This is a genomic window from Bacillus sp. LH1 (assembly GCF_057924895.1).
The window spans coordinates 4,608,621-4,666,291 of sequence record NZ_CM175007.1; the positions used below are offsets into that span (position 1 = coordinate 4,608,621).

Genomic DNA, 57,671 nt, shown 5'->3' on the forward strand with positions numbered 1-57,671 from the left:
GAAGCCTTCCGTATCGATATCAAGTCGTCCAACTGGGAACGGATCAAAGATTGCATCTTCTAATTCTAATAAATCTATTACTGTTTCATGATTATCATCTTCCGTCGCTGAAATAACACCTTGTGGTTTATGCATCATTAAGTAAACAAATTCTTTGTATTCCACAACTTCACCGTGAATCATAACTTCTTGCTCTTCTACATTTACATGAACTTTCGCATCTTTTACTGGCGTTCCATCAATTTTCACAACGCCATCTTTCAATAATTTCTTTACTTCTTTTCTACTTCCATATCCCATATTTGCTAATAATTTATCTAATCTCACGTTTTTCACCTTCTTTATTTATCATAGAAAAGGGGACGTAATTACGCCCCTCTTGATTTCAACTTTATTTTAAATCTACTACCAAGTTTACGTTGAATTTTATCTAATGCTTCTCCACCAAATACTCTTTCAAGTACTCCTGTGCGAATTGCTAACAATCCGTAAACAAGACCGCCAATACCTGCACAAATCGCAACTGTTATAAGAGCACCAATACGGCCATCAGGCGAAATCATGAAGGATAGAATCCATTGTGATAGTTTTACAGCAACGACCATTATAAGTGTCAGTACTGCAATTTGGAATGTTCTTTTATATACAACACCGAATGAATAGTGTGCGTATTTTTTAATTTGTTGATTTGTGTACCAAACAGAAGCTAAGAAACCAACTGCTGTCGCTAGAATTGCTCCTACTGTACCGAAATAACGAATAAAGATTACGTTACATACAAATTTCAAAATAACGCCCATTATAAGCGCAATAATCGCATGCTTCTGCTGGTTAATACCTTGCAGGATTGCTGCTGTTACTGTAAATAAAGCGAATAACAACGCAACTGGTGCATACCACATTAATACTTGTCCACCTAGTGGATCTGAATCGTAAAACGCAGTATAAATTGGATATGCAAGTGAAGAAATACCGACAACTGCTGGCAATGTTAAAAACATATTTGCCTGGAATGTTTGTGTAATTTGTAATTTCAAATAGCGGTATTGTTTTTCAGTAAATGATTTTGTGATTGCTGGTACAAGCGTTAAACTAAACGCTGTTGCAAGTGATACAGGAATCATAATTAACTTATGCGTCCACATTGTGAAAATACCGAGAGCTCGCTCTGCGATATCACCTTGACCAATCGCCTGCATAATTGAGTTAAATGTCAATGTATCAATTTGTTGATATAAAGGAATTGTTAACCCAATTACAACGTAAGGAATCGCATATGCAAATAACTCTTTAAACAATTGAACGGTGCTTACTGTTGATTCTGGTACAGTTTGTTCAATTAAATATTGATCCAAATATTTTTTACGTTTTAGCCAGTACCAAATTAACACACCGAGTGCTCCAACCGCTGAAACGAACGCAGCAAATGTCGCTACTCCAACTGCTGTTGCAACTGTACCGCCAAGTACTTTAATAACGATAAAACTACCTGCTAATAAAAAGACGATACGAATAATTTGTTCAATAATTTGTGAAACGGTAGTTGGTCCCATAGACTGGTGACCTTGGAAATAACCACGAATTAAACTCGCTGCTGGTACAACAATAAGCGCGAAGCTTACAAGACGAATGATCGTCGTAACTTCTCCTACATTATTGTGTATACTTTGTTTACCAAGCATCGCTTCTGCAAACAATGGCGCCGTCATGTACAGCACTAGGAACGAAAGAACTCCTGTTACTATCATCATAACCATTCCCGAGCGGAACATTCTCCGGCTCGTTTTATAATCGCCAAGCGCATTATATTTGGAAACAAATTTTGAAACAGCAAGTGGCACACCTGCCGTTGCGATACTTAAAAAGATCGTATATGGAATGTATCCATATGTATAGAGCGTTCCGCCTTCTGTTCCTACTAATGCATGAAACGGAAAGACGTAAATCATGCCTAAGAACTTTACTAAAAATGTCCCTAGCGTAACAATAAGCGTTCCGCGCAGAAATTTCGAATCGGACATACAAAAATCCTCCTACATCTACATAAAGTGAAACTATAATTAGTTGGAGACTTCTCTCCTACTCCTTATTAGTTGAACCATTCGAGCATTTACAGGCTAACAGACTCCCTATTTACTTCTCCTAAATCTTGAGGTTTTAGTCTTATCGCCTACAAATGGCAGGATAGTGCTGAACTCTAACTTTTGTATTGTACCACAATTCTCTCATTAAGCAGTACTTCACTCTATTTTTCTTTTAAGGGAAAACATGCTATTCTTTTAGGCAGGAAATGTAGAAAATGAGGTCGATATATTATGCATTATGATGTTATTGTCATCGGCGGCGGTCCTTCTGGGCTAATGGCTGCAATTGGTGCTGCAGAAGAAGGCGCAAATGTCTTACTTCTTGATAAAGGAAATAAACTTGGGCGTAAACTTGCAATTTCTGGTGGCGGACGCTGTAACGTAACGAACCGTCTACCACTTGATGAAATTGTTAAACATATACCAGGAAACGGTCGCTTCTTATACAGCGCTTTTTCTATTTTTAATAATGAAGATATTATTACATTCTTCGAAAATCTCGGTGTTAAATTGAAAGAAGAAGACCACGGTCGCATGTTCCCTGTGTCCAACAAAGCACAATCTGTTGTAGACGCACTTTTAACACGATTAAAAGACTTAGGTGTAAAAATTCGTACAAATACGCCTGTTGAAACGATTGAATATGAAAATGGTCAAACAAAAGCAGTTATACTGCAAACAGGCGAAGTGTTAGAAACAAATCACGTCGTTATCGCTGTTGGCGGAAAATCAGTTCCTCAAACTGGATCTACTGGAGACGGATATGCTTGGGCTGAAAAAGCGGGTCATACAATCACAGAATTATTCCCAACAGAAGTACCTATCCTTTCAAACGAGCCGTTTATACGTGACCGCTCATTACAAGGTCTTGCTTTACGTGATATAAACTTAAGTGTATTAAATCCGAAAGGAAAAGCTATCATTTCTCACAAAATGGACATGCTCTTCACTCATTTCGGCCTATCTGGACCTGCTGCTCTTCGCTGTAGCCAATTCGTCGTGAAAGCACTGAAAAAGTTTAAAACGAATACAATACAAATGAGTATTGATGCATTGCCAGAGGAAAATAGTGAACAACTATTTCAGCGCATGCTGAAACAAATGAAAGAAGATCCGAAAAAAGGAATTAAAAACGTTTTAAAAGGTTATGTTCCTGAACGTTACTTCCTATTCTTATTAGAAAAAAATGAAATTGACGGCAGCGAACAAGCTGGACAAGTTTCTCACGAAAAGATTCGTGCACTTGTGAAAGACTTTAAAGAGTTTACTGTGAATGTAAATGGTACGCAGTCAATTGAAAAAGCATTCGTTACTGGCGGAGGTGTATCCGTGAAAGAAATTAATCCGAAAGAAATGTCTTCTAAATTTACGAACGGCTTATATTTCTGCGGAGAAGTTCTTGATATTCATGGTTATACTGGTGGCTATAATATTACATCAGCCCTTGTTACTGGTAGAATTGCCGGAACGACAGCTGGAGAAAACGCGAAAATGCAGTATTAAAAAAAGAAACAGGGATTCCTGTTTCTTTTTTTTATAGGTACATGAAATTATATGAGCGATTCCACAAATATATCAGCGATTCCGCAACTTATATCGGCTATTTTCCAAATTTATCAGCGATTCTGCAACTTATATCGGCGATTTCCCAAATATATCGACTTACCGACAAGAAACGACAAATATAGGCTCCACTTAACTTCCCATTGCTTTTTTGTTGCTTTATATACCTTAGTACCTTTATATTTTATATTGTTGAATATTTAAAAAAGGGTAAGGGGAAAACAAATGAGAAAAAAAGTCATGATGTCTTTAATGTTAATGACGTTTCTTTCTGCGGTAGAAGGAACGATTGTTAGTACAGCAATCCCTCGTATAACGAGTGATTTGTCAGGCGTCGAACTTGTTAGTTGGGTATATGCAATTTATATGCTTGCAACAGCTGTTTCGACTCCAATATACGGAAAGCTCGCTGATTTATTTGGCCGTAAAAAAGTTTTACTGATCGGAGCTACAATCTTTTTAGTCGGTTCTGCACTTTGCGGAGTCGTTACATCGATGGAACAATTAATCTTCTTCCGCGCGCTTCAAGGTATCGGTGCTGGTGCTGTTATGCCAATCACAATGACGATTATTGGAGACTTATATAGCGAAGCGAAAGACCGCGCGAAAGCACAAGGTTGGATGAGTGCCGTTTGGGGTGTATCCGGTGTTATCGGACCGTTAGTAGGTGGATTTTTAGTTGATTCCCTTTCTTGGCGTTATATTTTCTTCCTAAACGTTCCATTCGGAATTATCGCTTGCTTAATGATTGCAATTTACTACAAAGAATCTATTAAACCTGCTAAGCATCATATCGATTATCTTGGTGCAACAGTCTTCTCATTAAGTACAATCGCTCTACTATATGCATTATTAACAGGTAGCAGTAAGCAAAACTGGGGAGACATGACAATTATCGGCCTATTAATCTTTGCCGCTATTTCATTTATTATTTTCTTATTCATCGAGAAGAAATCTCCGGAACCATTAATTCCGCTAGCACTTTTCTCTAACCGTACATTATCTACGATAAATATATTAACTCTTATTGCTGGCGCAATGATTATTAGTATTACAATGTACCTTCCAATTTGGAGCCAAGGTGTATTAGGGAAAAACGCTACAGAAGCTGGACTTATTTTAATGCCAATTCCTGTTATGTGGACATTTGGCGCTATTTTCTCTGGTAACTTAGTAGGCAAATTAAAAACGAAACAAATCATTTTACTTGGAGCTAGCATTTTATCAGTCGCTACGTTCTTATTATTTACACTATCAACAAATTCACCATCGTTCCTTATTTATGTAGCAGTCGGATTATTCGGCTTAGGAATGGGGCTTGTGACACCGATTTACATGGTAACAATTCAAGCAGCTGTACCAGCTCATACACGCGGAACAGCTGTTGGTTTAAACACATTTATTAATACATTTAGTCAAACGTTAGGTGCTGCAATATTCGGTACAATCTTCAATACGATGATTCACACACGTGGTATTAAAAACCTTGATCTTGTATCTGGCGGACACGGCGGTACTACAGCAAACGTAGTAACCGAATCGCAATCTGCATTAGCATCAAGCGTACACGTCATTTATATGAGCACTTTCGTATTAGCAGTATTTACATTAATTATCGCTTGGCTCTTATTAAAGCCAGCTACACAAACAAGTGAGCAACAATAAAAGGATGACCATTTTGGTCATCCTTTTTATTCTTCATTCTCCACAATATGTTTCAGCATGGATAATTTATTATCCCAAAAACGTTCATAATACGAGAGCCATTGTTGTAATTCTTCTAATGGTTCTGGATGCAAACGATATATCTTCTCTCTTCCGCTTTTTCTTCCACTTACTAAATTCGCTTCTGAAAGAATATGAAGGTGCTTTACAACCGCAGTACGACTCATCGGAAAATGATCCGTTATTTTGGAAATCGGTAACTCTTTGTCACTTAATAACCGTATTACTTCTCGGCGGGTTGGATCAGCAATTGCTTGAAATACATCATATTTCGCTGCTGACGAGGACACTTAGCCTTCGACAACCTTTTTCAGTTTTTCATTTACAATCGCTACCCAACCACCGCTCATTCTATCGCGAATAATAGAGCTCTTCGCATTTGCTTTCGGAAGAATTTCATCAGGATGTTTCCAGCCGCCGTGAATTAACGTAAATTCTGTTTTGTTATCTCCTAAGTCTTTCAAATCAAATGAAACAACCCAGCCATCTGTATCCCATGAGAAAGATAAATGGTTTGGTTCATCAATTTCTAATACTTTACATGGTGATGGCCCAAATGGTGATTGCACATGAAATTCATGTCCTACCTCTAATACAAAATCATTTGGCATAAACCATGACGCAATCCCTTCTGCAGTTGATACTACACTCCATACCTTTTGAATAGACGCGTTAAAAACGATTGTTTGTTTAATATCATTTAATGTATTTTGTTGTTCCATTTTCATTCTCCTTTACTCGGCGTTACAACATAACACCTTTTGGTTATACTTTGATAATATAACACCTTTTAGTTTCATGTCAACGCTAATTCTTTTACTGTTGAGAAATTCTCAACATTTTTTCAACAGGACAAACACCCTCTTAGCATTTCCTCATAATATACTCACAAAGGCAATACAAAATAAAAACTTCTCTCAACATGAAACTCCATCATTCATATTGAAAGAAGCGCCTTACTTATATCATGCGTACTTCGTCTCTCCTCCTTCCCTCAGGGACAATACGCGAGATATGACAAATCAGAAGGAATATGCCCACCATTTGAGTAGGTAGTTATTTCTCTTCTCCTCAACATTTCCTTAGGAGCGAAATGACTACCGACTCACTTTTTTCAAACAAAATAAAAAGGGGTTGAACGCTATGTTCTATTGCATTAACTGCTCTGATATTCACCATGAAAAACATCCAAATGATAAAGTATTCAAAAACGGTTTTTATATTGATCCATTTTTAGGTGATCGTTATCACCTTGGTATGTGTAAAGATGCCCAAAACCATGAAACAGGGGAGCCTCTTTTAACGACAAAGAAATTAGGCACAACCCAATCTATTATGAACGTATTACCGACACATGTTGTCCCAACATAAAACATAAAAAAGAGCTGGGTGAGCCAGCTCTTTTTTATGCTTTATAAACGATCATTGCTGAAAAACAATAAATTTGGTTTTCATCGTCGTTAATAGAAACACCAACTTGATACTTAATATCTACAAAGTTGCTATCATCAATCTTTTTCAAAAACACATTCACAGCGTCTTCTAAGTCTTTTTCGTGACTTTCATCAAATACTTTCACACGAATCATGTTAACACCGTCCTAGATCGCAGCCCTCGGCCGCTTGATTATTGCCACGGTGCGTATCTATGATGCGATAAAACTTTCCATTCTCATATATATATCCGTCTTCTAACACATATTCTTTATCTTCAGTATAGACATAAAACTTACCTATCATAAATTTACTCGTATATAATTCCAAATAATTTTGTCTAAATTTAGCTACAACTTTATTTGTAATATCAATTTTTATTGTGCGCCCCACCTTCTCTCCCTCCTTTGCAAAGAACGGATTTAGGTATATTGTATTAGCGCTTTTACATTTTATGCTTAAAAATAAGTGGATATGCCTTCTTTCTTCACCTGTACTATTTTTCTAAAAAAAATCACTATAAATAAGGTCCCCAAAAAAAACATAAAAAAGCACTTTATCTTATTGACTCGAATATAAATATTATGTTATTATATAAAATTTGACATTTTTACATACGTATGCTATCATTAAAAGTGGTTACCACATATGGAGGTGGATGATTTGTTTCAAATTGGTGATAAAATCGTTTATCCAATGCACGGTGCAGGAATCATTGAAGCAATTGAAGAGAAAGAAATATTAGGTACTTCACGTCAATATTGTGTGATACGCATCATTAGTAAAGATATGCAAGTAATGCTTCCTATGGATCAATTAAAAAAATCGGGTATTCGTTATATCGTTGATCGAGGTACGTTAGATGATATACTTCTTGAATTTCAAAACGGGGAGTCAGACCCATCACTCTCATGGAAACAAAGATATACAATGAATATGGAAAAAATGAAAAACGGCAATCTGCAAGATAGCGCAGAAGTTGTTCGGGATTTACTTCGCCGCAATAAAGAGAGAGCATTAAATGCGAGCGAAAAACAAATGCTAGATAATGCACGAAAAATGATGATTAGCGAAGTCGCGCTCGTACAAAATGTTACTGAACATCAAGCAACAGAATTTCTTCAAGATACAATTAATCACTAAATTTAAAATAGCTGGCCGCTATTTTTTTTGTAAAAAAGGACGAAGAGTTTTATCTCTTCGTCCTTTTATATTACCCACGCCCAGCTTGAAACGATGGATATAACGTCATTCCACCATCTGCAAATAGCGTAATTCCAGTTACATAACTCGCCTCTGAAGAAGCGAGCCAAGTTGCTACTGCTGCAATTTCTTCAGGGTTTCCAATATAGCCCATCGGTATCATACTTTCTACGTCAGCACGTTTTTTAGGATCAGCAAACTTTTCTGCATTAATCGGCGTATTAATTGCACCTGGTCCAATATTATTTACTCGAATACCTTTTGGCGCATATTCTAGCGCTAACGTTTCTGTCATCAGTTTAATACCACCCTTACTCGCTGCATAGTGCACAAATAGTGGCCACGGAATTTTCTCATGAACACTAGACATATTAATGACAGAACCTTTAATATCATGTTCTACAAAATATTTAATCGCTTCACGACTTCCTAAAAAAGCACCTGTTAAATTTGTATTAATTACCCTATTCCAATCTTCAAGCGGCATTTCATGCGACGGTACCGCGTTTTCTATCCCTGCATTATTAATCATAACGTCAAGCGTACCAAACTCTTTCACAGCAGATTGAATGAGATTCACAACATCTGATTCGACGGTTACATCACCTTTTACAGCAATCGCTTCGCCGCCTACCTTTTTAATTTCTTCTAACACATCATTCGCTTCTGATTCTCGTGAGCGATAATTAATAACCACTTTCGCTTTTTCCTTAGCAAACCTCACTCCCATCGCTCTTCCAAGACCAGTTGCTGATCCTGTAATAACGACAACTTTCCCTGCTAAATCACTATACATTTCCATACCTCCTTTAACTTTTGGCTATACCTAACATAATTCCGGCTGCGATAATAAAAACAATACCGACAACGATACCCGTTAATTGACGTTTCGTTTTCTTTTCACCTAATATAAGGATCCCACCAAGCGTGGAAATAATAATTCCCATTTGCGATAGCGAGAAACTTGTTGCGACTCCAACACGCGGCTGCGAAATGAATAAAAACATATTTCCAGCTGCCCAAATTAATCCTGGAATAATATTTCGGATTGCATATTTATTAAATGGATGATGTTTAAAGGTAAGCAAAATCCCACCTAACACCATACCAACTGCTTGTGGCAACAAAGCTGACCAACCATCTACGTTAAATAGTCTAATCACTACTACGTAAACTAAATAGCCGACTGTTGAAATTAATAAAATTACGATACCTCTTTTAAAGTTTGCTGCTTGCTCTGCATTCTTTTCTTCTTCACTTTGAAGCGATGTTAAAATAACACCGATAATAATACAAACGAGCGCTAAAATCCCAAGGACGACCGATATTGTCGTGGACCATTCATGAAATACGATAACGCCAAATAAAGTCGTCGCGACTAATTGAAGTCCTGTTGAAATTGGCATCGTCCTCGAAACACCCATTAAATCAATACTTTTCAATTGATTTGCCTGACCAAGCGCCCAAAATAAACCTGACACAACTCCAACTCCGATAACGGTAGGTGTTAATACTGGCTTCATAAAAATATAAACAACAATTGAGAAAATAAGTGCTCCAAACGTTGTTCCGAGCGTTTGACTATACGGTCCCCCGCCCAGTTTTACGTTAAATAGCACAATACTTCCCCAAAATATAGCTGGTAAAATCGCTAAAAATATATCCATCACTCATTACCTTTCTTTACTAAATGCATAGGTTATCACTCTAAGTCATTAGAGTGAGCTTTTATTTTTTCTTTTTCCCGTTCACAAACTTTTTCTGCAATAGCGTCAGAAACATTCTTTTCTCGCTCCACTTTCTTTATCTTTACGTGATCTAAATGGTCTTCCAAAGTAAGCGTAACTTTATCGTTCGGGGGATTATGCGCTCCTTGAAATGTAAGAAATTGTAGCTTCACTTCATACCTAGGAACAAATTCATCTTTCTTGCCGAGACGCTTTATATTTATGACTGAAGCACATTCATATTGATCTTCTGTCACTTGTCTAATAACTGAATAGTACCTATTTGATAATGCACTCTCTAAAAGCTGTTCTCTTGATTCTTTCGCGAAAGAATCACTTGGAGAAGAGAAAAAAGACGCACATAGCATTGTCATAACTACACATATTTTTTTCATAATTCCCTCCTTGTTCTATAGATTAGTGTTCTCAAAACTGCCATAAAAAAACGACTTTCCCTATATAGGAAAGTCGTTTTAATGAATCCAATATTAACCACCGCTCACTGGTGGGATTAGTGCAACAACATCACCAGATTGGACCCTGTCATCTTCATTTGCATATTCTTCATTAATCGCAACCATAATTGGCTCTGAAACTGGTACATTATATTCGTTCGCAACAACATCTTTTAACTGTGCAACCGTAATATTTTCTTTCTCTATTTGTAATTCACTTGTCCCTGCTTCTTCTTGCAAGTGCGCAAATAACAATACTCGAATCATACTTATAGCTCCTTCCCAGGCTCCCCCGCCGGATATGGTGTTTTTTCTAATTGATCACCAATCCATGAGTCACCATCTTCCCAAAACTCCTTTTTCCAAATCGGAACAATTTGTTTTATGCGTTCCATAATATATTCGTTCGCTTCATAAGCCGCTTTACGGTGTGGTGTTGAAACAGCAACAACAACCGCTATATCAGAAATTTGCAACGTACCGATGCGATGTGTAATCGCAACGTGTGTACCTGGCCATTTCTCTTTCACTTCTAATCCGATTTTCTCTAGCATCTTTTCTGCCATCGTTTTATAAGCGACATATTCTAAGTATAATGTACGACGCCCTTTCGTAAACTCTCTAACCGTTCCAATAAATGTTGTAACAGCACCGCATTCACGTCGAATTACTTTCTTCGTTACCTCTTCAATCGAGATTTCTGTATCAATTACTTCATAATATGTATTTGTCATTTCGCACTCCTAACCGTTTGTAAAAACCAGTCTATGTACAACTCTTCTTCTGTTATATGAAATACTTTATATTCTTCTCGTATATTTACTGGGACATCATACCACGTAATAACCGCCACTATATTTTCTACTTTATGTAAAAGCTCAGCATCTTCCGCAGAACGAAGTAACACTACTTTCGGGTAGTTCTCTTTTTTATAGCCCTCTATTAAAATTGTATCCACTTTAAAAAACTCATATAAGCGAATAATTTCTTGCAAGGACCATTTCTTTCTTAGTGAAGAAAGTGAAAGTAATCCAGCACCTTCTACACTACTTACAACAGCACCAGCTTTACGGTGTCTTTCGCTATCTTTTTGCACTACTTCTGGAAAACCTCCGTGCCCGTGATGTTTAATTGTAGCAACTTTCATTTCGCTTTCGGCTAATGCATGCACAATTTTCTCTACAAGTGTCGTTTTTCCGCTATTTTGATACCCTACTATTTGTAAGATTGAAGGGGCTTCGCCCATGGCCACTCACATCCCTCAGAGTGCTCTAACAATAATACGGATACTTTCATTCCGGTCTCAAATCCTCTCGTTCCTCCGGGTAACACGATAAAAGCATTCGCATCTGCAAGTGAAGATACCGCACTCGATTTATCTAAACCAACCGGCATCGCTTGTAACGCCCCATCCACAATTGTTACGTTCGCTCTTACGAAACGAGTAAATGGATTTGGCTTCGGAAAATCTTTTTGTAAAATAGCATCCGCTCTATATACGTGAGGTTCCTTCGCATACAAATACGTTTTTATAATTGGATGCACAAATAATTCAAAGCCTACATAACAAGCAGACGGATTTCCTGATAAACCAAAGAGTAACTTTCCATCAACTTCAGCTACTGTCGTTACACTTCCGGGCCTCATGGCTATCTTATTAAAGAGTACATTTGCCTGTAATCTTTCATAAATAGCTGGTAAGTAGTCATAATCTCCTACTGATACACCGCCTGTTGTAATTAAAATGTCGACCTCATCCATCGCTGATTGAACAGCTGTAAAACATGCATCTAACTCATCCGCGAGTTGACCATAATAACGAACTTTCCCGCCAGCTTTCATAATTTGAGCTGCGATCATATACGAGTTACTATTTCTAATTTTCCCCGGTTCTAACGGCTCATGTACTTCTAATAATTCACTTCCTGTCGTTACAATACCGACAACAGGCTGTTTTACAACTTTCACCGTGCTATATCCAAACGTTGCTAGTAAGGCCGCAACACCTGGATTAATTGCAACACCTTTCTTAACGAGAACTTGATTTTGTTTTATATCTTCTCCTTTAAACGACACATTGTCACCGTTATTAAAAGGGCGTTTTAACTTCATATATGTTTTCCCGTTCTTCTCAAACCCTTCTGTCAGCTCTAGCATTACGACTGCATTGCAATCTTCTGGAATAGCTGCTCCTGTCATAATGCGAATTGCTTCAAAAGCTCCTACTTCCTCTAAAAAAACGGAACCCGCCCCGATTTCTCCTATTACTTCAAATTCAACTGGATTCTCTTGAGTTGCTTCTTTCGTATCTTCTGCTCGAATGGCGAAACCATCGTAAGGGGAACGATCAAAATGAGGAACGTCATGATCTGAGACAACATCTTCCCCGAGAATTCTCCCGTAACTTTCCGTAATAGAAATTTCTTCTACTTCACCATGCTTCGCATATTTCATTACCCGTTCTACTGCCTCAGCAACTTGAATTGGAATTCGTTTTTCTACCATCGTTTCTCACCTCATATTTGCAATTTTTTTTATCTCGATTAAACTTTATATATTCAATAGAAATTACTTCAAGGAGGAATTCCATGTCTTCATTTACACATTTCAATGACCAAGGACGCGCAAAAATGGTTGATATAAGCGACAAAAAAGCAACCGTTCGAACAGCAATTGCGTGCTCTAGCATTGTCGTTACGAAAGAAATTTACGATAAAATCTCTCACAATGAAATTGGGAAAGGTGACGTATTAGCAGTTGCGCAAATCGCAGGCATTATGGCTGCGAAACGTACTTCTGATATTATCCCAATGTGCCACCCTTTATTATTAAAAGGTGTTGACGTTTCTTTCGATTGGAAACAATCAGAAGAACAATATCGTTTACTCATTGAAGTAAAAGTTAAAACAGAAGGTAGCACCGGTGTTGAAATGGAAGCTTTAACAGCTGCTTCCGCTACCGCTCTTACTGTGTATGATATGTGTAAAGCTGTCGATAAAGGTATGATTATCGGTGAAACGTACTTACTTGAAAAAACAGGTGGAAAAAGTGGAGATTATACGAGAAATTCATAATCCTCTCTCCGTTGAGCCTAAAGGGTTTCCTTTAGGTTCAACCTATATATCTTGCATATAAACTTTTCGCTACATTCATATCATTCGTCCCATGAATGAACGCCCTGCCATCTGTAAATAAAACAAAACGATATTCTTCTACCGGAAATGATAATAAATAAGGTGTCGCCTTTATCTCTACGCTTCTTTGTAAGCGTTTTTTAATTTCTTCTAAATTAAAATTCTTCCGCACACCCGGGCGAATTTGTACTGTATTCCGCCCACATAACACTTCTGTTTTCGTTTGTCCTTCAAATGTTAAACTCGGATATGTACGTAACCTTCCGCAAGATAAACAAGTATCTTTTTTCTGCCTATTCACTTTAAATGCCATCTGTTGATTATTCCAAAGATCAAACGATAACATCGTTTCACGAAGCGCACCAAAGTCTTCTACTAATATTTTCAGCGCTTCCGTAATTTGATGCGCAACTACTAATTGTACTGCCGGTTGTATAATACCAGCTGTGTCACATGTTGCACCGCTCGCTGGATGCTCCATTAAACAGCGAAAACACGGTGTTTTCCCTGGTAAAATTGTATACGTTACTCCGTAGCTTCCGACACACCCACCATATATCCACGGAATATTATACTTTTGTGAAATATCATTAATAAGAAGACGCGTTTCAAAATTATCTGTCGCATCTAATATTAAATCTACATCATTCACTAATTCTTCCATTTCTTGCACCGTTACATCCGTCACAACCGGATTTATTTCCACCTCAGAATTAATCGCTTTTAAATGTTCTGCAGCCGCTATCGCCTTCGGTTTATACTGCTTTGCATCTTCTTCTGTATATAGTTGTTGTCTTTGTAAATTACTCCATTCTACATAATCACGGTCAGCAATCGTTACTTTTCCAACACCTGCTCTAACAATCGCTTCTGCATTTGCCGCACCGAGAGCACCAGCACCAATAATAAGCACATGCTTCTCTCTTATTTTTCTCTGTCCTTCTTCTCCAACACCAGAAAATAATATTTGTCTTGAATATCGCTCCTGCATGCGATAGCCCCCTTTCTTATCCTCCTATATAAGACATTTCGATTTTCGGACGATTTTTTGCACTTTCTTCTGTTCGTTCATCCGAATACCTATCTTTTCTATTCATCCATACATCTTGTATAACACTTAATAACTCCTCATCCGAAAGATTTCCTCTAAGAAGTTCTCTTACATCCAAACCCTCTGTCGCAAATAAGCACGTATAAAACTTTCCATCTGCCGAAATTCTCGCCCTCGTACAAGAGACACAAAATGACTCAGAAACAGATGTAATAAAACCAACTTCAACATTTGTTCCAACGTACCGATATCGCTTCGCAACTTCACCAAAGTAATGCGCTTCAGCTGGCTCAAGTGGATCCATCTTATGAATCATCTCAATCAATTCTCGTTTTGTAACGACTTGATCAAAATTCCACCCATTTGTACTACCAACATCCATAAACTCAATAAACCGAAGCGTGATTCCTTGCTCTTTAAAATACGCAGCCATCGGAAGTACTTGATGATCGTTCATCCCTTTTTTCACAACCATATTTACCTTTACTTCCAGCCCCGCCTCTTTAGCTGCTATAATTCCCTTAATTACCGGTTTCGTATTAATATTTCGACCATTAATATTCTTAAATATGTCGTCATCTATTGCATCTAAACTAACATTCACTCTATGTAATCCAGCTTCTTTTAATGCCTTCGCTTGTTTCGTTAAATGTACGGCATTTGTCGTTAACCCTATATCTATTAGCCCATCAATTTTCACAAGACGTGCAATAAGTTTTGTTAAATCTTTACGAAGTAGTGGCTCACCGCCAGTAATTCTAATTTTTCGTACACCAATGTTAACAAATAATTTTGCCAAACGCTCAATTTCATCAAAAGTTAGTAAAAACTCATCTTTCAAAAAAGCATAATCTGACCCAAATATTTCCGCTGGCATACAATATGTACATCTAAAATTGCAACGATCAATGACAGATATACGTAAATCTTGAAGTGGGCGTCCAAAAAAATCTTTAACCATCTCCTGCATCGCCACCCTCCCTTTCTGCCAAATTTCTTTCTTTTCATTCTATTATAATATATTTTCGAACTGCGATGTTTTTGCTCAAGAGAATAATGTGAAACTTTAAATAATTAGAGGGGATCCACTCCCCTGGTTAACGAGGTTTACTTACAAATACAAAGATAAAAAAACCTTGAAACATAAAAGTTTCAAGGTTTTCTGCTTATTAACTTAATCTAATAATAGTTAGGGTAGCCCCTGGCGTTGCTGTAGATAATGTAGCTACTGCAACTACTCCAAATAACTGTAAGCTAACAGCGGCTCCAGCAGGCAAGTTAGCGATTATTGTTGCACTAAATGAACCAGTAGCCACTGTCGGGGCATTTATCGTTCCCGCAAGCGGACTGCCATTTACAGTTATACGAGAACTTACAAGTAAACCTGCCGTTAAATTAATTGTATAGGCTATATAATAGTTTCCTGCATTCGCAACTGTAAATACAGTATTTCCACCACTAACGGTTATTCCTGGTCCAATATTTTGATTGTTCGGTAACGGTACGTTCGTACCCCCTAATAAAACGGAAATAGCGGTTCCTGATGTATTATTCGCAAACGCATACGTTGCAGTTGTACTAACTCCAGTCGCCCCGGTCGCTCCAGTGGCTCCAGCTCCGGTTGGACCTGTATCTCCAGTTGGACCTTGTGAACCGGTTGCTCCTGTAGCCCCCGTTGGACCTTGGATTCCTTGCGGTCCTTGAATTCCTTGGGGACCTTGAATCCCTTGTGGACCTGTCGCTCCGGTTGCTCCTGTAGCTCCCGTTGGACCTTGAATTCCTTGCGGGCCTTGAATTCCTTGTGGGCCTTGAATTCCTTGTGGACCTGTCGCTCCGGTTGCTCCTGTAACTCCCGTTGGACCTTGAATTCCTTGCGGGCCTTGAATTCCTTGGGGACCTTGAATCCCTTGTGGACCTGTCGCTCCAGTTGCTCCTGTAGCTCCCGTTGGACCTTGAATTCCTTGCGGGCCTTGAATTCCTTGTGGGCCTTGTGGGCCGGTCGGACCTATCTCTCCTTGCGGACCTTGGATTCCCTGTGGGCCTTGTGCCCCGGTTGCCCCTGTCGCTCCTTGGATTCCTTGAGGACCTTGTGGACCTTGAATTCCTTGGGAGCCGGTTGGACCTATGTCGCCTTGTGGGCCTTGAATTCCTTGGGGACCTTGTGCTCCGGTTGCCCCCGTTACTCCTTGGATTCCTTGGGGACCTTGAATACCCTGTGGACCGGTTGGACCTATCTCTCCTTGAACACCTTGGATTCCTTGCGGGCCCTGTAAACCCGTCACTCCGGTTGCTCCCGTTGCTCCTGTTGCTCCTGTCACTCCAGTTGAGCCTGTCGCCCCGGTATCTCCTGTTACTCCTGTCGCACCTGTTGCTCCTGTCGGGCCAGGTGGTCCACCTGATGGACCTGTCACTCCTGCCGGACCTGATGGCCCCGTTGGGCCGGTCGGTCCTGCTGGTCCTCCTGACGGGCCAGTCACCCCTGTTGGACCGGTTACTCCTGTTGGACCGGTAGTTCCTTCTCCCGTCGCTCCGGTTGCCCCCGTATCTCCTGTTGCTCCCGTCGGACCTTGCACTCCTTGAATTCCTTGTGGTCCTTGCACTCCTTGTGCACCTGTTGCTCCTTGAATCCCTTGTATTCCCTGCACTCCTTGTGCGCCCATCGGACCTGTTGGACCAATCGCCCCTTGTATTCCTTGCACTCCTTGGGGCCCCTCTGGACCGGTTGCTCCTATTTCCCCTTGTATCCCTTGAATTCCAGTTGCTCCTTGTGCTCCAGTTGCTCCCGTTATCCCTTGCACACCTTGTATTCCCTGTATTCCTTGTGGACCTTGTGGGCCGGTTGCTCCTTGCACTCCTTGAATGCCTTGTATTCCCTGAGGACCCTCTGGACCCGTTGCTCCAACTGGCCCTTGAACACCTTGTATTCCTTGCGGGCCCTGCAGTCCCTCTGGGCCTTCTGGGCCGGTTGGACCTATCTCTCCTTGTATCCCTTGGATTCCAGTTGGACCTTGTGACCCAGTCGGACCTATGTCACCTTGCGGACCTTGTATTCCCTGTGGGCCTTGTGCTCCTGTTCCCCCTGTCGCTCCTTGGATTCCTTGAGAACCTTGTGGGCCTTGAATTCCTTGTGGGCCAGTTGGACCTATGTCGCCTTGTGGGCCTTGAATCCCTTGCGGACCTTGATCTCCTGTGGCCCCCGTTACTCCTTGAATTCCTTGGGGACCTTGAACACCTTGTGGCCCTGTTGGACCTATCTCTCCCTGCACACCTTGGATTCCTTGCGGACCCTGTAAACCCGTCACTCCGGTTGCTCCCGTTTCTCCTGTCGCTCCTGTCACTCCAGTTGAGCCTGTCGCCCCAATATCTCCTGTTACTCCTGTCGCCCCGGTTGCTCCTGTCGGGCCAGGTGGTCCACCAGATGGACCAGTTACTCCCGCCGGACCTGATGGCCCCGTTGGGCCGGTCGGTCCTGCTGGTCCTCCAGACGGGCCTGTTACCCCTGTTGGACCAGTTACTCCTGTTGGGCCTGTAGTGCCTTCCCCTGTCGCCCCAGTTGCTCCCATATCTCCTGTTGCCCCCGTCGGGCCTTGGATTCCTTGAATTCCTTGTGGACCTTGCACTCCTTGTGCACCCGTCGCTCCTTGAATTCCTTGTACTCCTTGCACTCCTTGTGGCCCCATCGGACCGGTTGGACCAATCGCCCCTTGAGCACCTTGCACTCCTTGTGGCCCCTCTGGACCCGTTGCTCCTATTTCCCCTTGTATCCCTTGAATTCCAGTTGCTCCTTGTACTCCTGTTGCTCCCGTTATCCCTTGCACACCTTGTATTCCCTGAATTCCTTGTGGGCCTTGTGGGCCTGTTGCTCCTACCGGTCCTTGAATGCCTTGTATCCCCTGTGGACCCTCTGGACCCGTCGCTCCAACTGGCCCTGGCACACCTTGTATTCCTTGCGGGCCCTGCAGTCCCTCTGGGCCTTCTGGACCTGTTGGTCCTATATCACCCATCGGACCTTGTATCCCTTGAACTCCCTGTGGCCCTGTTTCTCCTGATGGCCCTGGTACTCCTTGTATACCTTGTGGACCTTGATCTCCTGTGGCCCCTGTTACCCCTTGTGGCCCTATAACCCCCTGTATACCTTGTGGACCTTGATCTCCTGTTGCTCCCGTTGCCCCTTGAATACCTTGAACTCCTTGTATTCCTTGTTCACCAGTTACTCCCGTCGGACCAGGAATACCTTGAATACCCTGCGAACCTTCTGGACCTGTTGGCCCAATTGGTCCTTGAATCCCTTGGATTCCTTGCAAGCCCTGTGCTCCCGTACTTCCAGTCGGACCTGTACTTCCCGTTGCTCCTGTTACCCCTGTACTTCCTGTAGCCCCAGTATTCCCCGTTGCTCCAGTCGCACCTGTACTTCCACTCGGTCCACCACCTGGACCTGTCGCACCAGTCGGCCCCGTCGGACCAGGAGGTCCTCCAGATGGTCCAGTTATTCCAGTTGGACCTGTTATTCCAGTCGGGCCTGTTATCCCCTGACCAGTTGCTCCAGTCGCTCCGGTTGCACCTGTATTTCCACTCGGTCCTGGTGTTCCTTGTATCCCTTGTGCTCCTTGTATTCCTTGTGGACCAGTTGCACCCGGTAACCCTTGGACGCCTTGAATTCCTTGAGATCCCTCAGGTCCCGTCGCTCCAATTGGCCCCTGTAATCCCTGTATCCCTTGTATACCTTGTGCCCCAGTCGCTCCCGTTGGACCAATCGGACCTTGTAGCCCTTGCACACCCCCCGGTCCTGTCGCTCCAGTTTCTCCTTGTGGTCCTCTCAATCCTTGTGGCCCCTGCTGTCCTTCTGGTCCAGTTGCACCTATTGGACCAACTGATCCTTGTATCCCTTGCACACCTTGAGGTCCTGTCGGGCCCATCTCCCCCATCGGACCTTGTAATCCTCTTGGTCCTTGAGGTCCTGTTGGGCCTTGTGGACCGGTTGGACCAGTAATCCCTATACCTGTAAATCCAGTTGGAACAGGGGGGAAAGTAGGCCCAATAAGTTCTGGTGGAATTCTAAAATTAGAGCTTAACGAATTTTGCTTCCGATTATTATCACGATTCTTCACACTTTCACCACCTACAAACCGTCTTTTTCATAATAAATAAGCCTCTTCTTAATCTATTTACAAAAATAATTTCCAAGACTATTTTTATTTTAAATAATAAAAACTCCCTTAATTCCTTAAGGGAGTCCTGCAATTGAATCCATATTATCTGTATTAGGGACAGCTTGTGCTATACCCGATGTATTTACACTTTGCCCCATATTTGTTCCTGTTACAGTACCAGCAGGAGTGCCTCTTGTATATGTTGTCGTCACCGAATCACCTGGCTGTAAACAAAGCTTCGTCTCCGTCCCTATTACTGTAACAACATCAACCCAAGTGCACCCCATTGAACCACTATATGATTTCGAAGCAGTAAATGAAGTATCACTCAAATTATCACCGGTAAATATATTCCCAGTGTTATTCACAATAACAAATTCTTTTATATGAGCAGGCATAATTACACTCTACCTTTCCTCTATGAACCTAATGTACGTGTACTTGTTGCTAACGGCGGAAGAAACACTGATGTTCTAATGACTGCTTCTGGCTGTCTTTTCCCATTTAAAAAAACAGCCGCACTCGACCCTCCAGCACCTGCATATACTTTTGCTACAGCTAAAGGCGAGATATCATAACAGTCACCGACATTAACAGCTCCTGTATTATTCATAATTTTTACTTTACGCAAATTAATCCCCATTTACCCCTCCTCCTTTTTATACTGTATGCAAAAGAAAAAAACTTGAAACAGACTCGTTTCAAGTTTTTAACTATTAACTATTTCGTTTCACCTTCATATTGAAGCATACCGCCAACCATATTCACTGTTTTAAATCCTTGCTCATTTAAATAATGACATACATTTTCACTGCGCATTCCTGAACGACAAATAAAGATATATTCATTCTCTTTATTAAAGAAATCTACTTTATGTGGGATATCGCCCATTTTAATATGTACAGCTTCTGGAATCTTTCCTGCCGCTACTTCTTCATCTTCTCTTACGTCTACTAAAAATAACGTTTCTCCATTTTCTAAACGCTCTTGTACCTCTTCTGTAGTAATTGTTTTAACTTCTGTCATATGTAGTTCCTCCTTATATACAATAAAACCTTTAGTTTCTTTTTCACAAACATTCTCTACCAATTTTAGCACGCAAAAGAAAGAACGCAAAGAATCGAAAAACTATTTCTCAATTTTCTCGCAAAACTTATTCTTTACAAACATAACTCTTGCATTGTATCCTCAATATACTTGTCTTATGAAAGGAGCCAATGAAAATGACACTTTCCCTTTTCATAATGGGCATCATTTTCTTAATCGCTGCAATTATTACTCTTAGTATGAAAAATACTAAAAAAATAAAATCACCCCAAGAAATGTCATTCTTATTTCTATTGCTTAGTATCGCATTCTTCGGTATAGCAATTGCCACATATATTTTCCGTCTACAAATCATGTAAAAAAAGGTGCCTACTACAAACATTGCACCTTTTCCCCATCATTTGTCTTCTAAACAAAACTAGATACTTTCCGATTTAAAAATTCATAAACTTTCTTTTCAAATAAATGAATATCAAATGCTCCCGCCATATGCCCATTTATACTTTCTATCTCATACACTTCCGCATACTTCCCTTGTTTTTGCAAAATATCTACCATTTTATAGTTGTAACGAGACGGCTGAAGCAAATCTTGTTTACATGGAATCATAAGTACATTCGCTTCTATGTTAGAAAGAGATTCTTCTAATGAAGAAAAACCATGTGCAATATCATGCAATAAAACTGCCTTTGCAGTATACATCCATGAATTTGCATCTACTAACTCTATACTTCTATATGTCGCTTTATTTATCTCTTTTTCAAATGATGTTAGTGTAGAAAACTTTTCATAAGGTTCTATCTCTATACTATTACGAGGAAATGCCATTTCATAAAAACGCTCATCAAACGCGTTCATAAACATCATTCTATTTGCTAAATGAAGCCCCTTTATCGGCTGCTCTTCTCCATATTTTCCACCTTTCCAACTTGGATCCAGTTGAATTGCTTCAATCGCATTTTGCGCTACGTTTACTGACGTAATAATTGGATTTTGTGGGTTCGTAATAACGCCAATCATCCGCTCTACCATATGTGGATAGTGAACCGCCCATTGTTGTGCAATCATTCCCCCTGCCGACGGTCCAATTACAGCGTTTAACCTTGAAATTCCCATACCTTTTATTAACTCATATTGCATACGAGCTACATCAAGAAATGTAAAAACCGGAAAATCCATAGCATATTCTTCTCCAGTTTCTGGATTAATCGATTTCGGTCCTGTTGTAATCACATATGGATTTCTCACCTGCACATTACAAAGATTATCTGTACATATAACAAAATACTTATTTGTATCAATTGCTTTTCCAGGTCCAATGAGCCCATCCCACCAACCAGACTCCTCATCATGCACTGTATATTTTCCTGCCGCATGACTTGTTGCACTAAAATAATGACAAACCAAAATCACATTTGACCTTTCTCTATTTAACGTACCATATGTCTCGTATCCCATTTGAACAGGAATTTCCCTGCCATTTTCAAACGTAAACCCTTTTAAAACAAACTTCTCCTTTTTTACAATTTGCACAGATTCTCCCTCTTCCCGTTATAGTATGAACTGCTTACTAAAGATTTTTTTCCATGCAAACTAATCTCCTTCTTCTTTTCATAAATAAATGAATAATATACAAAATTAGCCACAAAATAGCACTATATTACAAGATTAAAGAGGGTATACACATGATTTGGAATTGGTTACGTAAGAAAAAAAAATCAAATAAACCAGAAGCAAACGAAACAGATAATCAGGAGCAGCATTCTAACAATGAAGAGGATGATAACAAAGAACAGACTAGAAGTATGAAACATAATAAAGGTAAAAATCACGAACAAAAAGATTCTTCTCAGGATAAGCAACAAAGTACTAAACAAAAAGATTCTTCTCAGGATAAGCAACAAAGTACTAAACAAGAGGATTCCTCTCAGGATAAGCAACAAAGTACTAAACAAGAGGATTCCTCTCAGGATAAGCAACAAAGTACTAAACAAAAAGATTCTTCTCAGGATAAGCAACAAAGTACTAAACAAGAGGATTCCTCTCAGGATAAGCAACAAAGCGCTAAACAAGATGAACCTTCTCAGGATAAGCAACAAAACTCTAAACAGGATGATTCCTCTCAAGATAAGCAACAAAGTGCTAAACAAGAGGATTCCTCTCAGGATAAGCAACAAAACTCTAAACAAGATGACTCTTCTCAGGATAAGCAACAAAACTCTAAGCAGGATGATTCCTCTCAAGATAAGCAACAAAGTACTAAACAAGAGGATTCCTCTCAAGATAAACAACAAGGTGCTAAACAAGGTGATTCGTCTCAAGATAAACAACAAAACGCTAAGCAAGATGAACCTTCTCAAAGTAAGCAACAACACTCTAAAGGTAATAGTATTTATGATTTTACGAAACCAGAAAAAGACCGTATCCATTCTTTACAAAATTTAATAGAGAAGCTGAAAAAATCTAGTGATTTTGTGAATTATCATACATCCGACGATGAAACGATGCCTTATTGGATTTCTTACTATCGTCCTTCGCTTGATGGAGAGAAATTACAAAAATATTTAATGCCTACTCTTTTGGAACGACCTAATGCTTCACTAGAAGAGCTGAAAGAACATATTCCAATGAGCGGCATTACAATTACGAACGACTTACAAAAAATTGAGGATATGGTTTTAAAAGGGCATGCGATTATTCAATTGAATCAGCAAGATCAAAAATGTATGCTTGCAAACATTGCAATTGATAATTATCGTGCACCAACCCCTCCTTTAAACGAATCAACTGTTATTGGTCCGCAAGAAGGTTTCGTAGAAGATATTGATACAAACATTAATTTAGTTCGAAAACGTCTTCCTGTTTTAGATTTACAAACAAAAGAAATGATTATCGGCGAGTTTTCCAAAACAAAAGTTGTCATGATGTATTTAGACAACCTCGCTGAAAAAGATAATGTAGATTTTCTCGAGGAATCATTACGCGCTCTTGAATATGATCAAATTAATGATAGTGCTTATATACAAGAATTGATGGGTGAAAAATCGATTTTCCCTCTCTATATCAATACAGAACGCACTGATAGAGTTACAAAAGCACTAATTGATGGAAAAATCGCTATTTTCGTTGATGGTTCTCCAAGTGTTTTACTAACACCTGTATCCTATTTCGATTTTTTCATTTCACCAGAAGACTATAACGTCTCCTGGATGTACGCTACATTTTCAAGGATTTTAAGATTAATTGCCGTTCTATTTTCAATTTGCGCTACACCGTTATACGTTGCAGTTTTAAATTATCATTATGAACTTATTCCAAGTGATTTACTTGAAACTTTAATTTTATCAAGGGCACAAGTACCATTCCCACCTTTAATTGAAGCGCTCTTTTTAGAACTTGCAATTGATTTATTAAGAGAAGCCGGCGCAAGGTTACCGATGAAAGTCGGGCAAACACTCGGTATTGTAGGCGGTATCGTAATCGGGCAAGCATCTGTACAAGCTGGGTTAACGAGTAACATTTTATTAATTATCGTTGCACTATCAGCACTCGCTTCCTTTATTACACCTATTTATAAAATGGGTAATGCCGTTCGATTACTACGCTTCCCGTTTCTCATATTTGCAGAAATAGGTGGATTGTTCGGTATTTCTCTTGGATTTATCTTTTTATTTACTCATCTATTTAGACTTACTTCCTTACGTAAGCCGTACGCTTTGTTTTACCCGACAAGGCAACAATCAGTTAAAGATTCTTGGATCCGTTTTCCATTAACAATGATTGATACAAGAGATGTGCAAGCAAGACCACAACATGTAAAAAAAGCTGCGAAAGGAATTTCAACAAAACATAGATCGGATTTTGATGATTAAGAAACGAGGTGCATTGATGAGTAAAGTTCAAGAGAAATATCAAATATCTCCTATCTTTGTTTTCTTCTTAATTCACGGTGCACAGTTTGGTGCTGGAGTTCTTGGATTCGCTCGAATTATCGCAAAAGCTGCTGGATACGACGGCTGGATGGGGGTTATAATCACAGGAATTTTCATCCATATTCTTATATGGATGATGTATGTCTTATTAAAAGAAACAAATGGGAATTTAGTTGATTTACATCGGCAAACATTTGGAAAATGGCTAGGAAATGGCATTAGCATCATCTTTATGGCTTATTTTTTAATCGTCAGTATTTCGGTCATTCGAACATACGTTGAAATTATTCAAGTATGGATGTTTCCTACCGCTTCCACCTTTATGTTAACACTCTTTTTATGCTTAGTTAGTTATTACATTATTTCTTCTGGATTTCGTGTAATTACCGGTATTTGCGTCATCTCTGTTGGTGGTACATTAGGATATTTATTTCTAAGCTTATTCGTTTTGAAATATTCACATTGGGATAATTTACTACCTATATTCACACATTCTTTTTCAGACATTTTAAAATCCGCTCAACTGTCAATCTACAGTATGACCGGTTTTGAAATTTACCTCATGGTGTATCCATTTGTGAAAAAACCTATGCAATCTCATAAATTTGCTCAATACGGGGCACTATTTTCAAATCCTCTATATCTATTTAGCACCCTTTTAGCCTTTGCATTTTTTAGTGAAAAACAATTGTTAAAAACGATATGGCCCCAACTTTCTATGACCCAAGTCATTCAATTGCCATTCATAGAAAGACTCGAATATCTTGCAATTTCCGCTTATGCACTCGTTATTATTTCAAGTTTTATCCTCCCTTTATGGGCGTCAATGAGAGGAACTCATGAAATATTCCGTGTAAAACAAAGGGGTGTTTTAATTGCTTTTATCTTTATCACTCTCATTGTTTCGCAACTTTTAACAAACAGACACGATATTAATAACTTTATTAGTAATGTATCAAAAGTTAGTTTTTGGCTCATTTATGTATACATCCCAATTCTATTTATTATTGTGTGGGTGAAAAGAAAATGGAAAAAATCAAAAGCACAAGCAAATTAATACTTATTTCTTGTATAACATTATTCAGTCTAACTGGATGTTTACAAAAAAATATTATCGATGATGTACAACTTATTCAAGGAAGCGTTTTTGATGTCGCAAAAGATAATAAAGTAAAAGTGACATTCGTTTGTCCCATTCAGAAAAAAGGAAATAAAGTTCAAGTTTTTGAAGGCAGTGCAAATGCGGTAAAACAAGTAAAAGCAGACACATCTTTAGAGTCTTCTCAACCATTTGCTAGCGGACAAATGCGTGTCGCTCTATATACAATAAGACTTGCCAAAACAGGAATGTCTACTTCATTCGATACATTACTTCGAGATGTGAATATAGGGAACGCTTTATATGCTGCTTTATTAGATGGGAATGGTACTGAACTTTTAAAAGGCAAATATTCGACTTCATACAACGTTGCAATTTATATAAAAAAATTGCTAGAACATAACATGGAGACCGGACCTTTACCAGCGGATAATCTACATATAGGAGCATTTCGCTATTATCAAGAAGGAAAAGACTACTATATTCCCATTCTAAAGAAGCATGGTGATAAAATAAAAATTACCGGAATTGGCCTTTTTAAAAAAGATAAATATATCGGTAAAATTGCGGAAAAAGATATGTTCATATTTAAAGGACTATTAGAGAAACATAAATTAGATTCACATGAATTTAAAACAGATTCTGCGTACGTAATGATTAATAATATTCGTTCTGTTCCAACTTACGATATAAAAATTAAAAACGGAAAGCCTTCTTTTTTCATTCACGTTCGTCTTGATGCACGTATTCAAGAACTATCAAAACAAATTAACTTAGAAAATAACAAGAACACACAAAACATTGAAAAAGATATCCAAAAACAATTAGATAAACAAGCTACTAAGTTAATTAAGCAACTTAAATCTTTAGGCGTCGATCCTCTCGGGCTAGGTGCAAAGTATAAACAACATTATCGCCCATTCAAATTAGAAGAATGGAGACAAATGTATAAAGATGTTCCGGTTCATATAAAATACACCGTAAATATTACAAATTCTGGTGTCATTGAATGAGAAATGATTGAACTCCTCTCTCTAGCATGATACAACGGAGAGAGGAGTTTTTTTATTATCAAATAGAGAGAGAAGATATTTATGGGGGAGCTTATGTCTAAAAAATTAGTAAAGCCTATTTTAAATGGTATTTTATTTCTCGGCGTCTTTTTATTTGCTCATACATACTTAAAAAATGTTTCCTTCACACGTTACTTGCTTGTCGTTATACCAATGTTACTGGTCGGTATTTTTGGCATCGATCTTATTTCATCCCTTTTAATAAAAAAAGAAGAATAACGAGCGAACATCTTATTTCGATAAGATGTTCTTTTCATTTCATAATCACCTTATGTTACAATAAACTTCGGCATAACGTAAGAAAGGATGAAACAACATGACAAACGAAAAAGGTTTAGATAAAGGGTACGAACTTGTCGCGAAAATGCATGAAGTATTCGGACATCCTGTGACAAATACTCCAACAAAATTAACAGAAGAACGTGCAAAAATCCGTGCGAGTTTTATGCAAGAAGAGCTAGAAGAATTTCTAGAAGCAACGACTGTTGAAGATCAATATGATGCACTGATTGACCTTATTTACTTTGCATTCGGCACGTTTGCCGAAATGGGCGTACGTCCTGATAAAGGATTCGAAATTGTAAATAACGCAAACATGGCAAAACTATTCCCTGACGGGAAACCTCGATTCCGCGAAGGTGACGGTAAAATTCTAAAACCTGAAGGCTGGCAAGCACCAGAACCACAACTTCGTGCTGAAATCGAACGTCAACGCCAAGAAGCTGAAAAAAACTGCTAGGATTTCCTAGCAGTTTTTTATTATGTCTTTTTTTCTGGCAATCATTAATGACCCACGTGTCCCGCATGTCCTGCAGCTCCACTAATGCTAGCCGCTCCTGCTGCTGCCCCCGCTCCTCCTGCTCCAATTCCACCTGTCCAAGGAGAAGATTGTTGTTGTTGATACTGTTGGTATTGTTGGTGTTGTTGGTGTTGTTGGTGTTGTTGGTGTTGTTGGCCTTGGTAACCTTGATGACCATGTTGACCTTGGTGACCGTGGTGGCCTTGATGGCCGTGGTGATGTACTTGTTGTTGATGATGTCCATGATGACCGTGGTGACCTTGGTGGTGATGGTGGCCATGATGACCATGTTGACCTTGGTGGCCGTGGTGACCATGGTGATCTTGATGAATTTGATAAAGGACAGCCTGTGGATGTATATGATGGTGGCCGTGGTGATGTACTTGTTGTTGATGATGTCCATGATGACCGTGGTGACCTTGGTGGTGATGGTGTCCATGATGGCCATGGTGTCCTTGGTGGTGATGGTGTCCATGATGGCCATGGTGTCCTTGGTGGTGATGATGTCCATGATGGCCATGGTGACCTTGATGATGGTGTCCATGATGACCGTCGTGGTGGCCATGGTGACCGTAAAAACCTTGTGGATAACCACCTACTCCTCCAACGAAAGATGGGAATGTAGTTGGTACGCCTACTGGTACTCCTCCCGCTGCTCCGCCTACAAATGTTGGGATTCCTGTTTGCACTCCAGCTACTGATGATGGAAATCCTCCTGTTAATGTTGGAATTCCAGTTTGTGCTCCAGCTACTGATGTGGAAAATCCTCCAGGTGTTCCACCCATCCAGCTCGGAATTCCGCCATATCCTTGTTGTCCGCCTCCCATTAACATCATTTGTTCATAACTATCCGATCCACCTCCGAAAAAGCCATGTGGTGCATTATTGTCCATCCCTTTCATTCCTTTCACCTCTTCTACTCAATTTAGCCTACCTTTTTTATCATATTTCCTATAGAAAAATAGGTGTTTGTCTGTATTGGAATTCCGCTCTTTTATTTGTACGTATTGGAATAATTGAAAACTTAGACTAGGGTGATCCAGAGATTATTTTCTACACAAAAAAGCTCAGAGTATACATACTCTGAGCTTTTATTTAGAATAAATTAATTTGCAACAACATTAACAAGTTTTCCAGGAACAACAATTACTTTACGAACTGTTTTCCCTTCAATTTGGTCTTGAATTGCTTCAAGTGCAAGTTGTTCCATTTCTTCTTTTGATGCGTCTTTACTCATTGTTAGTTTTGCGCGAACTTTACCCATAACTTGAACAACAATTTCAACTTCATCTTCTACAAGTTTAGACTCATCAAATGTTGGCCAGCTTGCATATGTGATTGTTTCATTGTATCCAAGTTTGCTCCATAGCTCTTCCCCGATATGAGGTGCAACTGGTGCAATCATTTTTACGAAACCTTCTACATATTCTCTCGGAAGTGTTTCAGCTTTGTATGCATCGTTGATGAATACCATCATTTGAGAAATCGCTGTGTTGAAGCGAAGCTCTGCATAGTCTTCTGTTACTTTCTTCACTGTTTGATGGTAAGCTTTTTCAAGCTCTTTATTTGGTGCGTCAGTAATTTTCTCACTTAATTCACCGTTATCTTGAACGAATAGACGCCATACGCGGTCTAGGAAACGACGAGCTCCGTCAAGACCATTTTCAGACCAAGCAATTGAAGCATCTAATGGCCCCATGAACATTTCGTATAGACGAAGTGTATCTGCACCGTGGCTTGCTACGATATCATCAGGATTTACAACGTTACCTTTTGATTTACTCATTTTCTCGTTGTTTTCACCTAGAATCATACCTTGGTTGAATAATTGTTGGAATGGCTCTTTCGTTGGAACTACACCGATATCGTATAATACTTTATGCCAGAAACGAGCATATAGTAAGTGAAGTACAGCATGTTCTGCACCACCGATATAAATATCAACTGGAAGCCATTGTTTTACTTTTTCAGGATCTACAAGTGCTTCGCTATTGTTTGGATCGATGTAACGTAGGTAGTACCAGCAGCTACCAGCCCATTGCGGCATTGTGTTCGTTTCACGACGACCTTTTTTACCAGTCTCAGGATCAACAACATTTACCCACTCGTCAATGTTAGCAAGTGGTGATTCACCTGTACCTGAAGGACGGATGTTTTCTGTTTTCGGAAGAACTAATGGTAATTCCTCTTCTTTCACAGCTGTCATTGTACCATCTTCCCAGTGAATTACTGGAATTGGTTCACCCCAGTAACGTTGACGGCTGAATAACCAGTCACGTAGACGGTACGTTACTTTTTGATTTCCTGCGCTCGTTGCTTCAAGCCATTCAATCATTTTTGCGATTGCTTCTTCTTTATTTAATCCATCAAGGAATGCTGAGTTTACGTGTGCACCATCACCTGTGTACACTTCTTTCGTAATATCTCCGCCTTTTACAACTTCCTTCATTGGAAGATTAAATACTGATGCGAATTCATAGTCACGCTCATCGTGAGCTGGAACTGCCATTACAGCACCTGTTCCGTAAGTTGCAAGAACATAGTCAGCGATCCAGATTGGTAATTTCTCACCGTTTACTGGGTTAACTGCGTAAGCACCAGTGAATACACCAGTTTTCTCTTTCGCAAGTTCTGTACGCTCTAGGTCACTCTTCATTTTTACAGCGTTAATGTAAGCTTCTACCGCTTCTTTTTGTTCTGCTGTTGTAATTTCTGCAACAAGTGCATGTTCTGGAGCTAGTACACAGTATGTTGCACCAAATAATGTATCAGGGCGCGTTGTGAAAACTGTGAATTTCTCGTCTGTACCATCGATGTTGAAGTGTACTTCTGCACCTTCAGAACGACCGATCCAGTTACGTTGCATATCTTTTAAGCTTTCAGGCCAATCAAGCTCATCTAGATCTTCTAATAGACGATCTCCGTAAGCTGTAATTTTTAACATCCACTGTCTCATCGGACGACGCTCAACTGGATGTCCACCACGCTCACTCTTACCGTCAATGATTTCTTCGTTTGCAAGTACTGTACCAAGTGCTGGGCACCAGTTTACAGGTACTTCATCAACGTAAGCTAAGCCTTTTTCAAATAGTTTTAGGAAGATCCATTGCGTCCACTTATAGTAGTTTGGATCTGTTGTATTTACTTCACGGTCCCAATCGTAAGAGAAACCTAATGATTTAATTTGGTTACGGAACGTATTAATATTATGCTCTGTAAATTCAGCTGGGCTGTTTCCAGTATCAAGTGCATATTGCTCTGCTGGAAGACCAAATGCATCCCATCCCATTGGATGCAGAACGTTATATCCTTGCATACGCTTCATACGAGATAAAATATCTGTCGCTGTATAACCTTCTGGATGTCCTACGTGTAAGCCTGCACCTGATGGATATGGGAACATATCTAGTGCATAAAATTTTGGTTTTTCTGTCTCATCTGGCGTACGGAATGTTTTATTCTCTTCCCAGTACCCTTGCCACTTCTTCTCAATTTCTTGATGATTAAAGCTCATGAGATACCCTCCTTGAAATTCTATTTATTTTCACCGCCCAAAATACAAAAAACCTCTCATCCCTAGAAAGGGACGAGAGGTTATAGATTCCCGCGGTACCACCCTAAATTAATGTACAAATATACATTCGCTTAGATCCGTAACGTGGATTAACGGCAATTGCTACTATTAGTTTCACAACTGCAACTCAAAGGCGAGTTCATAACGAAACGTGGATTGACTTGCACCGACCGTCAACTCTCTAAACCAGCTTCTATTACTACTACTCCTTCTCACTGTTATTACACATATAAGTTAAGTGAACTATCCTTCACCTAGTATCTCTTAAGAGCTTACTTAAAGCGAGGACTTCTCGGTTAATCGTTACTCTTAATAACTAACGAATTCATCTTAAGACAGCCGAGCTATCTCCCTTGTTCTAAAGGTTGTTTTATTTAAATATATTCTAAAACATGTTACATGTTCCGTCAAACTAAACTGCAATTTTTTCTTCAACTGTTTCTTCTACTTTTACTCGTTTATCATAAATGCTCGTTGCTATAAGCGCTACTACAAGCATTACCATGATTGCTATAAACAATACTTCCATATTGTATAAATCCACAATTGCTCCGCCAACGACCGGTCCGAACATTTTCCCTACAGTCGCCGCACTATTTACGACACCTTGATAAAATCCTAATTTATCTTTTGGTGCAAGTATATTTGCAATCGTTGGAACCGCAGGCCATACAAATAACTCACCAATTGTTAATGTTACCATCGCAACGAGGAACATCGTAAATTGCTGCGCTTGACTTAACACAATGAATGACGCCGCAAAAATGAAGATTCCAATCATAATTTGTTGTTTTAAAGAACGCTTCATCCAACGAATTAGCATACTAACAAGTGGTTGCGCACAAACAATCATCGCTCCGTTTATCGTCCATAGTAAACTATAGTGACGAAGGCTAATATTCAATTCTTGCATATGTGTTGCAATCGCTCCTTGCCACTGTACGTATGTAACCCAGCATAAAGCATATGCTACACACACGATAAGAAGTGCTTTAAATCCAGGTGTAAGTGACCACCCTTTTTTCGTTTCGACTTCTTTTTGCACTCCTGGCTCTTTCTTGTCTTCCATACCGCGGAATCCAATAAAAGCAATTAAAAAGAAAACAAAGTATAAAATAAAATTCGCTAAGAAAATATAATCAAAACGATACGATGCAACTAATCCACCACATGCTGTTCCGATCGCAATACCAACATTTTGTCCAACGTACATCGCATTAAATGCCCGTCTTCCGCCTTCTGGCCAAACCGTACCAACCATCGCATACATCGATGGGAAGACCATTCCAGAACCGAAGCCGATTAACGCTAGCCATACAACATATAACGGCCAACCGTGGAAGAACACAAGACCTAAAATCGATACAAGTGTAATCACAATCCCTACTAAAGTTGATTTATAACCGCCCCATTTATCAAATAAAACACCGCCGAGCAAGTTTCCGATTACACCAGTAAGCGAATTGATCATTAATACCATTCCGGCCACAGATAAAGATTTTCCTAGGTGATCATGCAAATAAATTGTATTAAAAGGCCATAAAAAAGAAGCACCCGTGACATTAATAATCATCCCAGCTACTAATAGCCATACTTTCCTTGGCATAGTTTCCCCTCCTATTCTATTTTTTTCGTTCATATATATAACAGTAAAATTGTAGTCGTTTTTAAATAGGAAGGCAACTGATTAATAGTTGATGAAATTCAGATAATGGTTCGACGGTAAATGAAATTATACTGATTGCTTCTTGGATTATATCAGCGATTATTAAAATATATCGACTTACCGACAAAAAATTACAACAGTAACAATGTATAAAGAGGCTGTATGAACTTCATGCAGCCTCTTTATACTATCCAACTTCCTTTTCTCGCTTCGCACTTTCTTTAGCGCTCCATTTAAATATTTTATCTAATAAGGAATATATTCTCCCAGATTCTTTCGTTAACAAAGGTCCTAACGATGCTAATATTAAAACATACAAAGCTGAGAATGGTTTAATAGTTGCCATTAAGCCGCCCGCAATTCCAATATTCGCGACGATAATGGAAAATTCTCCGCGTGATACAAGTGTTAAACCGATATTCGTAGAAGCCTTATGCGATAACCCAGCTTTACGCCCCGCAACCATTCCAGCAGTAAAATTACCGATAAGAGTAATGAAAACTGCTCCTAATGCCAACCACACTGCTCCTCCAAGTGAAAATGGGTCTATACTTAAACCGAAGCTGAAAAAGAATATAGCTCCAAAGAAATCACGAAACGGAACAACGAGCTGTTCAATTCGATCACTATGCTCTGTTTCAGAAAAGACGAGCCCCAATAATAATGCTCCAATCGCCTCCGCGACATGAATCGTTTCTGAAAATCCTGCTACAAAGAACAAAATAGCGAATATTACGATAATAAAAATTTCATTGGACGAAATATCTAACATTTTATTTAAAAATCGTGTAGCTTTTCTAGCAACTACAAAGAATAGTAGCATATACCCTACTGCGATTAAAATAGATGTAAGAGCTCCTACAAGTGACGTTGCCCCTCCGAGTACTAATCCTGAAACGACTGATAAATATACGGCTAAAAAGATATCATCAAACATAATGATTCCTAAAATTAGCTCCGTCTCTTTATTACCAGATCTTCTTAAATCAACAATTACTTTCGCAACAATTGCACTCGATGAAATTGTTATAATCCCAGCAATAATTAATGTTTCTAATAAGGGGAAACCCATTATATATCCGTAAAGTAAACCTAATATAAAATTAAGCGATATATGAACAGTTCCCCCAAAAGCAATTGATTTTCCTGATTTAATTAATTTTTTAATTGAGAATTCTAAGCCTAAATAGAATAAGAGGAATATAACGCCAACACGGCCGAGGAAGGAAATAACTTCTCCGCTTTCAATAAATCTTAAATCGATAAGCCCTAAATCTGGCGCATGTGGCCCCACTAGCATACCGAGTATAATGAGAAACGGAATAATCGAGAACTTTAACTTTGCAGCGAGAATAGCTGCAAAAGCGACTAATACTAACGCAGTCCCAACTTCAAAGATTAAAGTATCCATCGATTATGAATCCCCTCCTACTGAAAGCAACTCATTAATAATTCTTTTTACTTCATGTCTTTCACCTGATAGTACGAGCATATCGCCAGCTTCAATGATAGAATCTGGGCCTGGATTAAAGAACTTCTTCATATTCTTTTTCAAAATGGCAATAATCGTTACGTTATATGTGTTTCGGACATGTAAACTACCAATTGTTTTTTGTACGACTGGTGCATTATTTTCCACCTTAAACCACTCAATTGATAATCCTTCAAAGGCCATTTCAATCGTATCTAAAGCTTGTGGTCTATATACCATTCCGCCCAATATAGCTGCAATTTGTCTCGCTTCGGAATCACGAAGCGAGACGCTTGAAATACTCTCCTCATGATCAGCATCAAAATGGTACATTTCTCTTCGGCCATCATCATGAATAACGATAACCATCTTTTCATTACCTTTTGTAATCACTTCAAACTTACATCCAATACCCGGCAGTTCACTCTCTCTAATATTCATATTTTCCGCCTCCTAATTCTTTTAGTTACGGCTTTTATAAATCGACATCAATCTCCGTTTTAAAGGTCTCATCCTTTGAAATACCTAAATACTTTAGCGTCTCTGATGGAGTCGCGTGATGAAAATGTTTTTGTAACAGCGCAATCGCTATCCCTCTTTTGTACGCATGAAATCCGAACGTTTTTCGCATTGAATTCGTTCCGATCTTACCAACAACTCCAACTGCTTCTGCAGCATTATGAATTACACGATACGCTTGTTGGCGCGTAATTGAATTTGGCGTTTTATTAGATTGAAATACGTAATTTTCTCTTTTAATGCCAATAGATTGTACGTAATCTAAAAGCGCTTCTTTTACTTTTGTATTTAAATAAATATCTTGTTTAAATTTTTCATCTTTCACAGGAAGAGTATAAAACTCTTTAACAGTCCCATCTTCATTTAATACATCTTCAAATTTCATGCTAAGTAATTCTGTAATTTTTAATCCTGTGTTAATTCCAATAACAAATAAAAGATAATCTCGCTGGGAGTGCTCTTTTAAATATTTTTTCATAGCCTCAATTTGGCTTATATCTTTTAATGCCTCTACAACTTCCATACATGTATTCTCCTCATCTTATGAACGGTAATTTTCTCATTATGTTGTCCATTTTACCTTATCATGCTATGAGATTTCCATGTGTTATCCATTATTTTCACAATATACTCAGGTGGTTCTGAAAACTTTCAATGTGGAAACTTACGATTGTATAAATACGTTGCGGTAAAAAATGTGGGGATAAAAGCTTAGCTTCTTTCTACAGATTGGATTCCTCCTTTCCTTATACAGCTACTTCTACTTTTATATTACGTTACTTACTTACATTATATTATACATTTCAGTAACATTAAAGCGTTTTTTCTGAAAATAATAAAAACCGAGCGTTTTTGCTCGGTTTTTATTATTAATCTTCTTTCGGAAGAACAATTCCTTTATACAATTGAACTGTAATAAGGTAATAAATCGTGTAAATAACTACGAAAATTACGATTGGTACCCAAATACGGAAGTACGGATCAAGTAAAATAAATCCGAAAATATTCATACCAACTAATACGTGAGCAATACCTACAATTGCTGGGAATAGGAATACTAAGAATAACTCTTTATAAATTGATTTTGTTAATAATTCACGGCGCACCCCGATTTTACGAAGCATTTGATAACGTGTAATATCTTTTGATGCACCAGAAAGAATTTTGAACATTAAACAACTTGCCATCATTGCTAAGAAAGCAATTCCAAGGAAGAAGCCCATAAACACTGTTCCGCTCGCAACACCATAGAACATGTCGTAAGATTGATATTTACTGTTCATTCTTTCAGCTGTTACATTTTTATATTTATCTAATTGCAACTCGTCAAGTTTTTTCCATTCTTTTGTATATGTTAAGAAATCATCTGCTTTTCCGATAAATGCTATACCTTCTTTACCACTTATCCCATCGTACATTTTTTGATCTACAATTTTAATTGCATGATCTTCGTATATATAATATGGATGAATTGTGCTAAAAGCATCTACCCATTCTTCTGGAAGTTCTTTAGCGTTCGCATCTTTTTCATTCATTTCTCTAGAAACTGCACCTACTGGTAATTCCTGTGAAGCCTTCTTCGTATTTACTAAATCCTTCATCGACTTCATATTTTCCATATCTTTTACTAAAGGACGATTTTTCTCTAAATCTTCTTTTACATAGTAAACGTATTTATCATCTACTTTGTAACGATATTCGCTTTTCTCTTTAAATGTAATACCGTTTAAAATTTTCTTTTCTTCAGCTGTCGGATTATGAACTACTGAATCATAGATTACTAAACCATCAACCATTTTTATAACGTTATTTTTAAACGCCATCCCCCCTGAAATTGCACCAGCTCCAAGAGCAACTAACATCGCTACTGTTGCAAGTACTTTCGTTAAGCTATTAATACGGAAATTTAATTGTGCAAATGTAAAAGCGTTAAGTCCTTTTTCACTACGCTTTTTATTACTTTTTAACTTTTTAATAATAACTGGAAGAAGTGATCCAAATAACATGTAAGTACCAGCTGTTGTTGTAATTAATGCAATAAGGATTCCCATCTCTCTTAATTTTTCCATATAAATCATTGATGCATAGCCAATTCCTAATAAAATAACCGCAAGGAAGGCAACTAAACCTGTCATTTTCCCTTTTACTGCAACACGTTCTGTTTGTGCATCTGCATGTACAAGTTGCAATACAGAAATACGTGATAATTTAATACTGTTCATAATTGCTGATAGTACAAATAATGCAAAGAAGAAGATGCAAGTAACAGTCATAGATGGGAGGTAAAATGCTTTATAGCCTTCACCAGCAAATTCTAATTGTTTCATTAATAATTGACCGATACCTTCTGCAAGTCCTACACCAACTGCAATTCCAATTGCAAGAGACGCGGCGCCTAATACAATTGTCTCAATAAACATAAGTAATGTAACTTTATGCTTTTTTGCTCCTAACATCATATACATACCAAACTCTTTTTGACGAAGAGATAGTAAGAAAGAGTTCGCATATAAAATATAGAAGAACGTTATGATTGCTAATAAAAATGAACCTGCTTGGAATACAAATCCGATTGATTTAATCACTGAATTAGATTCAAGAAATGATTCATTTAGTGCTAACGTTTGAAACATATAAAAAATTGAGATCGACATGACAAGACCAACAAGTAAGACGATATAATCTTTTAGCTTACTCTTTAGCCCTGACATGGAAAGTTTGAATAACATGCTCTAGAACCTCCTTTCTTACGCTTTTTGTGTGCCTAAGTCCGCAAGCACATCTAAAATTTCTTTATAAAACTCTTCACGTGTACCGCCGCGGTGAATTTCTTTATATAGCTCACCATCTTGAATGAATAAAATACGCTGACAGTAACTTGCACTGTACGGATCATGTGTAACCATCATAATAGATACGCCTTGATCTTTATTTAAGTTTGTCATCGCATCAAGTAAACTCGTTGCATTTTTAGAATCAAGCGCTCCTGTTGGCTCGTCCCCTAAAATAATTGCCGGCTCATGCACTAAAGCACGCGCTGCTGCCGAACGTTGCTTTTGCCCACCAGATACTTCAGATGGGTACTTTTGAAGTATTTCTGTAATCCCTAACATATCCGCTACTTTCTCGACTTTTGGTCCAATGTTACGTGATGGAACACCTTGCAAGGAAAGTGGAAGTGCAATGTTTTCATAAATAGATAAGTTTTCTAACAAATTAAAATCTTGGAAGATGAATCCTAATTTTTGTGAACGGAAATCAGAAAGCTCACCTTGCTTCATTTTTGTAATATCCGTACCCGCAATTTCAACAACGCCGCCCGTTGCTTTATCTAATGTTGAAATTACATTTAATAATGTCGTTTTACCAGAACCAGATGGTCCCATAATTCCAACAAACTCGCCCTCTTGAATTGAGAATGACACACCTTTTAACGCGTGTGATTGGTTCTCACCTTTTTTACCGTACACTTTTTGAACGTTTTTTACGTCTACAACTGGTTTCGTCATATATATCCTCCTACGCTTGTTTTTCCATTACCTATTTTGCGCTTTTTAGAGGCGAACTGCTATTTGTTAACATTACATTTACCTTACACTTTTGTAATATAAAAAAGATAAGTGTGTAAGGTTCGTTGATAAATGAAATTTTATTAGCGATTTCCAATATATATCGGCGATTCGCGAAGGAATATCAACTTTCCGAAAAAGATGAAAATAAAAATGGGCTGTTCCACAAAAAAGGAACAGCCCACTTCTCTCTTTATTTCTTTAAAGGTGTTACCGTCCAATACGTAACAACTCGCCAAATCCATTCTAATGGACCCATTTTAAAGATTTTCATCCAAATTACACTAAACACAATTTGAATTGCATAAATTGCGATACATACATATAACGTCTGCATGTATGTCAAGTTTCCTGCAAAGTTAAATACGCTACCGGCAATTAAAATCATTGCAGTTTGTCCAATATAATTCGTTAACGCCATACGACCGTAGTATTTCAGTGGCGCTAACAATGTTTGAACTGGTTTTAATTGAAGTAATAAAATTAATGCTCCGACATAGAAAGCTGAAATAATTGGTCCCACTGTAACACCAATTTTTAAAAATTGGCTTGCAGCGTCCATTGTTCCATCCTCATTCATAAGTATCATATTTACAAATGGATCAGCAGGAACGTGCCCATATTGATACCATACAGCTATGACACTTAAAACAAACATAATGCCTGTAAAAATAGCGACTTGCTTTATGTTTTTTGAAAGATTTTCAAATACACGATATTGTCCTGCAGCAAGTCCTAATAAAATTAAACCAAGTGGTAATAGTTCTTTAACTCCCATTACACTGAAGGCAATTGTCAAAATAAGTCCTAGTACTAGGTTCACTTCTTTTTTCGCTTTATAAAACGGTAAAACGATTAACCCGCAAATTGCGTATAACGCTAGTGCTTCTCCAGGCTGAAACATTTGATGAATTAAACCAAAAATAAATAGTGCAACTAAGCGGCGTAAAAATAAAACATAGCCATTTTTCCCTTTCGCAATCGCTCTTGAAATAAAGATATAGAATCCCACTCCAAATAAGAATGAGAAGATTGAGAAGAAACGACCTTCTACAAATAAGTATAAAAATCTTTGATAGCTAGCATCCACTGTGCTAGGATCTGGAATTTTAATGTTAAGTAGTGCGAGAATATTTACTAAAATAATCCCTAGTAGTGCAAAGCCACGAATGTAATCTAACTCATCAATTCGCTTGTTTATAATATTGTTCCCCATAAAGCAACTCCTTGTATAAAACTTAATCCTTTCTTACTCTACTGGAGAAAGCTGCTCACAACTATCGACAAACCTTACATAAATCTTACATTATTGTCATATAGCAAAATAAAACCAGGTCATATTGCGACCTGGTCTACTCTGATTGTTTCGATTTTTGAGGTTGTCCTTTTTTACTATTACGCTGTTTTACTTGAACAATCGGATCAAGTTCATTCGAAAACTCAGCGTTATGTCCATTTTGCGTTTTTTGTTCTGGGTTATTTTGATCTGAACGTTTCGCCATTACATTCACTCCTTATTAGTGCGGTGTAATAATCATTTGATGTTGCAATTGGCGAATTGCCATACGTGCTCTATTTAACTGCTCACGTTGCTCATCATTCGCATGTTGTTGCATCGTTTGTAAATCGTTATACGCTTGTTCTAATTGTAACTGCGCATCTGAATACTCCATCGTATTATAATGCTCTTGTCTCATACCAAGATCTAATTGTTCTTTCGCATATTCCACCGCTTGTTCCGCTTGTGTAATATAAGATTCAAGTGATTGACGCTCTGCCATAATTGTCCCTCCTTGCTTCAATTCCCCTTTAGTGTGTCCCTTCCATCTGAACCTTATGAGTATGTTATAATGGATTTTGTTTCATTTTGACTCGGCTTAGGAGGGAAAGTAATGAAGGTTCAAAACCCTTTTCCATATACAAACGACAATAAACGTTATCATACATGGAATTATCATTTACGAAATGAATTTGGTGAAAAAATCTTTAAAGTTTCATTAGATGCTGGCTTAGATTGCCCGAACCGTGACGGTACAGTTGCTTATGGCGGTTGTACATTTTGCAGTGCTGCTGGATCTGGTGACTTCGCTGGCGATCGCCGCGATGATGTTATAACGCAATATCATGAAATGAAAGAAAAAATGCGCTCAAAGTGGAAAGATGGAAAATGTATCGCTTATTTCCAGGCGTACACAAATACACATGCACCACTTGAAGTGTTAAAAGAAAAATTCGAACCGCTTCTAGCAGAAAAAGACGTTGTCGGTCTTTCTATTGCGACTCGTCCAGATTGTTTACCGGACGATGTCGTTGAATATTTAGCGGACTTAAATAAACGCACTTACCTTTGGGTTGAACTCGGACTACAAACCGTCCATGAACGTACTGCAAATCTTATTAATCGTGCTCACGATTATCCTTCTTACGTTGAAGGTGTAAATAAATTACGTAAGCACGGCATTAAAGTTTGTTCTCATATTATTAACGGCCTTCCACTTGAAGATTACGACATGATGATGGAAACAGCTCGTGAAGTAGCGAAGCTTGATGTACAAGGAATTAAAATCCACTTACTTCACTTATTAAAAGGAACGCCAATGGTGAAGCAATATGAAAAAGGACAACTCGAGTTCCTTTCTCTTGAGGATTACGTAAGTCTCGTTGTTGACCAACTTGAAATGATTCCAGAAGACGTAATTGTGCACCGTATCACAGGTGACGGTCCGCCTGATTTAATGATTGGTCCAATGTGGAGCTTAAATAAATGGGAAGTATTAAATTCCATTGATGCAGAATTTGTACGCCGCGGAAGCTGGCAAGGAAAATATGCAAATGAGGAGAAACAAAAATGAAATTAGAACGTGTATTACCGTTTGCTCGCTCGCTTCTGCAAACGGCAGTAAAAGAAGGCGATTACGCTGTAGATGCAACTTTAGGAAACGGCCATGACACTTGCTTCCTAGCTGAAATCGTTGGAGATAACGGAAAAGTATTTGGATTTGATATTCAAAAAGAGGCAATTGAAAGCTCAACAACTCGTCTAAAAGAAAAAGAACTTTTCGAACGTACTGTTTTAGTTCACGATAGTCACGATACACTTCTATCCATATTACCAGAAGATGCAAAAGGAAAAGTAACAGGCGCAATTTTCAACTTAGGTTACCTTCCAGGCGGAGACAAGCATATCGTTACAAAACCGAACTCAACAATCTCAGCGATCGAACAATTATTAGAAGTAATGGCACCTGAAGGTATCATCGTCCTTGTTATTTACCACGGACACCCAGAAGGACAAGTAGAACGGGACGCTGTTCTCAAATTTGCCGAAGAATTAGACCAAAAACAAGCACACGTACTGCGCTACGGCTTCATTAACCAGCAAAATAACCCACCATTTATTGTGGCGATTGAGAAGCGATAAAGTGAAACTTTAATCAGTGGGGGCATCCCCACTGATTATTAGTTGAACCAATCGGGCATTTATGGGCAGTTTATCTCCCACCTAACCTCTTTGCTCCAGGCGAATTTTAAGGTGGGAGTTTTACTGCCCGTTAATGCGGGGTAATATATCAACGATTTTTCAATTATATCTATCGTAACTCGGGATATATCAACGATTTTTTCGATATATCTATCATAACTTACAATATATCAACGATTTCTCGGATATATTGATTGTTCGACAAAACATAACAAAAAAAGACGTGCACTCATTGCACGTCTTTTTGTTATTCTCCTATATAATGGATATATACTATATTTGAAGAAAGAAGGATAGAACTTTGTTAGTAGAACTAAGGGGAATTCAAAAGAAGTATGGCAAATCACTTATACTAGACAACATTGATTTATCCATTCCAGAAGGAGAAGCACTCGCCATTATTGGCGGGAACGGGACTGGAAAAAGTACTCTACTCAAAATAATTGCAGGCTTTATTTCACATACGGCAGGGACAATTCAAAGGAAAGAACATATACAAATCGGCTATGTACCTGAACATTTTCCTGAAGGGATTCGTTTTACATTAGAGGATTATCTATTTCATCTCGGCCGCATTCACGGTTTATCAACAAAATATGTAAAAGATAAAATTCCGCTGCTTCTTGAAAGGTTTCATTTACTTCATGCAAGACATTCCGTTGTACGAAACTTTTCAAAAGGTATGAAACAAAAAACAGGCATTATGCAAGCGTTACTTACGGACGTACATTTATTAATTTTAGACGAACCGCTTTCTGGGCTCGATCCTAACTCTCAGCAAGAATTAGAACATATTTTACTCTCATTAAAACAACAAGGTATATCCGTGTTATTTACATGTCACGAAAAACAACTATTAGAAAACTTCGCTGATAGAATTGTGACGTTAGCAAATCATACAATCATAGAAAATATCTCTGCACAAAAAGGAGCAGAACAAGTCTATATTGAAGCAATCGTTCACGAAACATTTTCAGCGATAGAACTACAAAAACAATCCGGTTTTATACACGTTGCACACAATTCAAATCAAAACCTTATTCAATTGCACATCGAAAAAGAATATACAAATGACATACTTCAGTTTTTATTACATAAAAAAGCATCTATCACACTGCTACAACCTAATTTTTAAATCGAAAGAAGGTTTATTATGTTCGCGCTTATTCGTTACCATTTTCTCGACTATACAAAATCGTATAAGTACGTCCCTCCTATTGCGATGTACTTTGTGAGCTTACTTTTTGTATATACATATAAACCGACTCCTATTGTACCGACATATTTAGAAACAGCTCTCGCGCTTTATTTATTATCTGCCTGGATTACAATCACAATTTTTCATACGGAAGACCCTATACAAGAGCAAATTACTATTTCTCACACAAATAATATTTCCGCACTATATGTTGGTAAATATATTACAGCTCTTCTCATTTGTACTGTGTTATCTTTTATATCCGTACTCTACCCAATTATTTTGCAAATGTTTAATGAAAAAATAACAGTTTCTTTATTTCTAGTCGGATTTCTCGCTCACATGTCTTTCTCTATACTAGGAATTTCAATCGCAACATTATTTACTAGAAATATAATTCAAAAAGCAGGCACTGCTTGGCTTAGCCTTACATTCATATTACTTATAACGATTGCTTCTATCCAATTTAAAAAAGAGTTACTATGGTTTTTACCACCTGTCGAAAGCTTTCTCATGCTTGGACAATACAACTATAATATACTGACTCACACACTATGGCTCACAGCTTGGGCTATCGTATATTCATTTTTATTATTTACCTTATTTCTTTTTATCGTTCGCAAAAAACGTTTTTAATTACATATTAAAGGAGACGAAATAATGATCGGAATACTAGCAGGAATGGGGCCAAAATCAACTGGACCATTCATCGATACAGTTGTAGCAGAGTGCCAAACAATATACGGAGCAAAGCATGATATGGACTTTCCTCATATGATGATTTACTCGTGCCCAACACCGTTTTATATGGATCGCCCTATTGATCACGAAGCGATGAAAAAAGCGATTATTGAAGGGGCACAAAAACTCGAGAGTACTGGCGCAAGCTTTATCGCTATGCCGTGCAATACGGCGCATCTTTATTTTGAAGAATTACAGGACTCTCTTTCTATTCCTATTTTGCATATAGTTGATGAAACGTTACAAGCGATTCCTGAAACTGCAAAAAGAGTCGCTCTTCTCGCAACGGAAGCAACTGTTCAAGCTGATATTTACCAAGATGGGATTGCAAAACGGAATATAGAATACATTCATTATGAAAAATGGCAAACGATGATTAATCAAATTATTACGTATATTAAAAGCGGGGAAGTTGAAAAAGCTCGCAAATTATGGAGCGCGCTCGTTGTGCAGTTGAAGGATGAAGTAGATACCGCAATTATCGCATGTACTGATTTGAATGTTGTAGCGGCTAGTGAGAATTTTGTTGATTCTTCTCAATGTCTTGCGAAAGCGGTTGTTAGGATGTATCTATCAAATACAAAGAAATCTTCATAAACATAGAAAACATCCCTTTTGAAATGTGTTTTATGTTTTATGAAAATCATCCTAAAAACTTTTAACTTTCTTCACAATTCTTTCAAAGTAATCACACTTAATCTCGCTATATTAAATAAGTAGTTATTCATATAGGGAAGGTTAGGGGAACTGAAAGTATGAAAGTAAATCGTTCGCTTCATTACATTTTTTGGCGTTGGCATTTTTATGCTGGGCTTTTTATTACGCCGCTTCTTATTACATTGTCACTAAGCGGAATTGGGTATTTATTTCGGGAAGAGGTTGAGGATTTCATCTATAAAGATTTATATTTTGGGAAGAGCGCTCAAACGGAATCTATTTCGATGTCTGATTCTATTTCCTTAACAGAGAAAAAATATCCACATTATAGCGTGGCGAAAATTAGTGAGTTTAATGGGGATTATAATACGAGACTTACGATTGCAAATGAGTATACTGGGCAACAAAAATATGTGTATTTAGATAGTAATAATCAAATTGTTGGGGATCAAAACGCAAGTGAAACGTTTGCTAATATAATGAGGGAATTACATAGTTCTCTTTTAGTTGGTGGCACTGTCGTAAACTATACTGTAGAACTCGCGGCATGCTGGACAATCTTTTTAATCGTAACCGGATTGTACATGAGTATACGACAATTCAAAAACACACCATCATCCAATAAGCGAGAAAAAGCAAAAAGACGTCATTCTATTATCGGTATTATATTTACAATTCCTCTCTTTCTGCTAGTCGCATCTGGATTGCCATGGTCAGGATTTATGGGGAACCAAATTTATAAAATCGCATCGTCAAATGAATCACTCGGATATCCAAAATTGTACATGGCTCCACCTGAATCAAAGGTAAAAGAATTGCCGTGGGCAACAAGAAAAGAAGCTCCGCCTGAATCAAATTTAAATGAACCGAAAGCAATTTCTGTCGATGAATTACAAAAAGGAATTGAAATAAAGAAGCCATATGTTATTTCACTACCAGCTGATCCGAAAGGTGTATTCACTGTTTCGAAATCGAGCGGTTCTGGTATTACAGGTATGCATGTTGCACCAAATGAAGAGATAACAGCTTACTTTGACCAATATAGCGGGGAGCTCATTTCAAAAACGGACTATCGTGATTATGGATTACTTGCACAATGGTTCACTTACGGTATCCCGCTTCATGAAGGACATTTATTCGGATGGCCAAATAAAATATTATGCTTACTAACGACATTATCTCTACTACTTCTCATTTATTACGGAATAAAAATGTGGTTAGCAAGAAAGCCGAAAGGAAAATTAGCAGCACCTCCAAAACAAAGAGATAAGAAAAGTATATTCGTTTTCTTTATCATGATGGTAATACTAGGCGCTGTCATGCCTTTATTTGGACTATCTGTTTTAGTTATTTTAGCGATTGAACTTCTTATATATGTATTTTCAAAAATACGATCATAATGAAAAGAAAACCACTCTACATGAGTGGTTTTCTTCATCACTGCGCTGTTTTCTTTCGGTACATCTTCCCGTTCCAATAGAAGAATCGTGAAGTGAGGCCTCCGTACTTTACAATGCGCCGTGCCATTTTGTGCATATTCTTTTGTGCTGATACTTTTTGATCTGATAAATAAATACCAAGTAACCCTCGGCTTATGAGACGATGAAACTTCGCATGAGGCAAATCACCAATGCTCTTCTCTGCTTCTTCTACAAAGTGTTTCATCCGATCTAATATCGCTTGCTCGTTTTCGTAATAACTACAGAAATTCAAATCTCCGCCTATACGGTCTTCTTCTTGATCAATGAAATAATCAAGCAAAATATGAAGTCCTTGTACGTAAGGGAAGTACCCTTGTCTAATTTTCGCAATATCTTCATCATGTAACTCATCATGAAATGCATATGCTACAAGACAGAAAATTCCAAGTGTAGAACCGGCACATGCTGAAAATTCAAACCAACTCATCTCAGGTAAGTTTTCTTTATGTGCTTCAAACCAATTTTTCAAGCGCGGCTCTCTTTCTTCTAATTTCACGTGTTTATGAATTTGCAAATCACAATAATAACAAGCAAGTTCATGAAGAACAGGAGCAATTTTGTCATAGTGCTTCGTTTTCTTTAAAACATCTTGGCATGTTTCAACAAGTTCATCTAAATAACCACCATCATCTTGATCATCACGATAACGATAATAATTACCGCCACCTTCTACTTCAGGTGATAATGCCATTAACATCGATTCATGCAGTGCGGCAAAATCATTTGGATCAAGTGATGTACTGCGATCACATAAATTATCTAAATAGTCGCTGATCGTTTGATACGCTACGATAAAACGAATACATTCTTCTCGGTGTTCATTTGCTAGCAGAGCTAAAATGCCACCGCCCTCACAATGAAACGTTTTATGCTCAATACTTGCGATTGCCTGACTATGAAGCTCATCATTCGGAATATGGTAGGCACGCTCTTTCCACATCGCTAGCTCATGGTGTACAACCGGAAACACATCACGGTATACTTTCGCCATGAGCGTTATGGGATTACTCGGTACGTTCACTTCTTCCTTCATCTCCTCTATTAAATGTACAAATAATGATTTATTTGTTTGTTTTTACTATATTATTGACATGCATTTCAGTAAATGACTGAATATAACTCAAAATTTCATCACGCTCATACTCATTTAATAACTCGTGATAACAATTCGGCCATTCTTTAAAAGCCTTATCACTTATTTTAACATTATCAAACCAAGTGCGGACACGTGTTTTATCTACAAGTTTATCCTCACAAGCTTGCATTAGCAAGAGCGGAACATCTGGAAAATCATCTATTTTTTTATGAGCAATTTCGATAGACTTAATCAATTCACTATACCAACGTACTGATACTTTGCGCAAGAACAAAGAATCATTCTCCATTGCATCTCTCACTTCGTGGTTACGTGTTGACATTTCCACCGTAAGATTCGTTGCAAATTGCAATTTTGGAGCCACAACATTTAATATTTTTGAAGCAAATTGAAGCGGAGCAGAGGGTCCAGTCACTACCCCTAAACAAGGCGAACTCAAAATAATACCCTCTACATCTTCTCTCTTCGTTTCTTGCATCATACGAATGACAATAAGACCACCCATACTATGACCGAATAGAAAAATAGGTAACCTATACTTTCTTGCTTCTTTCACCCATAGTTTAACTTCCTCTATGTATTCATCAAATGAATCAATATGTCCTCTATTTCTTGAAGTCGTTCCATGTGATGGAAGATCCCCCATCACGACGTGGTAGCCGATATGATTCCACATTTCCGCAACGGCTTCGTAACGTCCGTGATATTCCATTGCGCCGTGCACAATAACAATGACAGCCTTTGCTTCCTCCGCTTCATAATTCCACATACGGCTCTCCTCCATTTCACTCTTTCTCATAATTTGATACACTAAAACTAGTCTCTAGGAAAGGAAGACTTTACATGATATATCCTTACAAAGAAAAAAAACCGAAAATTGCGAGTAGTGCTTTTATCGCTGACTATGTTACGATTACAGGCGATGTTTACGTTGGCGAGGAATCAAGTATTTGGTTTAATACAGTCATCCGTGGTGATGTGTCACCAACGATCATTGGAGACCGAGTAAATGTACAAGACCAATGTACACTCCACCAAAGCCCTCAGTATCCTCTTATCTTAGAAGATGATGTTACAGTTGGGCATCAAGTTATTTTACATAGTTGTCATATTAAAAAAGATGCTTTAATTGGAATGGGATCCATTATATTAGATGGTGCTGAAATTGGCGAAGGAGCTTTTATCGGCGCTGGAAGCCTCGTTTCACAAGGAAAGAAAATTCCACCAAACACGTTAGCTTTCGGTCGTCCCGCGAAAGTCATTCGTGAATTAACAGCAGAAGACCGTAAAGATATGGAGCGTATTCGCACGCAATACGTTGAAAAAGGTCAATATTATAAATCATTACAGAAGTAAATTTCCGCTGCCATAAGATTGGCAGCTTTTTTTATATAAAAACTAACTTTTTCTTTACAAAACATTATTACTCCCTCAACAAAATCTTATTAAAATAAAAGCTAATATCTCCATATATATGTAAACGAGGGAGGAGAATTTTCATGAAGGTCAGTGGATTATATAAAATAGAATGTTACATTTTCAAAGGAATTAATCGCTACTTTGATCAAAAAACATTAAATATCTTTTTCAGCAATATTACTCATATCGGTGGCGCGACTTTCTCCATCGCACTCACACTTTTCTTTTTAATTTTTGCAAAAGGTACTTTACATCAAGCAGCAATTGCAACTGCTATTTCTTTAGCAATTAGCCATATTCCTGTACAAATATTAAAAAGATGGTATCCACGAAAACGTCCTTATTTAACAATTCAGGATGCAAAATATCCAGTCCATCCATTAAAAGACCACTCTTTCCCGTCTGGTCATACAACAGCCGTTTTCTCTGTCTTCATTCCATTTATTTGCTATAATCCAAGCTTACTTGCTTTCCTATTACCGTTAGCATTATGCGTCGGTATTTCACGTATTTATTTAGGACTTCACTATCCGTCAGATGTATTCATCGGTATGTGCCTTGGCACTTGCTCTGGCATCATCTCTTTTTATCAATTCATCCCACTTTTCACATAAAGGAGTGATATGATGAGAGTCGCCATTTTTACCGATACTTTTACGCCACAAGTTAACGGGGTTGCGAAAACGTTAGAGCGATTAACACGATATTTTCAGAAAGAACAGATCGCCTATTCTGTTTTCGCCCCTCAGCATACAGCTGAAGATAATTTTGTAGCGAATGTGAATAAGATGAGAAGTATCCCGTTAACAATATTATATCCAGAATGTCGTTTTTCTTTTCCTACTCCGCGTATTAAACGGGAACTACTTTCCTTTAAACCTGACATTATTCACATTGCCACACCTTTCAACATGGGACTTTGTGGATTGTATTATGCAAAAAAGTTAAACATCCCAGTTGTCGGTTCTTATCATACTGATTTCGATGCCTATTTACGTTATTACAAAATCGAATTCCTCTCCAATATGCTTTGGAACTATTTAAAATGGTTTCATAGTCATATGCAAAAAAATTTTGTACCTTCCTTTGAAACATTACATCAATTAAAAAATAAAGGCTTTCAGACCCTCTCTATATGGGGACGTGGTGTAGATTGCACACTCTTTCATCCAGCTTACAATACAGACCTATTCCGAAAAAAATATAATATTACAGCGAAGTATGTCCTTTCCTATGTTGGACGAATTGCTCCTGAAAAAGATATTGATACGCTGCAACATCTTATCGTTAAAACAGCACATACTCGAAACGATATTCATTGGCTCATCGCAGGAGACGGTCCTCTAGCAACAAGTTTACGTGAAGCTGTTCCGAAAACAAATATCACTTTTACTGGCTATTTACAAGGCGGGGATTTAGCTGAAGCATATGCTTGTTCTAACATAATGGTGTTTCCATCAGCTACTGAAACATTCGGAAATGTCGTACTTGAATCACTCGCATGCGGTACACCTGTTATTGGTGCAAATAGTGGCGGGGTTAAAAATATTATTACAGATGGAAAAACGGGAGTTCTTTGTCCGCCTAAAAATGAAGATGCATTTCTATCATCCATTTATTTTTTATTACAAAATGAAGAAAAACTTGAGCAGATGGGAATAGAATCTTCCTCTTTTGCGAAATCAAAGAGCTGGGATGAGGTCTTTCGTGGCTTGCTTAACCAATATGAAGAAGTCCTTCAGCATAACGCATCAGAGTTGCTTGCTTAAATAGAAAAACTCCCTTCAAAAAACGAAGGGAGTTTATTACATGGTCATAAATTTTAGTTTAATAAATGATACATAAGGTTAAGCATTGTTTTATTTCTATATTAATTATATCAAAAATAAACATAACTAAACAGACTTGTAATAAAAACCCATAAAAATTAATATATGGTTATACAGTGTTTTAACTGTATAATGATTTTAAGAATTCCCCTTAAAATCAACTCACTCACATACCTTTATACAGCAATTGTTCCCCAATTCTGTATATCAAAAAAACCTTTCATTCATTTGAAAGGTCTTTTTGAGCCTGCACATATTCTTCTTTCGTATTTACATTTATAAACCAATCCGCATTCGCTTGTACATCTTCTCCAGAAACATACTTCACATTACATTGTGATAAAAGCTGCCCCATACTTCTTTTTTCTTCCTGAAGTAAAGCATAAATCTTTTCTTTCACGCGGTTATGATACGCCGCAAGTAGCGGTTGTTTTCTTCCATTAATAATAGGTACAACCGCATCATATTCATTGTTCGTTTGCTCTAGTAAAATGGTAAACCATTCATGCGACACGTTTGGTGCATCGCAAGGCATAATAGCGTACCAATCTGCTTCTATGTATTCCATTCCTGATACAATGCCGGCCAGCGGTCCATTCCCTTTATAGTGCGGAATGTCTTCTATAACAGGTACTTGTACGAATTGCTCTACTCGCTCTTTTATATCAGTATGGCTAATTACTACAATGTCTTGCAAAGTATTTCCCATCACTTTCACAATATGCTCAACAAAAGTAGTTTCCTTCCAAATTGCTAACGCTTTCGGCTCACCGAATCTACTCGACATACCACCTGCTAATACAATTCCAGCATACTTACTCATTGGCGATGCAGCTCAAATGTAATATGACCTAATTCCGGTAAAATTAATTTATTCATCGCAAGGCGAACCGCTCCGCTAGACCCTGGCATCGAGAAGACTACTTTGCGCCCAATTGTACCACCAATCGCTCTACTTAACATTGCGCTGCTTCCGATATCTTCTAAATAACTAATCATACGGAACAGCTCACCAAATCCAACAATTTCTTTATCTAATAACGCTGATACTGCTTCAATTGTGACATCGCGTTTCGTAATACCAGTACCGCCATTTGTTAATACAACATCTACATCTTCCTTATGATAACCAGCTAACACTGCTTGCTGAATACTTTCTTTATCATCTTTTACAATTTCATAAGAAGTTACTTTATGTCCCGCTTCTTTTAACAATTCATGTAATAGTTGTCCGCTCTTATCTGTTTCTTCCGTACGTGTATCGGAAATCGTAACAATCTTGCAACGCACTTCTTTTGGAGCTTGTTTTTTATGTTCAGTTACACTCATTTTTTATCTTTCCTTTCTTAAAAACTTTTCTTCATTTTATCATACATATCTTTACACAATTATGTATGAAGCCAATAATGCGCCATGATACAATATAAGTATACTAACCCACAAAAAGGAAAGTGCCCTTTCTTATACTCCTAGACTACACATCTTTAGCTACTCTTTATATTTTCTACATAATAGAATTCAATTTTAAAACTTGTACTAAAAAATAAATCGGAGGTCTACCTATTATGGAACTATACAAAAAATTAACAACAACATTCATCCTCTTATTCGTCGCTTCCATCACTGTCGGTTTTTCTCTAAAAGGCGCAATTCCATACGCTACATTAGTAAGTATTATATTCGCAACGCTATTTTTACTAAGCAGTGCATTTTGCGCAGGTAAAGCACGTCAAATGAAAGGTTGATTACATATGTTCCAGAAGAAATCAATCCTTTGTAAATCATGTGAAAAGGAAATACAAAAGGAGGACTTACATTGTTTGAATCAAACCGTATCCAGTTACGAAAGTTTTCCGAAGATGATATTCTAACATATTATAAATGGCATAATGATATAGACGTTATGAGTTCAACTACTCTCACTCTTGATAAATATTCCCTTCAAGACACAGAAAAACTTTGCCAGCAATTTATTCATTCTTCGGACTCTAAGAGCTATATCATTGAAGAAAAATCTACGCATCTTTCAATTGGTATTACTTCTTTAATTCATATTGATTCGTATAATCGAAACGCTGAATGTATTATTGATATTGGTAACAAGGATTACTGGGGGCAAGGTTATGGGAAGGAAGCTTTCACCTTATTATTGGATTATGCATTTTTAGAATTAAATTTACATCGCCTTTCTTTACGAGTATTTTCTTTTAACGATAGAGCAATTAAATTATATAAATCACTCGGTTTTCAACATGAAGGAACTTGTAAAGAAGCTATATTCCGCAATGGCAATTGGCATGACATTGAACTCTTCGCTTTATTCCAACGTAATTATAAATAAAAAAAGCTTTGCGCTCACCGCGCAAAGCTTTTTTTCATATATTATAGACCAGCTTGCTCTTTTAAAGCTGCTGCTTTGTCTGTACGTTCCCATGATAGATCTACATCAGTACGTCCAAAGTGGCCGTAAGCTGCTGTTTGTTTGTAAATTGGGCGACGTAAGTCTAGCATTTTAATAATACCAGCTGGGCGAAGATCGAAGTTGTTACGAACTAGCTCTACTAGTACGTCTTCAGATACTTTACCAGTGCCGAATGTATCAACTGAAATTGATACTGGTTGTGCTACACCGATTGCGTATGCAAGTTGTACTTCTGCTTTTTCAGCAAGACCAGCTGCTACGATGTTTTTCGCAACATAACGAGCTGCATATGCTGCAGAACGGTCAACTTTCGTTGCATCTTTACCAGAGAATGCACCGCCACCGTGGCGAGCGTATCCACCGTAAGTATCAACGATGATTTTACGTCCTGTTAAACCAGCATCACCTTGTGGTCCACCAATTACGAAGCGGCCAGTTGGGTTAATGAAGAATTTCGTTTCTCCATCCATTAATTCTGCTGGTACTACAGCTTTAATTACGTGCTCTTTTAAGTCGCGATCGATTTCTTCCCATGTAACATCTGGGTGATGTTGTGTAGAAATTACGATAGTATCAACACGTACTGGTTTACCATTTTCATCATACTCAACTGTAACTTGCGTTTTTCCATCCGGACGTAAGTATGATAATGTATCATCTTTACGTACTTCAGTTAAACGGCGAGCTAATTTGTGAGCAAGCGAGATTGGAAGTGGCATTAACTCTTGTGTTTCATTACATGCGAAACCAAACATTAAACCTTGGTCTCCTGCACCAATTGCCTCAATCTCAGCGTCAGTCATTTGACCTTCGCGTGCTTCTAGCGCTTGGTCAACACCCATAGCGATGTCAGCAGATTGCTCATCGATAGATGTTAAAACTGCACAAGTTTCTGCATCGAATCCGTATTTTGCGCGTGTGTAACCAATGCCTTGAATTGTTTCACGAACGATTTTTGGAATATCTACGTAAGTAGAAGTCGTAATTTCCCCCGCTACCAATACTAAACCAGTTGTTACAGTTGTTTCACAAGCTACACGTGCATTTGCGTCTTTTGATAAGATCGCATCTAAAATTGAATCAGAAATTTGGTCACAAATTTTATCTGGATGTCCTTCAGTTACAGACTCAGATGTGAACAGATGACGTTTTTTTGTCATGTGGTAAACCTCCCTACAGTAATTGTATATATTGTACGGAACTCATCCTTAATTTGCCACAAACTGCGACATACATTTATTCTCCCACACAAGCATACAGAAAAACCTTTCCTACTTTACATAGAGGAAAGGTTTAATTTGCTACTTGCATACTGCTTTTTGCCCTTCGCTCTTATCGTTCGAGACCTGTAGCCTCGCACAGGTTTTAGCACCTATTCACCTGTATTTACCACTACAAGTGAGGTTGCTGGGCTTCATCGGGCCTGTCCCTCCGCCAGCTCGGGATAAGAGAGTATCCGTCCCAACCTATACTAAAGAAATGATATTCATTTGTCAATTAATATTCACATTTTCCTGAAAGTTTTTCTCAATACGCCTGAAATGAAATATTAATAGGGAAATAATGCATTCACACAAACAAAAAGAAATAAATAGTATACATTATTTATATAATTGTGTTATACTCTTGTTGGGGATTACGAGAAATATTTCATTAAATGAAAAGGATGGTATATAAATATGAGTACTGTGAATGTCCAAATTGGTTTACACGAATTATTGAACGGAAGCAATGCACAGATTCAACTAAGTGTTCCGCAATTAGTGGAAAAAGTATTAATGCGAAATGAAGGGAAATTAACTTCGACTGGTGCCGTTTCTGCTTCAACTGGAAAATATACAGGACGTTCTCCTAAAGATAAATTTATTGTGAAAGAAGCATCGGTTGCTGACAAAATTGCTTGGGGAGCTGTGAACCAACCGATTTCTGAAGAACATTTTAATAAATTATATACTAAAGTTTTAGAATACTTAAAAGAAAAAGAAGAGTTATTCGTCTTCAAAGGATTTGCAGGCGCTGACCGCAATTACCGCCTACCAATTCAAGTTATTAACGAATATGCATGGCACAATTTATTTGTACATCAATTATTCATTCGTCCAACTGAAGAAGAATTAACAACTCATGAATCAGAGTTCACAATTGTTTCTGCACCGAATTTCAAAGCTGATCCAGCTGTTGACGGTACAAACTCTGAAGCATTCATTATGGTTTCATTCGAAAAACGTATCGTACTAATTGGTGGTACAGAATACGCTGGAGAAATGAAAAAATCAATCTTCTCTATTATGAACTTCTTATTACCTGAACAAGATATTCTTTCTATGCATTGCTCTGCAAACGTAGGTGAAGAAGGCGACGTAGCACTATTCTTCGGTTTATCTGGAACAGGTAAAACAACATTATCTGCTGATCCAAACCGTAAACTAATCGGTGATGATGAGCACGGTTGGTCTGATAACGGTGTATTCAATATTGAAGGCGGTTGCTACGCGAAATGTGTAAACCTTTCTCACGAGAAAGAACCACAAATTTTCGATGCAATCACATTTGGATCTGTTTTAGAAAACGTTATCATTAATGACCAAACACGTATCGCCGACTACAACGATACTACTTTAACAGAAAATACTCGTGCTGCATACCCTATGCATGCGATCGACAATATCGTACTGCCAAGTGTTGCTGGACACCCAAATACAATTATTTTCTTAACTGCTGATGCATCTGGCGTATTGCCTCCAATCAGTAAGTTATCAAAAGAGCAAGCTATGTATCATTTCTTAAGTGGTTACACTAGTAAACTAGCAGGAACAGAGCGCGGCGTTACATCTCCGCAAGCAACATTCTCAACTTGCTTCGGTTCACCATTCTTACCACTTGATGCATCTCGCTATGCTGAAATGCTTGGTGAAAAAATCGAGAAACACGATGCGAAAGTATTCTTAGTAAACACTGGCTGGACTGGTGGCGAATACGGCGTTGGTAAACGTATGAACTTAGGTTACACTCGTGCAATGATTCAAGCAGCATTAAACGGTGAACTTGCGAAAACTGAAACAGCTAAACATGACATCTTCGGTCTTGAAGTTCCACTTCACGTACCAGGTGTACCTGACGAAGTGTTAATGCCTGAACAAACTTGGGCTGATAAAGCTGCTTACAAAGCAAAAGCAATCGAACTTGCAAATGAATTCAAAGCTAACTTCAAAAAGTTCGACAGCGTATCTGAAGACATTATTAACTTAGGCGGTCCAATCGCTTAAATTAAAACTTTCTGTTGGAATAACCCTTTACTCATATGAATAAGTGTCGTGTAACCGTAAAGTTTCGCGTACTCACCGACAAAACCCAATGCGGCTTAACGGTTACACACACTTACATAAAAAAGAAGCTTACGTGAAAACGTAAGCTTCTTTCTATATCTTATATAAAGTGAAACGCTAATCTCTTCATCTGTGACCTAGATTATAAAATTACAGCTTCGAATATATACATTATATCCCTACTCACTACATCTCTCGGGTTTCACATCGTATGGGGCTAAAAAAGGCCCTGACCGCTTCTATTCGTGACTGGATCATCTATTCCATCTAAAAAGAAGTCTTTTATCTTTTTAGCTCTTTGTTAGTTCTTTCTCATCTTTCATGCTATAGTAACCTAAATTCACAACGATTAAGAAATACCCACCCATAATCCCTACTGCAAACGCCCACATAACCATGTGGTGCTCAATTTCGTACATAATAATAGCACCCAAAATGGCAGCTGCAAAACGGTTAAACATACCAAGTGTCGGTGCTTTCGTCTTCTTTACAATACTATCTCCAAGCTTCTCAATTCTTCTGCCTAAAAGCCAAACGCAATACATACTTACAATAAGCCCAATTCCAGCGCCTAAAAAGTGTGCTGAAAACGGTGTTAACATCCAACCTAGTAACAAAATACCTAGTATATAATACGATTGGATTTTAAATGATCTTAGTGACATACTAATCATGCTGTACCTCTCTTCATTCGTTCTTATCTATCCAACAAAAAATTTCTTTCAAATTCATATTCCTTACATTCATTTCATTCAAATTAAAAACAACATAAACATACTGTTTATGTTGTTTAAATGTTTTTAGAAAATAATATTATACAAGATTTCAAACATCATATTCTCATATTTTGTGACGGTTTTTCAAACTTTTTTCGTCCATTTATGAAAAAAATGATATCAATCTATGAACATACGGATATGATGTAATAAGCACACAAATAAAGGGGGCGTCTAATGATTTATTTTTTAATGGCTCTCATTCACCTCATTATCCCTGCACTTATTGGACTTTCATTGTATTGGTACACGAAAAATCATAGCATTTTTTACGCTGTCCTCGGTGTTCTTCTTCCAGGTATTATTCTTATTACACTCTTCCGTATTCCATTTTTAAACTTAATTCCACTTATTACTGCTATCTTGTTTCTCATCTTCTTACCAAAAATAAAAAAATAGGAAAGCAGATCATAGGTGATCTGTTTTCCTATTTTGATATAGGTTCCCCTGCAATAGAATGAACTTTTACTTTCTCCGATTTCACAAACCATAGACCGACAAAAATGATAATTCCACCGATGATCTGTTGAAACGATACATATTCATTTGCCCAGACAGCTGCAAATAAAACAGCTACAAGCGGCGTTATATACATATATACCATCGTATGTGACGCCCCAATTTTTTGAACACCAACATACCACATTACTAAACCGAATACTGTTACAAAGAAAATAGAATATAGTAAAGCAAATAGTGTCATTCCGTGAGTAATGTGAAATGGCATGACAAACACATGTGGACCACTTAACAATAATAGCGGAATCGCACCCACTAATGCAGACCATGCAGTAACACGTAATGCTGAATATTTTTTAATTAATGGTCCTGCTAAAACAGGATAAAGCCCCCAGCATATTGATGTAATAAGTCCAATTCCATTGCCATAAAAAGAACTAGTAAGTGAATGTCCTGCTACTAAAACTAAGGCTGCACCAACAAAGGCAGTCATAGAACCGATTAACTTTCGA

The 57,671-nt window shown here is 38.0% G+C and carries 62 protein-coding genes, 1 riboswitch and 1 other annotated feature (2 of these 64 cut by a window edge); of the genes, 24 read left to right on the forward strand and 38 right to left on the reverse strand.

Going from position 1 to position 57,671, the window contains the following annotated elements:
* Nucleotides 1-327 carry the 5' end (the start) of a pseudouridine synthase gene (locus tag ACX9TM_RS23835; RefSeq protein WP_001234947.1) on the reverse strand. 402 nt of this gene lie to the left of the window's left edge, so only the first 327 of its 729 coding nucleotides appear in the window; it begins with the start codon at nt 325-327; its stop codon lies off the left edge, out of view.
* 41 nt (nt 328-368) lie between these two features.
* Nucleotides 369-2,021: a putative polysaccharide biosynthesis protein gene (locus tag ACX9TM_RS23840; RefSeq protein WP_001284028.1), complete on the reverse strand. Its 1,653-nt coding sequence runs from the start codon at nt 2,019-2,021 to the stop codon at nt 369-371.
* Between the two features lie 294 nt (nt 2,022-2,315).
* Between ACX9TM_RS23840 and ACX9TM_RS23845 the strand changes: the two genes are divergently transcribed.
* Together ACX9TM_RS23845 and ACX9TM_RS23850 are read left to right on the forward strand one after the other, a co-directional pair.
* Nucleotides 2,316-3,587, forward strand: coding sequence for a BaiN/RdsA family NAD(P)/FAD-dependent oxidoreductase (locus ACX9TM_RS23845; RefSeq protein WP_000558859.1), 1,272 nt, complete (start codon nt 2,316-2,318; stop codon nt 3,585-3,587).
* A gap of 285 nt (nt 3,588-3,872) precedes the next feature.
* Nucleotides 3,873-5,312: an MDR family MFS transporter gene (locus tag ACX9TM_RS23850; RefSeq protein WP_065382065.1), complete on the forward strand. Its 1,440-nt coding sequence runs from the start codon at nt 3,873-3,875 to the stop codon at nt 5,310-5,312.
* A 26-nt stretch (nt 5,313-5,338) separates the two neighbouring features.
* Here the strand turns inward: ACX9TM_RS23850 and ACX9TM_RS23855 are convergent, their stop codons facing one another.
* Together ACX9TM_RS23855 and ACX9TM_RS23860 are read right to left on the reverse strand one after the other, a co-directional pair.
* A complete protein-coding gene (locus ACX9TM_RS23855) occupies nt 5,339-5,662 on the reverse strand; it encodes an ArsR/SmtB family transcription factor (RefSeq protein WP_000098837.1) in 324 nt (107 codons plus the stop codon).
* Nucleotides 5,663-6,094, reverse strand: coding sequence for an SRPBCC family protein (locus ACX9TM_RS23860; RefSeq protein ID WP_000437765.1), 432 nt, complete (start codon nt 6,092-6,094; stop codon nt 5,663-5,665).
* Nucleotides 6,095-6,515: 421 nt separating this feature from the next.
* On the opposite strand from ACX9TM_RS23860, the gene ACX9TM_RS23865 reads away from it, so the two are divergent.
* Entirely contained in the window at nt 6,516-6,743 is a 228-nt protein-coding gene (locus ACX9TM_RS23865; RefSeq protein ID WP_000498989.1) for a DUF3973 domain-containing protein, read from the forward strand.
* 34 nt (nt 6,744-6,777) lie between these two features.
* Here ACX9TM_RS23865 and ACX9TM_RS23870 read toward each other — a convergent pair whose 3' ends face one another.
* Nucleotides 6,778-6,960 (reverse strand): sporulation protein Cse60, encoded by a 183-nt coding sequence (locus ACX9TM_RS23870; RefSeq protein ID WP_000621751.1) that lies wholly within the window; start codon nt 6,958-6,960, stop codon nt 6,778-6,780.
* 1 nt (nt 6,961) lies between these two features.
* Entirely contained in the window at nt 6,962-7,198 is a 237-nt protein-coding gene (locus ACX9TM_RS23875; RefSeq protein ID WP_000533806.1) for a DUF2553 family protein, read from the reverse strand.
* A 255-nt stretch (nt 7,199-7,453) separates the two neighbouring features.
* On the opposite strand from ACX9TM_RS23875, the gene ACX9TM_RS23880 reads away from it, so the two are divergent.
* Nucleotides 7,454-7,948 carry a CarD family transcriptional regulator gene (locus tag ACX9TM_RS23880; protein WP_000451442.1) on the forward strand — a complete coding sequence of 165 codons (495 nt, stop codon included), beginning with the start codon at nt 7,454-7,456 and terminating at the stop codon, nt 7,946-7,948.
* A 70-nt stretch (nt 7,949-8,018) separates the two neighbouring features.
* Here ACX9TM_RS23880 and ACX9TM_RS23885 read toward each other — a convergent pair whose 3' ends face one another.
* The 7 genes from ACX9TM_RS23885 to moeA form a co-directional block, all read right to left on the reverse strand.
* Complete coding sequence (locus ACX9TM_RS23885; RefSeq protein WP_000286674.1) at nt 8,019-8,804, reverse strand: glucose 1-dehydrogenase; 786 nt, start codon at nt 8,802-8,804, stop codon at nt 8,019-8,021.
* A gap of 13 nt (nt 8,805-8,817) precedes the next feature.
* On the reverse strand, nt 8,818-9,675 hold the full coding sequence (gene glcU / locus ACX9TM_RS23890; protein WP_000350861.1) for a glucose uptake protein GlcU: 858 nt from the start codon (nt 9,673-9,675) through the stop codon (nt 8,818-8,820).
* A 35-nt stretch (nt 9,676-9,710) separates the two neighbouring features.
* Nucleotides 9,711-10,130 carry a DUF3888 domain-containing protein gene (locus ACX9TM_RS23895; protein ID WP_000717684.1) on the reverse strand — a complete coding sequence of 140 codons (420 nt, stop codon included), beginning with the start codon at nt 10,128-10,130 and terminating at the stop codon, nt 9,711-9,713.
* Between the two features lie 93 nt (nt 10,131-10,223).
* The gene (moaD, locus tag ACX9TM_RS23900) at nt 10,224-10,457 is read right to left on the reverse strand and encodes a molybdopterin converting factor subunit 1 (protein ID WP_000621778.1); all 234 of its coding nucleotides are present in this window, start codon (nt 10,455-10,457) and stop codon (nt 10,224-10,226) included.
* 2 nt (nt 10,458-10,459) lie between these two features.
* The gene (gene moaE / locus ACX9TM_RS23905; protein ID WP_000185942.1) at nt 10,460-10,924 is read right to left on the reverse strand and encodes a molybdopterin synthase catalytic subunit MoaE; all 465 of its coding nucleotides are present in this window, start codon (nt 10,922-10,924) and stop codon (nt 10,460-10,462) included.
* The gene (mobB, locus tag ACX9TM_RS23910) at nt 10,921-11,436 is read right to left on the reverse strand and encodes a molybdopterin-guanine dinucleotide biosynthesis protein B (protein ID WP_063220445.1); all 516 of its coding nucleotides are present in this window, start codon (nt 11,434-11,436) and stop codon (nt 10,921-10,923) included. The genes moaE and mobB overlap by 4 nt, the downstream gene beginning before the upstream one ends.
* The gene (moeA, locus tag ACX9TM_RS23915) at nt 11,406-12,695 is read right to left on the reverse strand and encodes a molybdopterin molybdotransferase MoeA (RefSeq protein ID WP_000229690.1); all 1,290 of its coding nucleotides are present in this window, start codon (nt 12,693-12,695) and stop codon (nt 11,406-11,408) included. Before moeA ends, mobB begins: the two co-directional genes overlap by 31 nt.
* Nucleotides 12,696-12,778: 83 nt before the next feature.
* On the opposite strand from moeA, the gene moaC reads away from it, so the two are divergent.
* Nucleotides 12,779-13,264, forward strand: a complete 486-nt coding sequence (gene moaC, locus ACX9TM_RS23920; RefSeq protein ID WP_000094146.1) for a cyclic pyranopterin monophosphate synthase MoaC — start codon at nt 12,779-12,781, stop codon at nt 13,262-13,264.
* Between the two features lie 37 nt (nt 13,265-13,301).
* Here moaC and ACX9TM_RS23925 read toward each other — a convergent pair whose 3' ends face one another.
* From ACX9TM_RS23925 to ACX9TM_RS23950, 6 genes are all read right to left on the reverse strand, one after another.
* A complete protein-coding gene (locus ACX9TM_RS23925; protein ID WP_001158098.1) occupies nt 13,302-14,315 on the reverse strand; it encodes a molybdopterin-synthase adenylyltransferase MoeB in 1,014 nt (337 codons plus the stop codon).
* A gap of 16 nt (nt 14,316-14,331) precedes the next feature.
* Nucleotides 14,332-15,345 (reverse strand): GTP 3',8-cyclase MoaA, encoded by a 1,014-nt coding sequence (gene moaA / locus ACX9TM_RS23930; RefSeq protein ID WP_001157119.1) that lies wholly within the window; start codon nt 15,343-15,345, stop codon nt 14,332-14,334.
* A 199-nt stretch (nt 15,346-15,544) separates the two neighbouring features.
* Nucleotides 15,545-19,483 carry a BclA-related collagen-like exosporium protein gene (locus ACX9TM_RS23935; RefSeq protein ID WP_050279509.1) on the reverse strand — a complete coding sequence of 1,313 codons (3,939 nt, stop codon included), beginning with the start codon at nt 19,481-19,483 and terminating at the stop codon, nt 15,545-15,547.
* A gap of 116 nt (nt 19,484-19,599) precedes the next feature.
* Nucleotides 19,600-19,923, reverse strand: coding sequence for a hypothetical protein (locus ACX9TM_RS23940; RefSeq protein WP_001110858.1), 324 nt, complete (start codon nt 19,921-19,923; stop codon nt 19,600-19,602).
* Nucleotides 19,924-19,943: 20 nt separating this feature from the next.
* Complete coding sequence (locus tag ACX9TM_RS23945; protein WP_000512470.1) at nt 19,944-20,168, reverse strand: spore germination protein; 225 nt, start codon at nt 20,166-20,168, stop codon at nt 19,944-19,946.
* Between the two features lie 77 nt (nt 20,169-20,245).
* On the reverse strand, nt 20,246-20,551 hold the full coding sequence (locus ACX9TM_RS23950) for a rhodanese-like domain-containing protein (protein ID WP_000141207.1): 306 nt from the start codon (nt 20,549-20,551) through the stop codon (nt 20,246-20,248).
* Nucleotides 20,552-20,748: 197 nt separating this feature from the next.
* Here ACX9TM_RS23950 and ACX9TM_RS23955 point away from each other — a divergent pair, with 197 nt between their 5' ends.
* A complete protein-coding gene (locus ACX9TM_RS23955; RefSeq protein ID WP_000175905.1) occupies nt 20,749-20,931 on the forward strand; it encodes a hypothetical protein in 183 nt (60 codons plus the stop codon).
* A 49-nt stretch (nt 20,932-20,980) separates the two neighbouring features.
* Here ACX9TM_RS23955 and ACX9TM_RS23960 read toward each other — a convergent pair whose 3' ends face one another.
* Nucleotides 20,981-22,105, reverse strand: coding sequence for a homoserine O-acetyltransferase family protein (locus ACX9TM_RS23960; RefSeq protein WP_065382433.1), 1,125 nt, complete (start codon nt 22,103-22,105; stop codon nt 20,981-20,983).
* Nucleotides 22,106-22,257: 152 nt separating this feature from the next.
* Between ACX9TM_RS23960 and ACX9TM_RS23965 the strand changes: the two genes are divergently transcribed.
* From ACX9TM_RS23965 to ACX9TM_RS23985, 5 genes are all read left to right on the forward strand, one after another.
* On the forward strand, nt 22,258-24,444 hold the full coding sequence (locus ACX9TM_RS23965) for a spore germination protein (protein ID WP_077393179.1): 2,187 nt from the start codon (nt 22,258-22,260) through the stop codon (nt 24,442-24,444).
* Between the two features lie 16 nt (nt 24,445-24,460).
* Nucleotides 24,461-25,561: a spore germination protein gene (locus ACX9TM_RS23970; protein ID WP_065382511.1), complete on the forward strand. Its 1,101-nt coding sequence runs from the start codon at nt 24,461-24,463 to the stop codon at nt 25,559-25,561.
* A complete protein-coding gene (gerHC, locus tag ACX9TM_RS23975; RefSeq protein ID WP_060634658.1) occupies nt 25,531-26,616 on the forward strand; it encodes a spore germination protein GerHC in 1,086 nt (361 codons plus the stop codon). Before ACX9TM_RS23970 ends, gerHC begins: the two co-directional genes overlap by 31 nt.
* Nucleotides 26,617-26,709: 93 nt before the next feature.
* Nucleotides 26,710-26,895, forward strand: a complete 186-nt coding sequence (locus tag ACX9TM_RS23980) for a hypothetical protein (protein ID WP_000038781.1) — start codon at nt 26,710-26,712, stop codon at nt 26,893-26,895.
* Between the two features lie 97 nt (nt 26,896-26,992).
* Nucleotides 26,993-27,415, forward strand: coding sequence for a pyrophosphohydrolase domain-containing protein (locus tag ACX9TM_RS23985; protein ID WP_000180554.1), 423 nt, complete (start codon nt 26,993-26,995; stop codon nt 27,413-27,415).
* A 44-nt stretch (nt 27,416-27,459) separates the two neighbouring features.
* Here the strand turns inward: ACX9TM_RS23985 and ACX9TM_RS23990 are convergent, their stop codons facing one another.
* The 11 genes from ACX9TM_RS23990 to ACX9TM_RS24040 form a co-directional block, all read right to left on the reverse strand.
* Nucleotides 27,460-28,377: a hypothetical protein gene (locus ACX9TM_RS23990; protein WP_050279553.1), complete on the reverse strand. Its 918-nt coding sequence runs from the start codon at nt 28,375-28,377 to the stop codon at nt 27,460-27,462.
* Between the two features lie 203 nt (nt 28,378-28,580).
* Entirely contained in the window at nt 28,581-30,989 is a 2,409-nt protein-coding gene (gene leuS / locus ACX9TM_RS23995; protein WP_000009461.1) for a leucine--tRNA ligase, read from the reverse strand.
* Nucleotides 30,990-31,054: 65 nt separating this feature from the next.
* Nucleotides 31,055-31,274, reverse strand: a binding site (T-box leader).
* Between the two features lie 187 nt (nt 31,275-31,461).
* Nucleotides 31,462-32,655: an MDR family MFS transporter gene (locus ACX9TM_RS24000; RefSeq protein WP_001137561.1), complete on the reverse strand. Its 1,194-nt coding sequence runs from the start codon at nt 32,653-32,655 to the stop codon at nt 31,462-31,464.
* A 247-nt stretch (nt 32,656-32,902) separates the two neighbouring features.
* Complete coding sequence (locus tag ACX9TM_RS24005; protein ID WP_000380179.1) at nt 32,903-34,126, reverse strand: cation:proton antiporter; 1,224 nt, start codon at nt 34,124-34,126, stop codon at nt 32,903-32,905.
* A 3-nt stretch (nt 34,127-34,129) separates the two neighbouring features.
* On the reverse strand, nt 34,130-34,627 hold the full coding sequence (locus ACX9TM_RS24010) for a cation:proton antiporter regulatory subunit (protein ID WP_001026053.1): 498 nt from the start codon (nt 34,625-34,627) through the stop codon (nt 34,130-34,132).
* A gap of 34 nt (nt 34,628-34,661) precedes the next feature.
* Nucleotides 34,662-35,228: a tyrosine-type recombinase/integrase gene (locus tag ACX9TM_RS24015; protein ID WP_000454209.1), complete on the reverse strand. Its 567-nt coding sequence runs from the start codon at nt 35,226-35,228 to the stop codon at nt 34,662-34,664.
* A gap of 346 nt (nt 35,229-35,574) precedes the next feature.
* Nucleotides 35,575-37,434, reverse strand: coding sequence for an FtsX-like permease family protein (locus ACX9TM_RS24020; protein WP_000897761.1), 1,860 nt, complete (start codon nt 37,432-37,434; stop codon nt 35,575-35,577).
* An 18-nt stretch (nt 37,435-37,452) separates the two neighbouring features.
* Entirely contained in the window at nt 37,453-38,214 is a 762-nt protein-coding gene (locus tag ACX9TM_RS24025) for an ABC transporter ATP-binding protein (RefSeq protein WP_000165844.1), read from the reverse strand.
* A 253-nt stretch (nt 38,215-38,467) separates the two neighbouring features.
* Nucleotides 38,468-39,490, reverse strand: coding sequence for a DUF418 domain-containing protein (locus tag ACX9TM_RS24030; protein ID WP_063220441.1), 1,023 nt, complete (start codon nt 39,488-39,490; stop codon nt 38,468-38,470).
* Between the two features lie 136 nt (nt 39,491-39,626).
* Nucleotides 39,627-39,776, reverse strand: coding sequence for a hypothetical protein (locus ACX9TM_RS24035; RefSeq protein WP_001129340.1), 150 nt, complete (start codon nt 39,774-39,776; stop codon nt 39,627-39,629).
* A 15-nt stretch (nt 39,777-39,791) separates the two neighbouring features.
* Nucleotides 39,792-40,055, reverse strand: coding sequence for a YtzC family protein (locus tag ACX9TM_RS24040; RefSeq protein ID WP_000840865.1), 264 nt, complete (start codon nt 40,053-40,055; stop codon nt 39,792-39,794).
* 111 nt (nt 40,056-40,166) lie between these two features.
* On the opposite strand from ACX9TM_RS24040, the gene mnmL reads away from it, so the two are divergent.
* The 6 genes from mnmL (at nt 40,167) to ACX9TM_RS24070 (ending at nt 45,751) form a co-directional block, all read left to right on the forward strand.
* Complete coding sequence (gene mnmL / locus ACX9TM_RS24045; RefSeq protein WP_050279570.1) at nt 40,167-41,126, forward strand: tRNA modification radical SAM protein MnmL/YtqA; 960 nt, start codon at nt 40,167-40,169, stop codon at nt 41,124-41,126.
* Complete coding sequence (gene mnmM, locus ACX9TM_RS24050) at nt 41,123-41,695, forward strand: tRNA 5-(aminomethyl)-2-thiouridylate-methyltransferase MnmM (protein WP_000764471.1); 573 nt, start codon at nt 41,123-41,125, stop codon at nt 41,693-41,695. The genes mnmL and mnmM overlap by 4 nt, the downstream gene beginning before the upstream one ends.
* A gap of 361 nt (nt 41,696-42,056) precedes the next feature.
* On the forward strand, nt 42,057-42,890 hold the full coding sequence (locus tag ACX9TM_RS24055) for an ABC transporter ATP-binding protein (RefSeq protein WP_000959720.1): 834 nt from the start codon (nt 42,057-42,059) through the stop codon (nt 42,888-42,890).
* 18 nt (nt 42,891-42,908) lie between these two features.
* Nucleotides 42,909-43,589 (forward strand): ABC transporter permease, encoded by a 681-nt coding sequence (locus ACX9TM_RS24060; protein ID WP_000457766.1) that lies wholly within the window; start codon nt 42,909-42,911, stop codon nt 43,587-43,589.
* A gap of 24 nt (nt 43,590-43,613) precedes the next feature.
* Nucleotides 43,614-44,291 carry an aspartate/glutamate racemase family protein gene (locus tag ACX9TM_RS24065; RefSeq protein ID WP_065382134.1) on the forward strand — a complete coding sequence of 226 codons (678 nt, stop codon included), beginning with the start codon at nt 43,614-43,616 and terminating at the stop codon, nt 44,289-44,291.
* Nucleotides 44,292-44,449: 158 nt separating this feature from the next.
* Nucleotides 44,450-45,751: a PepSY-associated TM helix domain-containing protein gene (locus ACX9TM_RS24070; protein ID WP_000867835.1), complete on the forward strand. Its 1,302-nt coding sequence runs from the start codon at nt 44,450-44,452 to the stop codon at nt 45,749-45,751.
* Between the two features lie 37 nt (nt 45,752-45,788).
* Here the strand turns inward: ACX9TM_RS24070 and ACX9TM_RS24075 are convergent, their stop codons facing one another.
* Entirely contained in the window at nt 45,789-46,853 is a 1,065-nt protein-coding gene (locus ACX9TM_RS24075; RefSeq protein ID WP_001102461.1) for a tetraprenyl-beta-curcumene synthase family protein, read from the reverse strand.
* A 40-nt stretch (nt 46,854-46,893) separates the two neighbouring features.
* Nucleotides 46,894-47,697 (reverse strand): alpha/beta hydrolase, encoded by an 804-nt coding sequence (locus tag ACX9TM_RS24080; RefSeq protein ID WP_000267421.1) that lies wholly within the window; start codon nt 47,695-47,697, stop codon nt 46,894-46,896.
* A gap of 74 nt (nt 47,698-47,771) precedes the next feature.
* Between ACX9TM_RS24080 and ACX9TM_RS24085 the strand changes: the two genes are divergently transcribed.
* From ACX9TM_RS24085 to ACX9TM_RS24095, 3 genes are all read left to right on the forward strand, one after another.
* Nucleotides 47,772-48,284: a gamma carbonic anhydrase gene (locus ACX9TM_RS24085; RefSeq protein ID WP_000640188.1), complete on the forward strand. Its 513-nt coding sequence runs from the start codon at nt 47,772-47,774 to the stop codon at nt 48,282-48,284.
* A gap of 143 nt (nt 48,285-48,427) precedes the next feature.
* Nucleotides 48,428-48,961, forward strand: coding sequence for a phosphatase PAP2 family protein (locus ACX9TM_RS24090; protein ID WP_065382133.1), 534 nt, complete (start codon nt 48,428-48,430; stop codon nt 48,959-48,961).
* A gap of 12 nt (nt 48,962-48,973) precedes the next feature.
* A complete protein-coding gene (locus ACX9TM_RS24095; RefSeq protein WP_001261642.1) occupies nt 48,974-50,116 on the forward strand; it encodes a glycosyltransferase family 4 protein in 1,143 nt (380 codons plus the stop codon).
* A gap of 280 nt (nt 50,117-50,396) precedes the next feature.
* Here ACX9TM_RS24095 and ACX9TM_RS24100 read toward each other — a convergent pair whose 3' ends face one another.
* Nucleotides 50,397-50,999 carry a molybdenum cofactor guanylyltransferase gene (locus tag ACX9TM_RS24100; protein ID WP_000049593.1) on the reverse strand — a complete coding sequence of 201 codons (603 nt, stop codon included), beginning with the start codon at nt 50,997-50,999 and terminating at the stop codon, nt 50,397-50,399.
* Nucleotides 50,996-51,505 (reverse strand): MogA/MoaB family molybdenum cofactor biosynthesis protein, encoded by a 510-nt coding sequence (locus ACX9TM_RS24105; protein WP_000117124.1) that lies wholly within the window; start codon nt 51,503-51,505, stop codon nt 50,996-50,998. The genes ACX9TM_RS24100 and ACX9TM_RS24105 overlap by 4 nt, the downstream gene beginning before the upstream one ends.
* A gap of 236 nt (nt 51,506-51,741) precedes the next feature.
* Here ACX9TM_RS24105 and ACX9TM_RS24110 point away from each other — a divergent pair, with 236 nt between their 5' ends.
* Entirely contained in the window at nt 51,742-51,921 is a 180-nt protein-coding gene (locus tag ACX9TM_RS24110) for a hypothetical protein (protein ID WP_000424805.1), read from the forward strand.
* Between the two features lie 71 nt (nt 51,922-51,992).
* Entirely contained in the window at nt 51,993-52,517 is a 525-nt protein-coding gene (locus ACX9TM_RS24115; RefSeq protein ID WP_000464126.1) for a GNAT family N-acetyltransferase, read from the forward strand.
* Nucleotides 52,518-52,558: 41 nt separating this feature from the next.
* Here ACX9TM_RS24115 and metK read toward each other — a convergent pair whose 3' ends face one another.
* Nucleotides 52,559-53,758, reverse strand: coding sequence for a methionine adenosyltransferase (gene metK, locus ACX9TM_RS24120; protein WP_000163123.1), 1,200 nt, complete (start codon nt 53,756-53,758; stop codon nt 52,559-52,561).
* 169 nt (nt 53,759-53,927) lie between these two features.
* Nucleotides 53,928-54,049, reverse strand: a riboswitch (SAM riboswitch).
* Nucleotides 54,050-54,277: 228 nt separating this feature from the next.
* On the opposite strand from metK, the gene pckA reads away from it, so the two are divergent.
* Nucleotides 54,278-55,864, forward strand: a complete 1,587-nt coding sequence (pckA, locus tag ACX9TM_RS24125; RefSeq protein ID WP_000108802.1) for a phosphoenolpyruvate carboxykinase (ATP) — start codon at nt 54,278-54,280, stop codon at nt 55,862-55,864.
* A 350-nt stretch (nt 55,865-56,214) separates the two neighbouring features.
* On the opposite strand, the gene ACX9TM_RS24130 is transcribed toward pckA, so the two are convergent.
* The gene (locus ACX9TM_RS24130) at nt 56,215-56,598 is read right to left on the reverse strand and encodes an ATP synthase subunit I (RefSeq protein ID WP_000624926.1); all 384 of its coding nucleotides are present in this window, start codon (nt 56,596-56,598) and stop codon (nt 56,215-56,217) included.
* A 279-nt stretch (nt 56,599-56,877) separates the two neighbouring features.
* Between ACX9TM_RS24130 and ACX9TM_RS24135 the strand changes: the two genes are divergently transcribed.
* The gene (locus ACX9TM_RS24135) at nt 56,878-57,099 is read left to right on the forward strand and encodes a hypothetical protein (RefSeq protein ID WP_000639042.1); all 222 of its coding nucleotides are present in this window, start codon (nt 56,878-56,880) and stop codon (nt 57,097-57,099) included.
* Between the two features lie 28 nt (nt 57,100-57,127).
* On the opposite strand, the gene ACX9TM_RS24140 is transcribed toward ACX9TM_RS24135, so the two are convergent.
* Nucleotides 57,128-57,671, reverse strand: the 3' portion of a protein-coding gene (locus ACX9TM_RS24140; RefSeq protein WP_001255411.1) for a DMT family transporter. Its footprint extends 362 nt past the window's final position; only the last 544 of its 906 coding nucleotides appear in the window; the start codon falls outside the window, past its right edge; it ends in the stop codon at nt 57,128-57,130.

Excerpts from the sequence above, each read along its gene's own strand:
- ACX9TM_RS23840 (WP_001284028.1), bottom strand. The coding sequence starts at position 2,021 with ATGTCCGATTCGAAATTTCTGCGCGGAACGCTTATTGTTACGCTAGGG.
- ACX9TM_RS23845 (WP_000558859.1), top strand. The coding sequence starts at position 2,316 with ATGCATTATGATGTTATTGTCATCGGCGGCGGTCCTTCTGGGCTAATG.
- ACX9TM_RS23850 (WP_065382065.1), top strand. The coding sequence starts at position 3,873 with ATGAGAAAAAAAGTCATGATGTCTTTAATGTTAATGACGTTTCTTTCT.
- ACX9TM_RS23860 (WP_000437765.1), bottom strand. The coding sequence starts at position 6,094 with ATGGAACAACAAAATACATTAAATGATATTAAACAAACAATCGTTTTT.
- ACX9TM_RS23865 (WP_000498989.1), top strand. The coding sequence starts at position 6,516 with ATGTTCTATTGCATTAACTGCTCTGATATTCACCATGAAAAACATCCA.
- ACX9TM_RS23870 (WP_000621751.1), bottom strand. The coding sequence starts at position 6,960 with ATGATTCGTGTGAAAGTATTTGATGAAAGTCACGAAAAAGACTTAGAA.
- ACX9TM_RS23880 (WP_000451442.1), top strand. The coding sequence starts at position 7,454 with ATGGAGGTGGATGATTTGTTTCAAATTGGTGATAAAATCGTTTATCCA.
- ACX9TM_RS23885 (WP_000286674.1), bottom strand. The coding sequence starts at position 8,804 with ATGTATAGTGATTTAGCAGGGAAAGTTGTCGTTATTACAGGATCAGCA.
- glcU (WP_000350861.1), bottom strand. The coding sequence starts at position 9,675 with ATGGATATATTTTTAGCGATTTTACCAGCTATATTTTGGGGAAGTATT.
- ACX9TM_RS23895 (WP_000717684.1), bottom strand. The coding sequence starts at position 10,130 with ATGAAAAAAATATGTGTAGTTATGACAATGCTATGTGCGTCTTTTTTC.
- moaD (WP_000621778.1), bottom strand. The coding sequence starts at position 10,457 with ATGATTCGAGTATTGTTATTTGCGCACTTGCAAGAAGAAGCAGGGACA.
- moaE (WP_000185942.1), bottom strand. The coding sequence starts at position 10,924 with ATGACAAATACATATTATGAAGTAATTGATACAGAAATCTCGATTGAA.
- mobB (WP_063220445.1), bottom strand. The coding sequence starts at position 11,436 with ATGGGCGAAGCCCCTTCAATCTTACAAATAGTAGGGTATCAAAATAGC.
- moeA (WP_000229690.1), bottom strand. The coding sequence starts at position 12,695 with ATGGTAGAAAAACGAATTCCAATTCAAGTTGCTGAGGCAGTAGAACGG.
- moaC (WP_000094146.1), top strand. The coding sequence starts at position 12,779 with ATGTCTTCATTTACACATTTCAATGACCAAGGACGCGCAAAAATGGTT.
- ACX9TM_RS23925 (WP_001158098.1), bottom strand. The coding sequence starts at position 14,315 with ATGCAGGAGCGATATTCAAGACAAATATTATTTTCTGGTGTTGGAGAA.
- moaA (WP_001157119.1), bottom strand. The coding sequence starts at position 15,345 with ATGCAGGAGATGGTTAAAGATTTTTTTGGACGCCCACTTCAAGATTTA.
- ACX9TM_RS23940 (WP_001110858.1), bottom strand. The coding sequence starts at position 19,923 with ATGCCTGCTCATATAAAAGAATTTGTTATTGTGAATAACACTGGGAAT.
- ACX9TM_RS23945 (WP_000512470.1), bottom strand. The coding sequence starts at position 20,168 with ATGGGGATTAATTTGCGTAAAGTAAAAATTATGAATAATACAGGAGCT.
- ACX9TM_RS23950 (WP_000141207.1), bottom strand. The coding sequence starts at position 20,551 with ATGACAGAAGTTAAAACAATTACTACAGAAGAGGTACAAGAGCGTTTA.
- ACX9TM_RS23955 (WP_000175905.1), top strand. The coding sequence starts at position 20,749 with ATGACACTTTCCCTTTTCATAATGGGCATCATTTTCTTAATCGCTGCA.
- ACX9TM_RS23965 (WP_077393179.1), top strand. The coding sequence starts at position 22,258 with ATGATTTGGAATTGGTTACGTAAGAAAAAAAAATCAAATAAACCAGAA.
- ACX9TM_RS23970 (WP_065382511.1), top strand. The coding sequence starts at position 24,461 with ATGAGTAAAGTTCAAGAGAAATATCAAATATCTCCTATCTTTGTTTTC.
- gerHC (WP_060634658.1), top strand. The coding sequence starts at position 25,531 with ATGGAAAAAATCAAAAGCACAAGCAAATTAATACTTATTTCTTGTATA.
- ACX9TM_RS23980 (WP_000038781.1), top strand. The coding sequence starts at position 26,710 with ATGTCTAAAAAATTAGTAAAGCCTATTTTAAATGGTATTTTATTTCTC.
- ACX9TM_RS23985 (WP_000180554.1), top strand. The coding sequence starts at position 26,993 with ATGACAAACGAAAAAGGTTTAGATAAAGGGTACGAACTTGTCGCGAAA.
- ACX9TM_RS23990 (WP_050279553.1), bottom strand. The coding sequence starts at position 28,377 with ATGAAAGGGATGGACAATAATGCACCACATGGCTTTTTCGGAGGTGGA.
- leuS (WP_000009461.1), bottom strand. The coding sequence starts at position 30,989 with ATGAGCTTTAATCATCAAGAAATTGAGAAGAAGTGGCAAGGGTACTGG.
- ACX9TM_RS24000 (WP_001137561.1), bottom strand. The coding sequence starts at position 32,655 with ATGCCAAGGAAAGTATGGCTATTAGTAGCTGGGATGATTATTAATGTC.
- ACX9TM_RS24005 (WP_000380179.1), bottom strand. The coding sequence starts at position 34,126 with ATGGATACTTTAATCTTTGAAGTTGGGACTGCGTTAGTATTAGTCGCT.
- ACX9TM_RS24010 (WP_001026053.1), bottom strand. The coding sequence starts at position 34,627 with ATGAATATTAGAGAGAGTGAACTGCCGGGTATTGGATGTAAGTTTGAA.
- ACX9TM_RS24015 (WP_000454209.1), bottom strand. The coding sequence starts at position 35,228 with ATGGAAGTTGTAGAGGCATTAAAAGATATAAGCCAAATTGAGGCTATG.
- ACX9TM_RS24020 (WP_000897761.1), bottom strand. The coding sequence starts at position 37,434 with ATGTTATTCAAACTTTCCATGTCAGGGCTAAAGAGTAAGCTAAAAGAT.
- ACX9TM_RS24025 (WP_000165844.1), bottom strand. The coding sequence starts at position 38,214 with ATGACGAAACCAGTTGTAGACGTAAAAAACGTTCAAAAAGTGTACGGT.
- ACX9TM_RS24030 (WP_063220441.1), bottom strand. The coding sequence starts at position 39,490 with ATGGGGAACAATATTATAAACAAGCGAATTGATGAGTTAGATTACATT.
- ACX9TM_RS24035 (WP_001129340.1), bottom strand. The coding sequence starts at position 39,776 with ATGGCGAAACGTTCAGATCAAAATAACCCAGAACAAAAAACGCAAAAT.
- ACX9TM_RS24040 (WP_000840865.1), bottom strand. The coding sequence starts at position 40,055 with ATGGCAGAGCGTCAATCACTTGAATCTTATATTACACAAGCGGAACAA.
- mnmL (WP_050279570.1), top strand. The coding sequence starts at position 40,167 with ATGAAGGTTCAAAACCCTTTTCCATATACAAACGACAATAAACGTTAT.
- mnmM (WP_000764471.1), top strand. The coding sequence starts at position 41,123 with ATGAAATTAGAACGTGTATTACCGTTTGCTCGCTCGCTTCTGCAAACG.
- ACX9TM_RS24060 (WP_000457766.1), top strand. The coding sequence starts at position 42,909 with ATGTTCGCGCTTATTCGTTACCATTTTCTCGACTATACAAAATCGTAT.
- ACX9TM_RS24065 (WP_065382134.1), top strand. The coding sequence starts at position 43,614 with ATGATCGGAATACTAGCAGGAATGGGGCCAAAATCAACTGGACCATTC.
- ACX9TM_RS24070 (WP_000867835.1), top strand. The coding sequence starts at position 44,450 with ATGAAAGTAAATCGTTCGCTTCATTACATTTTTTGGCGTTGGCATTTT.
- ACX9TM_RS24080 (WP_000267421.1), bottom strand. The coding sequence starts at position 47,697 with ATGTGGAATTATGAAGCGGAGGAAGCAAAGGCTGTCATTGTTATTGTG.
- ACX9TM_RS24085 (WP_000640188.1), top strand. The coding sequence starts at position 47,772 with ATGATATATCCTTACAAAGAAAAAAAACCGAAAATTGCGAGTAGTGCT.
- ACX9TM_RS24090 (WP_065382133.1), top strand. The coding sequence starts at position 48,428 with ATGAAGGTCAGTGGATTATATAAAATAGAATGTTACATTTTCAAAGGA.
- ACX9TM_RS24095 (WP_001261642.1), top strand. The coding sequence starts at position 48,974 with ATGAGAGTCGCCATTTTTACCGATACTTTTACGCCACAAGTTAACGGG.
- ACX9TM_RS24100 (WP_000049593.1), bottom strand. The coding sequence starts at position 50,999 with ATGAGTAAGTATGCTGGAATTGTATTAGCAGGTGGTATGTCGAGTAGA.
- ACX9TM_RS24105 (WP_000117124.1), bottom strand. The coding sequence starts at position 51,505 with ATGAGTGTAACTGAACATAAAAAACAAGCTCCAAAAGAAGTGCGTTGC.
- ACX9TM_RS24110 (WP_000424805.1), top strand. The coding sequence starts at position 51,742 with ATGGAACTATACAAAAAATTAACAACAACATTCATCCTCTTATTCGTC.
- metK (WP_000163123.1), bottom strand. The coding sequence starts at position 53,758 with ATGACAAAAAAACGTCATCTGTTCACATCTGAGTCTGTAACTGAAGGA.
- pckA (WP_000108802.1), top strand. The coding sequence starts at position 54,278 with ATGAGTACTGTGAATGTCCAAATTGGTTTACACGAATTATTGAACGGA.
- ACX9TM_RS24130 (WP_000624926.1), bottom strand. The coding sequence starts at position 56,598 with ATGATTAGTATGTCACTAAGATCATTTAAAATCCAATCGTATTATATA.
- ACX9TM_RS24135 (WP_000639042.1), top strand. The coding sequence starts at position 56,878 with ATGATTTATTTTTTAATGGCTCTCATTCACCTCATTATCCCTGCACTT.